The sequence below is a fragment of the Brevibacterium jeotgali genome (assembly GCF_900169175.1).
GTDB classification, from domain to species: Bacteria; Actinomycetota; Actinomycetes; order Actinomycetales; family Brevibacteriaceae; genus Brevibacterium; species Brevibacterium jeotgali.
Genome location: NZ_FXZM01000015.1, coordinates 1 through 54,812, shown reverse-complemented (window position 1 = coordinate 54,812; position 54,812 = coordinate 1). Strand labels below are relative to the sequence as shown.

55 protein-coding genes and 4 pseudogenes are annotated in these 54,812 nt (G+C 68.0%); 31 read left to right on the top strand and 28 right to left on the bottom strand.

Features of this window, described 5'->3' with window-relative positions; translation table 11 throughout:
- Positions 1–167 precede the first annotated feature (167 nt).
- Genes BJEO58_RS13345 through BJEO58_RS13325 form a run of 5 tightly spaced genes read left to right on the top strand, consistent with a single transcriptional unit; the run spans position 168 to position 3,264 of the window.
- Positions 168–860, top strand: coding sequence for a hypothetical protein (locus tag BJEO58_RS13345; RefSeq protein WP_144573861.1), 693 nt, complete (start codon positions 168–170; stop codon positions 858–860).
- Positions 853–1,551 (top strand): hypothetical protein, encoded by a 699-nt coding sequence (locus tag BJEO58_RS13340; RefSeq protein ID WP_101589961.1) that lies wholly within the window; start codon positions 853–855, stop codon positions 1,549–1,551. Before BJEO58_RS13345 ends, BJEO58_RS13340 begins: the two co-directional genes overlap by 8 nt.
- Before the next feature lie 5 nt (positions 1,552–1,556).
- Positions 1,557–2,375 (top strand): hypothetical protein, encoded by an 819-nt coding sequence (locus BJEO58_RS13335; RefSeq protein ID WP_144573860.1) that lies wholly within the window; start codon positions 1,557–1,559, stop codon positions 2,373–2,375.
- A gap of 9 nt (positions 2,376–2,384) precedes the next feature.
- Complete coding sequence (locus BJEO58_RS13330) at positions 2,385–2,789, top strand: YchJ family protein (protein WP_101589959.1); 405 nt, start codon at positions 2,385–2,387, stop codon at positions 2,787–2,789.
- Between the two features lie 43 nt (positions 2,790–2,832).
- A complete protein-coding gene (locus tag BJEO58_RS13325; protein WP_101589958.1) occupies positions 2,833–3,264 on the top strand; it encodes a VOC family protein in 432 nt (143 codons plus the stop codon).
- A 62-nt stretch (positions 3,265–3,326) separates the two neighbouring features.
- Here the strand turns inward: BJEO58_RS13325 and BJEO58_RS13320 are convergent, their stop codons facing one another.
- The 6 genes from BJEO58_RS13320 to BJEO58_RS13295 form a co-directional block, all read right to left on the bottom strand.
- Entirely contained in the window at positions 3,327–4,697 is a 1,371-nt protein-coding gene (locus BJEO58_RS13320) for a short-chain fatty acid transporter (RefSeq protein ID WP_180951960.1), read from the bottom strand.
- A 312-nt stretch (positions 4,698–5,009) separates the two neighbouring features.
- The gene (locus BJEO58_RS13315; RefSeq protein ID WP_101589957.1) at positions 5,010–5,930 is read right to left on the bottom strand and encodes an Abi family protein; all 921 of its coding nucleotides are present in this window, start codon (positions 5,928–5,930) and stop codon (positions 5,010–5,012) included.
- Between the two features lie 239 nt (positions 5,931–6,169).
- The gene (locus BJEO58_RS13310) at positions 6,170–8,278 is read right to left on the bottom strand and encodes a 3-hydroxyacyl-CoA dehydrogenase NAD-binding domain-containing protein (RefSeq protein ID WP_101589956.1); all 2,109 of its coding nucleotides are present in this window, start codon (positions 8,276–8,278) and stop codon (positions 6,170–6,172) included.
- A 161-nt stretch (positions 8,279–8,439) separates the two neighbouring features.
- Positions 8,440–9,567 carry an FUSC family protein gene (locus BJEO58_RS13305; protein ID WP_101589955.1) on the bottom strand — a complete coding sequence of 376 codons (1,128 nt, stop codon included), beginning with the start codon at positions 9,565–9,567 and terminating at the stop codon, positions 8,440–8,442.
- Positions 9,568–9,611: 44 nt separating this feature from the next.
- Positions 9,612–10,424 carry a TspO-related membrane protein gene (locus BJEO58_RS13300; RefSeq protein WP_101589954.1) on the bottom strand — a complete coding sequence of 271 codons (813 nt, stop codon included), beginning with the start codon at positions 10,422–10,424 and terminating at the stop codon, positions 9,612–9,614.
- Between the two features lie 31 nt (positions 10,425–10,455).
- Positions 10,456–10,989, bottom strand: a complete 534-nt coding sequence (locus BJEO58_RS13295) for a MarR family winged helix-turn-helix transcriptional regulator (RefSeq protein ID WP_246076038.1) — start codon at positions 10,987–10,989, stop codon at positions 10,456–10,458.
- A gap of 184 nt (positions 10,990–11,173) precedes the next feature.
- On the opposite strand from BJEO58_RS13295, the gene crtI reads away from it, so the two are divergent.
- The 6 genes from crtI to BJEO58_RS13265 are packed head-to-tail and all read left to right on the top strand — an operon-like array spanning position 11,174 to position 17,089.
- On the top strand, positions 11,174–12,841 hold the full coding sequence (gene crtI, locus BJEO58_RS13290; RefSeq protein ID WP_180951959.1) for a phytoene desaturase family protein: 1,668 nt from the start codon (positions 11,174–11,176) through the stop codon (positions 12,839–12,841).
- Positions 12,831–13,760, top strand: a complete 930-nt coding sequence (locus BJEO58_RS13285; RefSeq protein WP_101589952.1) for a prenyltransferase — start codon at positions 12,831–12,833, stop codon at positions 13,758–13,760. The genes crtI and BJEO58_RS13285 overlap by 11 nt, the downstream gene beginning before the upstream one ends.
- Positions 13,757–14,830, top strand: coding sequence for a polyprenyl synthetase family protein (locus tag BJEO58_RS13280; RefSeq protein ID WP_180951958.1), 1,074 nt, complete (start codon positions 13,757–13,759; stop codon positions 14,828–14,830). The genes BJEO58_RS13285 and BJEO58_RS13280 overlap by 4 nt, the downstream gene beginning before the upstream one ends.
- Positions 14,827–16,383, top strand: coding sequence for a cryptochrome/photolyase family protein (locus tag BJEO58_RS13275; RefSeq protein ID WP_101589950.1), 1,557 nt, complete (start codon positions 14,827–14,829; stop codon positions 16,381–16,383). The genes BJEO58_RS13280 and BJEO58_RS13275 overlap by 4 nt, the downstream gene beginning before the upstream one ends.
- Before the next feature lie 47 nt (positions 16,384–16,430).
- Complete coding sequence (locus tag BJEO58_RS13270) at positions 16,431–16,748, top strand: lycopene cyclase domain-containing protein (protein ID WP_101589949.1); 318 nt, start codon at positions 16,431–16,433, stop codon at positions 16,746–16,748.
- Positions 16,745–17,089, top strand: a complete 345-nt coding sequence (locus BJEO58_RS13265; protein WP_101589948.1) for a lycopene cyclase domain-containing protein — start codon at positions 16,745–16,747, stop codon at positions 17,087–17,089. The genes BJEO58_RS13270 and BJEO58_RS13265 overlap by 4 nt, the downstream gene beginning before the upstream one ends.
- A 41-nt stretch (positions 17,090–17,130) precedes the next feature.
- Here BJEO58_RS13265 and BJEO58_RS13260 read toward each other — a convergent pair whose 3' ends face one another.
- A complete protein-coding gene (locus tag BJEO58_RS13260; protein WP_101589947.1) occupies positions 17,131–17,319 on the bottom strand; it encodes a DUF6458 family protein in 189 nt (62 codons plus the stop codon).
- Positions 17,320–17,402: 83 nt separating this feature from the next.
- Here BJEO58_RS13260 and BJEO58_RS13255 point away from each other — a divergent pair.
- The 4 genes and pseudogenes from BJEO58_RS13255 (at position 17,403) to BJEO58_RS13240 (ending at position 20,238) form a co-directional block, all read left to right on the top strand.
- A pseudogene (locus tag BJEO58_RS13255) lies at positions 17,403–18,291 on the top strand (SDR family oxidoreductase).
- Between the two features lie 90 nt (positions 18,292–18,381).
- Entirely contained in the window at positions 18,382–18,819 is a 438-nt protein-coding gene (locus tag BJEO58_RS13250; protein WP_101589946.1) for a hypothetical protein, read from the top strand.
- Positions 18,816–19,115 (top strand): DUF4193 domain-containing protein, encoded by a 300-nt coding sequence (locus BJEO58_RS13245; RefSeq protein ID WP_101589945.1) that lies wholly within the window; start codon positions 18,816–18,818, stop codon positions 19,113–19,115. The genes BJEO58_RS13250 and BJEO58_RS13245 overlap by 4 nt, the downstream gene beginning before the upstream one ends.
- 259 nt (positions 19,116–19,374) lie before the next feature.
- The gene (locus tag BJEO58_RS13240; protein WP_246076037.1) at positions 19,375–20,238 is read left to right on the top strand and encodes a phytoene/squalene synthase family protein; all 864 of its coding nucleotides are present in this window, start codon (positions 19,375–19,377) and stop codon (positions 20,236–20,238) included.
- A gap of 31 nt (positions 20,239–20,269) precedes the next feature.
- Here the strand turns inward: BJEO58_RS13240 and BJEO58_RS13235 are convergent, their stop codons facing one another.
- The 4 genes from BJEO58_RS13235 to BJEO58_RS13220 form a co-directional block, all read right to left on the bottom strand.
- On the bottom strand, positions 20,270–21,112 hold the full coding sequence (locus BJEO58_RS13235) for a formate/nitrite transporter family protein (protein WP_101589943.1): 843 nt from the start codon (positions 21,110–21,112) through the stop codon (positions 20,270–20,272).
- A gap of 63 nt (positions 21,113–21,175) precedes the next feature.
- Complete coding sequence (locus BJEO58_RS13230) at positions 21,176–21,808, bottom strand: TetR/AcrR family transcriptional regulator (protein WP_101589942.1); 633 nt, start codon at positions 21,806–21,808, stop codon at positions 21,176–21,178.
- Between the two features lie 108 nt (positions 21,809–21,916).
- On the bottom strand, positions 21,917–22,141 hold the full coding sequence (locus tag BJEO58_RS13225) for a DUF2795 domain-containing protein (RefSeq protein ID WP_101589941.1): 225 nt from the start codon (positions 22,139–22,141) through the stop codon (positions 21,917–21,919).
- A gap of 60 nt (positions 22,142–22,201) precedes the next feature.
- A complete protein-coding gene (locus tag BJEO58_RS13220; RefSeq protein WP_101589940.1) occupies positions 22,202–23,239 on the bottom strand; it encodes a baeRF2 domain-containing protein in 1,038 nt (345 codons plus the stop codon).
- Positions 23,240–23,538: 299 nt separating this feature from the next.
- Here BJEO58_RS13220 and BJEO58_RS13215 point away from each other — a divergent pair, with 299 nt between their 5' ends.
- Together BJEO58_RS13215 and BJEO58_RS13210 are read left to right on the top strand one after the other, a co-directional pair.
- Positions 23,539–24,312 (top strand): MFS transporter, encoded by a 774-nt coding sequence (locus BJEO58_RS13215; protein WP_101589939.1) that lies wholly within the window; start codon positions 23,539–23,541, stop codon positions 24,310–24,312.
- Positions 24,309–25,307 carry a sigma-70 family RNA polymerase sigma factor gene (locus BJEO58_RS13210; protein WP_101589938.1) on the top strand — a complete coding sequence of 333 codons (999 nt, stop codon included), beginning with the start codon at positions 24,309–24,311 and terminating at the stop codon, positions 25,305–25,307. Before BJEO58_RS13215 ends, BJEO58_RS13210 begins: the two co-directional genes overlap by 4 nt.
- A 42-nt stretch (positions 25,308–25,349) precedes the next feature.
- Here the strand turns inward: BJEO58_RS13210 and BJEO58_RS13205 are convergent, their stop codons facing one another.
- The 4 genes from BJEO58_RS13205 to BJEO58_RS13190 all read right to left on the bottom strand — a co-directional run bounded on the left by BJEO58_RS13205 (position 25,350) and on the right by BJEO58_RS13190 (position 28,677).
- Positions 25,350–25,706, bottom strand: coding sequence for a YciI family protein (locus BJEO58_RS13205; protein ID WP_101589937.1), 357 nt, complete (start codon positions 25,704–25,706; stop codon positions 25,350–25,352).
- Positions 25,707–25,802: 96 nt separating this feature from the next.
- Positions 25,803–26,672, bottom strand: coding sequence for a carboxylating nicotinate-nucleotide diphosphorylase (nadC, locus tag BJEO58_RS13200; RefSeq protein WP_101589936.1), 870 nt, complete (start codon positions 26,670–26,672; stop codon positions 25,803–25,805).
- Between the two features lie 40 nt (positions 26,673–26,712).
- The gene (gene nadA / locus BJEO58_RS13195) at positions 26,713–27,693 is read right to left on the bottom strand and encodes a quinolinate synthase NadA (RefSeq protein ID WP_101589935.1); all 981 of its coding nucleotides are present in this window, start codon (positions 27,691–27,693) and stop codon (positions 26,713–26,715) included.
- 99 nt (positions 27,694–27,792) lie between these two features.
- Entirely contained in the window at positions 27,793–28,677 is an 885-nt protein-coding gene (locus tag BJEO58_RS13190; protein ID WP_101589934.1) for an NUDIX hydrolase, read from the bottom strand.
- Positions 28,678–28,923: 246 nt separating this feature from the next.
- Between BJEO58_RS13190 and BJEO58_RS13185 the strand changes: the two genes are divergently transcribed.
- Complete coding sequence (locus tag BJEO58_RS13185) at positions 28,924–29,403, top strand: OsmC family protein (protein ID WP_101589933.1); 480 nt, start codon at positions 28,924–28,926, stop codon at positions 29,401–29,403.
- A 37-nt stretch (positions 29,404–29,440) separates the two neighbouring features.
- Positions 29,441–30,136, top strand: coding sequence for a hypothetical protein (locus tag BJEO58_RS13180; protein WP_101589932.1), 696 nt, complete (start codon positions 29,441–29,443; stop codon positions 30,134–30,136).
- A gap of 19 nt (positions 30,137–30,155) precedes the next feature.
- Here the strand turns inward: BJEO58_RS13180 and BJEO58_RS13175 are convergent, their stop codons facing one another.
- Positions 30,156–30,761: an HhH-GPD-type base excision DNA repair protein gene (locus BJEO58_RS13175; protein WP_180951957.1), complete on the bottom strand. Its 606-nt coding sequence runs from the start codon at positions 30,759–30,761 to the stop codon at positions 30,156–30,158.
- A 72-nt stretch (positions 30,762–30,833) separates the two neighbouring features.
- Positions 30,834–31,085 carry a PspC domain-containing protein gene (locus BJEO58_RS13170; RefSeq protein ID WP_101589967.1) on the bottom strand — a complete coding sequence of 84 codons (252 nt, stop codon included), beginning with the start codon at positions 31,083–31,085 and terminating at the stop codon, positions 30,834–30,836.
- Positions 31,086–31,218: 133 nt separating this feature from the next.
- On the opposite strand from BJEO58_RS13170, the gene BJEO58_RS13165 reads away from it, so the two are divergent.
- Complete coding sequence (locus BJEO58_RS13165; protein ID WP_180951956.1) at positions 31,219–32,235, top strand: serine hydrolase domain-containing protein; 1,017 nt, start codon at positions 31,219–31,221, stop codon at positions 32,233–32,235.
- Between the two features lie 31 nt (positions 32,236–32,266).
- Entirely contained in the window at positions 32,267–32,818 is a 552-nt protein-coding gene (locus BJEO58_RS13160) for a pyridoxamine 5'-phosphate oxidase family protein (RefSeq protein WP_308297871.1), read from the top strand.
- Positions 32,819–32,833: 15 nt separating this feature from the next.
- Here the strand turns inward: BJEO58_RS13160 and BJEO58_RS13155 are convergent, their stop codons facing one another.
- Positions 32,834–33,643, bottom strand: coding sequence for an LLM class flavin-dependent oxidoreductase (locus BJEO58_RS13155; protein WP_101589929.1), 810 nt, complete (start codon positions 33,641–33,643; stop codon positions 32,834–32,836).
- Between the two features lie 38 nt (positions 33,644–33,681).
- On the opposite strand from BJEO58_RS13155, the gene BJEO58_RS13150 reads away from it, so the two are divergent.
- From BJEO58_RS13150 to BJEO58_RS15350, 7 genes and pseudogenes are all read left to right on the top strand, one after another.
- On the top strand, positions 33,682–35,118 hold the full coding sequence (locus tag BJEO58_RS13150; RefSeq protein ID WP_006358979.1) for a recombinase family protein: 1,437 nt from the start codon (positions 33,682–33,684) through the stop codon (positions 35,116–35,118).
- A gap of 181 nt (positions 35,119–35,299) precedes the next feature.
- Positions 35,300–35,512 carry a hypothetical protein gene (locus tag BJEO58_RS13145; protein WP_006215449.1) on the top strand — a complete coding sequence of 71 codons (213 nt, stop codon included), beginning with the start codon at positions 35,300–35,302 and terminating at the stop codon, positions 35,510–35,512.
- A complete protein-coding gene (locus tag BJEO58_RS13140; RefSeq protein WP_006215448.1) occupies positions 35,512–35,760 on the top strand; it encodes a hypothetical protein in 249 nt (82 codons plus the stop codon). The genes BJEO58_RS13145 and BJEO58_RS13140 overlap by 1 nt, the downstream gene beginning before the upstream one ends.
- 342 nt (positions 35,761–36,102) lie before the next feature.
- Positions 36,103–37,491: pseudogene (locus tag BJEO58_RS13130) on the top strand (Rep family protein).
- Positions 37,488–38,078: a hypothetical protein gene (locus tag BJEO58_RS13125; protein WP_101589928.1), complete on the top strand. Its 591-nt coding sequence runs from the start codon at positions 37,488–37,490 to the stop codon at positions 38,076–38,078. Before BJEO58_RS13130 ends, BJEO58_RS13125 begins: the two are co-directional and overlap by 4 nt.
- Positions 38,075–38,536: pseudogene (locus tag BJEO58_RS15355) on the top strand (relaxase/mobilization nuclease domain-containing protein); the annotation flags it as partial. The gene BJEO58_RS13125 and the pseudogene BJEO58_RS15355, both read left to right, overlap by 4 nt.
- Before the next feature lie 412 nt (positions 38,537–38,948).
- Positions 38,949–39,848 (top strand): hypothetical protein, encoded by a 900-nt coding sequence (locus BJEO58_RS15350; RefSeq protein ID WP_040004151.1) that lies wholly within the window; start codon positions 38,949–38,951, stop codon positions 39,846–39,848.
- Between the two features lie 18 nt (positions 39,849–39,866).
- On the opposite strand, the gene merT is transcribed toward BJEO58_RS15350, so the two are convergent.
- Positions 39,867–40,178, bottom strand: coding sequence for a mercuric ion transporter MerT (merT, locus tag BJEO58_RS15445; RefSeq protein WP_006358984.1), 312 nt, complete (start codon positions 40,176–40,178; stop codon positions 39,867–39,869).
- 40 nt (positions 40,179–40,218) lie between these two features.
- A complete protein-coding gene (merA, locus tag BJEO58_RS13105) occupies positions 40,219–41,640 on the bottom strand; it encodes a mercury(II) reductase (protein ID WP_006215442.1) in 1,422 nt (473 codons plus the stop codon).
- A 105-nt stretch (positions 41,641–41,745) separates the two neighbouring features.
- Here merA and BJEO58_RS13100 point away from each other — a divergent pair, with 105 nt between their 5' ends.
- Entirely contained in the window at positions 41,746–42,135 is a 390-nt protein-coding gene (locus BJEO58_RS13100) for a heavy metal-responsive transcriptional regulator (protein ID WP_006215441.1), read from the top strand.
- Positions 42,136–42,181: 46 nt separating this feature from the next.
- Here BJEO58_RS13100 and BJEO58_RS13095 read toward each other — a convergent pair.
- The 7 genes and pseudogenes from BJEO58_RS13095 to BJEO58_RS13065 form a co-directional block, all read right to left on the bottom strand.
- Positions 42,182–42,424 (bottom strand): annotated as a pseudogene (locus BJEO58_RS13095) (LLM class flavin-dependent oxidoreductase); the annotation flags it as partial.
- Between the two features lie 89 nt (positions 42,425–42,513).
- Positions 42,514–42,777, bottom strand: a complete 264-nt coding sequence (locus BJEO58_RS13090; RefSeq protein WP_101589925.1) for a hypothetical protein — start codon at positions 42,775–42,777, stop codon at positions 42,514–42,516.
- 6 nt (positions 42,778–42,783) lie between these two features.
- Positions 42,784–44,307, bottom strand: a complete 1,524-nt coding sequence (locus BJEO58_RS13085) for a molybdopterin-dependent oxidoreductase (RefSeq protein WP_101589924.1) — start codon at positions 44,305–44,307, stop codon at positions 42,784–42,786.
- A gap of 13 nt (positions 44,308–44,320) precedes the next feature.
- Positions 44,321–45,226, bottom strand: a complete 906-nt coding sequence (locus BJEO58_RS13080; protein WP_101589923.1) for an NADP-dependent oxidoreductase — start codon at positions 45,224–45,226, stop codon at positions 44,321–44,323.
- Positions 45,227–45,291: 65 nt separating this feature from the next.
- Positions 45,292–45,717, bottom strand: a complete 426-nt coding sequence (locus BJEO58_RS13075) for a cupin domain-containing protein (RefSeq protein WP_101589922.1) — start codon at positions 45,715–45,717, stop codon at positions 45,292–45,294.
- The gene (locus BJEO58_RS13070; protein ID WP_101589921.1) at positions 45,714–47,729 is read right to left on the bottom strand and encodes a heavy metal translocating P-type ATPase; all 2,016 of its coding nucleotides are present in this window, start codon (positions 47,727–47,729) and stop codon (positions 45,714–45,716) included. The genes BJEO58_RS13075 and BJEO58_RS13070 overlap by 4 nt, the downstream gene beginning before the upstream one ends.
- A 49-nt stretch (positions 47,730–47,778) precedes the next feature.
- A complete protein-coding gene (locus BJEO58_RS13065) occupies positions 47,779–48,012 on the bottom strand; it encodes a heavy-metal-associated domain-containing protein (RefSeq protein ID WP_101589920.1) in 234 nt (77 codons plus the stop codon).
- Positions 48,013–48,209: 197 nt separating this feature from the next.
- Between BJEO58_RS13065 and BJEO58_RS13060 the strand changes: the two genes are divergently transcribed.
- Positions 48,210–48,938: a Crp/Fnr family transcriptional regulator gene (locus BJEO58_RS13060; protein WP_246076034.1), complete on the top strand. Its 729-nt coding sequence runs from the start codon at positions 48,210–48,212 to the stop codon at positions 48,936–48,938.
- Positions 48,939–48,962: 24 nt separating this feature from the next.
- Here BJEO58_RS13060 and BJEO58_RS13055 read toward each other — a convergent pair whose 3' ends face one another.
- A complete protein-coding gene (locus BJEO58_RS13055) occupies positions 48,963–51,347 on the bottom strand; it encodes a helix-turn-helix transcriptional regulator (protein WP_101589918.1) in 2,385 nt (794 codons plus the stop codon).
- Positions 51,348–51,625: 278 nt separating this feature from the next.
- On the opposite strand from BJEO58_RS13055, the gene BJEO58_RS13050 reads away from it, so the two are divergent.
- Positions 51,626–54,812, top strand: a 3,187-nt coding sequence (locus BJEO58_RS13050) for a DUF5979 domain-containing protein (RefSeq protein WP_145997558.1), incomplete at its 3' end; no start/stop codon positions are given.

The window sequence follows — 54,812 nt, the reverse complement described above, 5'->3', positions numbered from 1 at the left end:
CGACTGCGGCCGTGGCCGGCCATCGTCAGAGTATCCACGGGTGGCAGCGCAGACGCCGCCCGGGATAGCGACGTCGAAGAGAGTTCACCGGTACGTCACGCGGGGTATGCCGAGACTGACACAGCAGGCGTCCAGCAGCGTGCTGGGTGCTGATCTACGCTCGGAGGGTGAAGATGACGTCTCCCCGCGACAGCGAACTCTCCCCGGACCTCCAGAAGGAGGTCGCTCAGGCGGACCCGAAGAGACTCCACCGGTGGTTCGACGAGCTGGAGCGCGAGGGCCGCGTGGTGCTGCGTACCAGCTTCCTCAGGACCGCTGTATATGCGCTGGGCGCGTGGGTGTTCGTCATCTTCATCACGGCGGGGTTCATCGTCCTGCCGGTGTCCACATGGAACCCGTTCGCGGGCGATCGCGGGATCAGCGGGTGGATGCAGGCCGGGATGGGGCTGCTGTTCGTCGCCGGACTGATCCTGTTCGGGTTCGGTGCGCTGCTGTGGACGTTCGTCTTCCCCGTCGTGCGGCCGCGAATGATCGTCTCGCGGTGGGGGATCGAATCGATCGGTTCGAAGCCGGGTGGAGTGTTCACGCTGTTCTCCGTGGCGTGGGCCGATGTGGTCCACGTGGGTGGGCACTTCACACCCACTCGCTGGCCGTTCCCGCCGATCCTCCAGGTCATGCTCACTGCGCGGGCCGACGGTGTGCGCAGGGCGCGGTGGGTCCGGGTGAGCGCGCAGGGGTCGACGGTGGTGCACGGAGTGAACGGGATGCTGCGGGGCAGGCGCCGCGATGTGCTGGCGCTCTTGGTGCACGCGCACGCGGCTGTTCAGGACGTGCCAGAACCAGAAGACGATCGTGGCTGAGCAGCTGCCGGGCTGGCAGCCCGGCCACACCCGCGACATGGAGAAGGCACTGCGGAAGGTCAACCAACGTCGCGTGGGGGAGTGGCTGCGTGAGCTCGACATGCGAGGCCAGGTGGTGTTCCGTGCGAGTGCCGTCAAAGTCGGGCTTCTGGCAGTGGGGTCCTGGATCTTCCTCGTTGCGGTCGGCGGAGGACTCATCGCGATGGACTGGTCCGAGTGGGTGCTGTTCTCCGACCCGTCGCGCCGGGCAAGCGGTGTCGTGCAGCTTGTGTTCGGCATCCTCCTGCTCGGAGGGGGACTGCTGGTCTTCGGATCTGCAGCCGTGCTCTTCACGTTCGTGGTTCCGTTCCAGTCTCCGCGCACCATCGTCACGCACCACGAGGTGCGGTACGTGTGGGGAGCGGATCCGCACCGGCGTCCCGTGTTCGCCGCCCAATGGTGCGACGTCGTGGCCGTGCGCGGAATCCTCCGCCGCAGGATCCGCCTCCCCGCAATGCTCGCTCTGTGCTTCTATGTTCGCCGGTCAGAGGTGTCACTGCGGCGCGGGCGGCCGTCTGAGACGCGGACGGCGGTTCTCGGTCAGCTGCTCACCGGTGAGGTCGGATTCCTGCTGCGGGATCCTAGACCGGACATCCTCGCGTTCCTGCTGGAGGTCCACCGGCGGTCGCAGCCTTGTGGGAGGCGTCAGTAGGCTGGGTGTGTGAACCAGACATCTGCGCCGTCCCCCTGCGGCGGATACCCCACGGGCTGGTCGACTGGCTCGACGAGGAGTGGGTCATTCGGCAGGCCACTCCGGTGAGCAACCGCGTGTACACGCGGGTGAGGCGTGACGAACTACGTCGTGCGCACCGTGGCCGTGTGCAGGTGTGGCTGCGGGAGCACGACGAGCAGGGCGAGGTGGTCTTCCGCCTGAGTATGCGGTACATCATCGGAACTGCGGTGCTGTGCTGGGGCGCGGTCGCCTTCCTGATCGCCTTCCTCGTGCTGGTCGGACCCTCTGAGTGGGTCATGGTCGAGCACGCGGGACGCGGTGAGGCGGCGGCTTCCCACATGGTGGTGGGCGGCTTCGTCGTTCTGGGGCTGGTCGTCTTCGGAACCGCGGCGGTGACGGCCACGTTCGTCGTGCCGGCGATGCGTCCGCGCACGATCGTCACGCGCCAGGGAGTGCGGAGCGTCCGGACATCGCTGCGGGGCGAGCACGTGGTCTTCGCCGCCGCCTGGGACAGTGTCGTCGGCGTCACCGCGACGTACACGCTCCGGCGGTTTCCGATGCCTGACCTGCTGAATGTCATCGTGCTGGCGCGGGAGGCGCAGCTGTCGCCGTGGCGGCAGCGGATCCAGGGACGTCGGTGGGACAACGAGCGCGCCGCGGGCGAAGGTGCGGCCGGAGGGGGCGCGGGGTCCCGGGTGGTCGAGGGCGATCTTCCGCTCATGTCGAAGCACCGGAGGCGCGACATCCTCGGGTTCCTCGTGGCAGTGCATGAACGGTCGCGTGCGCCGGGTACGTCTCAGTAGAGTGGCGGTGTGGAGAAGACACCTGCGCCGTGCCCCTGCGGCGGATACCCGACCGGCACCCCCTACACCGACTGCTGCGAGCCGGCACTGACCATGCAGGAGTGGCCGCCCACTGCGCAGCAGCTCATGCGCTCCCGCTACACAGCGCACGTGCGCGGCGATGCCGACCACCTCTTCCGCACCTGGCACCCGGCGACGCGGCCGGCGAATACCGACCCGGAGCCGGGCAACGAATGGACGGGTCTCACCGTGGAGGCGGTCACGGCCGGCAGTGTGCAGGATGACGATGGCGTCGTCGAGTACACGGCCTACTACGTGAGTCAGGACGGCGAACCGGATGAGCTGCATGAGATCGCGCGATTCGTTCGGCGCGCCCGCAGGTGGATGTACGTGGGACCGGCCGATGTCGTCTGATCCGCTCGTTCCGTCCTGCACACTCGCACGCTAGGAGATGACCATGTCCGTCACACCGTTCCTCATGTTCGAGGGCCGCGCGCAGGAAGCGATCGACCTGTACTCTGCGGTGCTGCCCAATGTCACCGTCGACACCCTGCAGCCCATGCCGCCGGAGATCGCCGAGCAGACCCATCAGGCCACCGGCCGCGAAGCCGCAGGCGGGGGCGGACCGCTCATCATGATGGCGGTCGTGGACATCGATGGATTGACCGTGCGGATGAACGATTCTCCCATCCAGCACGACTTCAGCTTCACGCCGTCGCTGTCGCTGTTCTTCGAGACCGCGGACCCGGCCGTGTTCCGGGCAGCACTTGCGGGCCTGGCGGATGACGGCCACGTGCGGATGGAGGACCGCGACGACTACGGGTTCGCGAAGCGGTTCGCGTGGGTCGACGACCGGTTCGGGGTGAGCTGGCAGCTCGCACTGGTGTGAGGTGGGGGCGCTCGCCTGGTGGAGCTGCCAGCGTCTGCAGCGGATGTCGGGGAGACAGCGCCTCACAGACTGACGAGGAACAGGGTCGCCATGAGCACCACGCCCGATGCCAGCAGGGTCATCGAGGTGTACCCGAGGATGTCCCGCATCTTCAGCCCCGCGATCGCCAGCACCGGCAGTGCCCAGAACGGCTGGATCATGTTCGTCCACTGATCTCCGTATGCCACCGCCATGATGGCGACCGACGGGTCGACCCCCAACTGCGCCGCGGCATCGGCCATGATCGGCCCCTGCACGGCGAACTGGCCGCCGCCCGACGGGACGAAGAAGTTCACCAGCCCCGCTGACAGGAACGCGAGTATTCCGAACGTCGTGGGAGTGGCGATGGAGACGATCGCGTTCGAGAACACCTGGATGAGTCCGGTGGCCGACATGATCCCCAGGATGCCCGCGTAGAGGGGGAACTGCAGCAGGATCTCTCCGACGTTCGACGCGGCCTTCGCGGTCAGGTGGATGATCTCGAAGGGGTTGCGCACCAGCAGGAAGATCAGCGTGAGGAATGACCAGTTGACGATGTCCAGCGTCAGGGTCCCGCCGCTGGAGAAGTGGATGACGAGGTAGGCGGCCAGCGCCAGGCCGACCACGGTGGTGAGGATCCGCGAGGAGTCGACCCGGTCCGCGGGGGTCTCCACGTCCTCGGCGCCGGGGTCGTACGGTTCCGAACCGACGTCGTGGGGCAGTTCGAGGACCGGGGCGCCCTTCTTGGGCGCGATGAACAGGAACATGAGCGCCACGACGACGATGACCGCCGCGGCGGCGGCCAGGTTCCACCCCGTGAAGATCGTCTCCGTGACCGGAATGACCCGGCCGACGGCTTCGTGCATGAACGAGTCCTCCGTGGCCGCCGTCAGCGGTCCGGAACCGGAGTAGCCCATGTGCCAGATGACGTACCCGGAGTATCCGGCGGCCACGAGCAGCGGGAAGTGCACCTTCATGCCGCGATCGCGCGCCTGCACGGCGATCTCCCGCGCGAGCAGCACGCCGACGACCAGTCCCAGACCCCAGGTGATGAGGCTTGCCAGCGCGGCGATGACGAAGACGAACATATAGCTGACGACCGGCGAATTCGGGATCCGCGCCAGGCGCACCAGCAGCTTCCGCACCGGACCGGTGTTGGCGAGCATGTGGCCCAGCAGCAGGATGAGCGCCATCTGGGTCATGAAGGCGAGCAGCCCTGACAGGCCGTCGCCCCAGCCCTGGATGACGGACACCGGACCGGAGTCGGTGAGGACCAGCGCCAGACCGGCGACGATGATCGTCAGCACGATCGCGAACACGAGGGCGGAGGGGATCCACCGCTCGAGGAAGCGGTTGAAGGGGCGCATGAGGCCCCGCGAGGCCTGCGCGTTGGACGTCGGTGTCTGCTGAGACATGGTGCTCTCCTGAAGGTCGGCGACTGCGGCGACGAAGGACGTTGTCACAGGAAACGGAGACACCCCTCCCGCCTGTGTTCTGTGTGCGTAGTCTATGTGAGTTCTCCGGGCGACCGGCACTGACTGGACGGGGCTCACCGTCGAGGCCGTGACGGTGGGCGACCTGCAGGACGACGACGGCGTCGTGGATTCACAGATCGCAAGCGCGCAGCGCCGCGAGTTTGACGTCGAGCCCTTCCTGCTCCTCCCCGTGGGAATCCCGACGCCTCTGGTGGTCGCAGCCCGAATCCGCCCAATGGATCGAACAGTGGCTCAGCGCTGCTTCCAGAGTGCGCTCCTGCTCTGCCAGTCCTTCGGCGCTCCCATGTGGGTGAGCGGAACCGCCTGCACCGACGGGAAGGAGTCGAGCACAACCGGCAGGAACGTAGGCCGCCCAACCTTGAGCCGAATGAGGAGGAACTGGATCATCGTCAGCTGACCGAATGTGCGAGACCAATCTGAGGCGACCGCGTCGAGGTCCGGGTGTCGGCCCACCCGCGGCGGCTTCGGCGAGAGCGTATGGACGCGGTTGAACAGACGGCCGTGGTGAGCGCAGATATTGCGCACGATGTTCAGCGCCTTGAGCCAGCTCGTGAGCTGTGGCGCGCTCAGCCCGCACGCGTCGGCGACGGTGTTCTGGACACCGCGAGGTGCAAAGCCGAACAGGCGCGTCAGGCCGCCCCAATCCAACAGCTCGACCGCCGCCCAGACCGGTAGGATCCCGCCGTATTTCCCATCGTGATGTGCCACGAAGTCCTCGCGCGACTGCCTCAGCTTGAACTCGTATCTCTCAAGCCAAGTGCTGTACGCACCCCCGCTTCGCGCGTTGGGGCCGAGCTTGCCGGGATCGAGATGCGCACAGGGATCGAGGCGTCCCAGTTCGTGACCGAGCAGCGCGCGGATTGCCAGTTCGATGGGAGTGAGAGCGGAGAAGGCCGCTGTACGCAACCTCGCGTCGAAGTCGTAGAGTGCGAGGACGTCACTGAGCCGGGTTCCGGGGTAGAAGTCGTCCTCACGTCCCGCTTTGGACTGCTTCCGGAACGGATACCAGTACCCGCTCAGGCGGTAGTAGTTGACGCGCTGCAACGTGGCCCGGGCGGATTCGCAGTCTCCGACGTCCATGCCGCGTTCGGACAGCAGATCGACCTGCTCGTCGTAGGACTTGTACTCCTTGACCACGCTGTCCAAGTACACCACCTGCGAAAATGAGGACCGGCCCTGGACCTACCGAAGTAGGCGGAACCGGTCGTGATGGGACAATTCTATCTCGCCGCGGGGCTCGCCGCAATCTCGCGTCTCTCGTAGGTCGGCATCGATCACCGCCGACCAGATCTGGAAGATTCTCGACCCAGGCCCCAGCCGGCTGGCTGATGCGTCGGGAAGGTGGCGGGCCGGTCAGACGATCGGCCCGCCACCCAGGTTCGGCATGTGCCTCAGGCCGTCAGGCTGGCCGCATCCGCCTTCGTGAGCGTGGAGATCTTCTGGCCCTTCGCCACGACCGCCTCCAGCAGCGCGGCGGGTGCGAAGTCCTCACCCAGGCGCTCGGCGTAGCCGCGCAGCTTCTCCAGCACGGTCTCAGCGCCCAGCTGCTCCGCGTAGAACATCGGGCCGCCGCGGTAGACGGGCCAGCCGTAGCCGTTGACGTAGACGACGTCGATGTCCGAGGCCCTCTCTGCCATGCCCTCCTGGAGGATCTTGAAGCCCTCGTTGACCATCGGCAGGAGAGTCCGCTCGAGGATCTCCTCCTCGCTGATCTCACGCGGAGTGACGCCGGCCTTCGCCCGCTGATCCTCGACGATCTGCGCCGTGATGGGCGACGGGGTCGCTGTGCGGTTCTCGTCGTAGTCGTAGAACCCGGCGCCGGTCTTCTGGCCGCGGCGGTCCATCTCGCACAGTGCGTCCTTGATCGGGTAGGCCGTCGGCTCGCCCTTGACCCAGCCGATGTCCAGGCCCGCCAGGTCGCTCATCTGGTACGTGCCCATGGGCAGGCCGAAGTTCGTCAGTGCGCGGTCGACGTCCCAGGGCATCGCACCTTCCATGACCAGCTGCTCGGATGCACGCGAGCGGGCGTAGAGGATGCGGTTGCCGACGAAGCCGGGGCAGACGCCCACGAGCACGGCGATCTTGCCGATGGTGCGCGACAGTGCCATGACGGTGGCGATGACTTCCTTGGAGGTCTTCTCGCCGCGGACGTTCTCCAGCAGCTTCATGACGTTGGCGGGGGAGAAGAAGTGGGTGCCCACGACGTATTCCGGCCGGGAGGTGACTGCGGCGATCTCATCGACGTTCAGTGCGGAGGTGTTGGTCGCGAGGATCGCGCCGGGCTTGCAGATGCGGTCGAGCTGGGTGAAGACGTCCTTCTTGATGTCCATGCGCTCGAAGACGGCTTCGATGACCATGTCGACCGTGGCGAGGTCGTCCATGGAGATGGATCCGGTGATGAGGGCCATGCGCTCTTCGACCTGTGCGGTGGTGATGCGGCCCTTCGAGGCGGTGCGCTCGTAGTTCTTGCGGATCGTGGCCAGGCCGCGGTCGAGTGCTTCCTGCTTCTGTTCGACGAGGGTGACGGGGATGCCGGCGGTGGCGAAGTTCATCGCGATGCCGCCGCCCATGGTGCCGGCCCCGATGATGCCGACCGTGCTGACCGGGATCCGCGGGGTGTCCGCGGGGACGTCGGCGATCTTGCGGGCGGCGCGCTCCGCGAAGAAGTAGTAGCGCTGCGCGGCGGATTCGGAGCTGGTCAGCAGAGTCTGGAAGCGCTCCTGCTCTTCGGCCATGCCGTCGTCGAAGGGACGGGTGACGGCTGCGCGGATGCAGGCGACGATCTCTGTGGGGGCGAGGAAGCCGCGGAACAGTTTGGGGTGTGACGCGATGAAGCGGTCGAACAGTTCCGGGTCGTCGCGGTCGGCTGCGATCTTCTCGTCGAGGTCGCGGACGCGGGGGAGCGGGCCGCCCGCGTCGACGATCTGCCGGGCGAAGCGCAGGGTCGAGCCGCGCAGGTCCTCATCAGCGACCACCTCGTCGATGATGCCCAGGTCCAGGGCCTCGGCGGCGGGGACGTGGCGGCCGGAGGTGATGAGGTCCAGGGCGGTGGCGGCGCCGGTGAGGCGGGGGAGGCGCTGTGTGCCGCCGCCACCGGGCAGCAGGCCCAGGTGGACCTCGGGCAGGCCGACTTTCGCCGAGGTGGTGGCCACTCGGTAGTGCGTGCTCAGCGCGACTTCCAGGCCGCCGCCCAGTGCGGTGCCGTGGATGGCGGCGATGACGGGCTTGGGGGAGTCATCGAGGACGGAGAAGATCGAGGCGCCCGTGTCCTTCGGGGCGTCGCTTCCGAACTCGGAGATGTCTGCGCCGGCGATGAATGTCCGTCCCGCGCAGATGAGCACGATCGCCTTCGCCGCGTCATCGGCGTTGGCTGCGGCGAACGCGTCGCGCAGACCGGAGCGCACGGCCTGTGACAGCGCGTTGACGGGAGGGGAATCCAGGGTGACGACCGCGATTCCCTCCTCGATCTCCAGAGTGACTACGTCGTTGAAGTCCTGCATCTACTGTCCTCTCACATGTTCTGCGGGTGGGGTGCTGCGTATGTTCAGCGGTCCTTGCGGTTCCAGTCTGCCTGGTGGCACGCGCGGACGGTGAGCTGTCTCATAGTGTCGAACGGTCACCGGAGGCGCCTCGCTGCAATCGTGAGCGTCGCGCAGCCACGTCAGCCTTCGCGCGCCTCGCGGGCCGATGCGACATCGTCGACAACGACGGCGATGAGCCGCATGCTCGTGATGAGCGACCCGTAGAGCGGCCACGAGCGCTGGGGGAGGTGCTCGTCGGCGGACAAATCGGCGGACAGCTCCGCCAGGCGCTCGTCGATCGATTCGACCTCGCGATCCGGGTCTGCGATGGCGTGGCCCGCGGAGCGGACGATCTCCACCCACTGCTCGCGGAACCGCGTGTCCCACTCGCCCTCCGCATAGGTCGCCTCCCGCAGGGTGCGGGCGAGGTGCCGCAGATGTGAGATGCCCTCGTCCACGCGGCCGAGGATCTCGTCGTAGTCGGCCGACCCGCCGCTCTGACTGCTGCGAATAGGCCCGTGCAGGTGCAGTCGAGGGTTCACGCGTCGGCTTTCGTGCGCGCTGCGCACGGACTGCCACGCGGAGCTGAGATCGGTCTCCATCGATTCGATCTCCCATGTCCACGCATCCGCCCTGTCGGTGTCCCAGGAGGAGCGGAACTCGTCGGCCATGGTGATCAGCACCCGGCCCATCCGCAGATTGATGTAGTCGACGTAGCGGGCGGCCTGCCGGTCGCGCAGCGGCGGGATGATGAGCAGGTTGACCACCAGGCCCACGGCGGCCCCCACGGCGACCTCGATGATGCGGTCGAGCAGCATGGGCTGCTGCTCCGTGAAGCCGTCTCCGAGGATGAAGACGGACGTCGTGGCGATGGCGACACCCTCATCGCGGATCCACGGCAGCCGTGAGGCGGCCAGTCCGACGGCGATCGCCAGGGCGAACGTCCACAGGCCGACACCGAGGTAGTTCCCGATGAGGAAGGAGACGCCGACGCCCGCCCACGAGGCGACGGTCGACTGCGCTCCGCGCAGCAGCGATTGGTAGACGGTGGGGTAGACGGTCAGCAGGGCGACCCAGGGTGCCAGGAACGGCATCTGGGATTCGAGCACGTAGACGGCCAGCCACCACGCGGCCGTCGCGGCGACCACGGTCTTGACGATCTGGAGGGCGTCCGTGGTGAACTCGGGCCGCCGGACGGCCTCGTGGATCCACTGACCGAGGCGTCCCAGGCTGAGCCCGTCCGTGCTCGCCGTCGTCCGTGCATCCATCGCTGCGTCTCCATCGTCGTCACTGCTGGGGCTTCGTCCAGGTGCTAGGCGCGCTCGCTGATGCGCGGCGAGTCCTCTGCGGACCCGCGTCGCACCCGCAGGACGGCGGTGGCGATGAGCAGGACCGCGGCGGACGCGCCGGCGCCCCAGACGACGACGGACGATTCCAGGTCTCCCGTCGAACGGCCCACCGCGATCCACGCGAGGCCCCAGGCCGTCGCCAGCGCCGGTGCCACGCGTCCGCGCGTCCAGACCGCCGTCGCGATGCCGATGAGCGCGGCCGCACCGGCGACCGCAGCACCTGCCGCCTCCCAGCCGGTGAACGCACCGACGCCCCACGTGCCGATCCACGCGGACACGTTCGCCACCGTCGCGACGCACACCCAGCCCAGGTAGAGGCCGAACGTCCCGTCGGTGAGCAGGGTGTCGAGCCGGTTCTGCGGAGGCATCCGCACCAGCAGCACGAGGATGCGGGCCAGGACGACCAGCAGCAGCACGATCACCGCGACGCTCGCGGTGACGCTGCCCAGCTGCACGGTCCAGATCCACGCCGCATTCAGCAGAGCGGACACCGCGGCCCACGGCCGCAGGGCTGCATGGCGGGCCGAACGGCGGGCGGCGGGCAGGACCTGGAGGACCGCGTAGGCGACGAGGCCCAGGTAGACGACGCTCCAGATGCTGAAGGCCGGGCCGGCGGGTGCCAGCGGAGTCGCATCCGCGGACAGTGCTCCGCCCGCGGCTTCGCTGATCGGCGTGCCGCCCAGCGCGCCGCTGCCGATGAATGCCAGGACGATCGCGACGGCGACGGCGGCCGCGGTCAGGAGAGCGGTGAGGAGGGGCGTCGTGCGGTGTTCCACGAAAGTTCCTTCCAGTCGGGACTGCGCGGGTTCACTCATGATCAGTATGGCCGTCGTCGCCAGCATGGTCGTCGGTCGAGACGCTGGCGATCATCCGGCGGAGGAAGACTGCGACGACGGCTCGCTCCTGCGCATCCATCGCGGTGGTGGCGGCGTACATCCGGTCGTGCATGCGCCGCAGCGTCTCGCGCACCTCGCGGTCCCCGTCGTCGGTGGCCTCCACCGCGACGGAGCGGCGGTCGGCCGGGTGCGGCGTGCGCTGCGCATAGCCGTCGCGCACCAGCCGGTCGATGAGATTGCTGGCCGAGGCCGTCGTGATGTCCAGCTTGTCGGCGATGTCCTTCTGGCGCAGCACGGTGCCGGTCGCGCGCGCTTCGAGCAGGAAGCGCAGGGCCAGGATGTCCCTCTCGCCCATGCCCATGTCTTCGCGCACTCGTGCCCGCATCGCCGTCTCCGCCTCGCGGTAGCGGCGCAGGAGGTTCAGCACCTCGACCGACGATGCGTCGGTATCGGAATCTGCGAACCAGTAGCCGGAGCGATCGTGCTCTCCCGGGTGGGCATCCACGACGATCACTCCGTTCTGGGGCCGGATGCTCGTGCTGAGCGTGTTTGTTAGCGTGCCTAACTGTTATACCATTGCTCGTGATCCAGGTCCACGGCGAAAGAGGCGATATGCAGCAGGGATCCGAATCCGCGATGCCGGCCGCCGGAGCCCTCGGCGGTCACGGCCGGCCAGGGGCGGTGCGTCGATGAGCCGCCTCGTGGTCATCGGTGGGGGAGTGTCCGGGCTCGCCGCGGCAGTGCTCGCCGCCCGGAGCGGCCACTCCGTGGATCTGCTGGAGCGCGGGGAGCAGGTGGGCGGCCGTGCCTGCCGGCACGAATCCGCAGGGTTCACCTTCGACACCGGCCCCAGCTGGTACCTCATGCCGGAGGTCTTCGACCGGTTCCTGCAGATGTGCGGGACGACTGCGGGCGAAGAGCTCGACCTCGTGGGTCTGGACCCCGGGTACCGCGTGTTCGGACCCACCGCGACGGGCTTCGACGCCGTCGACGTGCCGGCCGGGCGGCGCCGTGTGCGCGAGCTGTTCGAGGCGCTGGAGCCCGGCAGCGGTCCCCGGCTCGACGCCTACCTCGACTCCGCGTCGCACACGTACACGCTCGCGCTCGCCCATTTCCTGCGCACCGCGTTCGATCGTCCCGCCACGCTGCTGACCGGCGACGTGCTCGGTGCGCTGCCGCAGCTGGGAAGCCTCCTGACGGAGTCGATGCAGGACCGCATCGAGCGGACCGTCGAGCATCGGGTGCTGCGGCAGATCCTGGGCTATCCCGCGGTGTTCCTCGCAAGCTTCCCCGCCGGCACCCCCGCGATCTACCACCTCATGAGCCACCTCGACCTCGTGGAAGGCGTCCAGTACCCGCGCGGCGGCATGTACACACTCGTCGAAGCGCTCACTCGACTCGCACGCAGCGCCGGAGTGCGCCTGCACACAGGACACGAGGCGACCACGATCGTCGTCGACCCGCCGGACCGACGCGGCAGCGCCCGGCAGCAGGGAGAGCCAGCGCGCCGGCGCAGCCACGGGCCACTCCCGCGTGGCCGTGCCCGCGAGGTCATCGCGCGGTCGGCTGCCGGCCTGCGCGTCTTCCCCGCAGACGCTGTTCTGGCCGCCGCAGACCTCCACCACGTGGAGACGCGCATGCTTCCGCGGCGGTGGCAGTCCCTTCCGCAGCGGACCTGGCAGCGCCGGGACCCGGGAATGGGCGGCCTCGTCGTCATGGCGGGCGTGGACCGGCGCCTTCCCGCGCTCGCCCATCACAACCTCTTCTTCACCGATGCCTGGGAGCGTGACTTCGCCCAGGTGTTCGGCGCACGTGCGGGGGGCCCGCCCGTCGCCACCGGCCGCGGACTCAGCGTTCCGACCAACGTCTACGTCAGCGCGACCTCGCGGACTGATCCGACGACTGCCCCCGCCGGCGGGGAGAACCTGTTCCTCCTGGTGCCCTGCCCAGCGGACCCCTCGCTGACGGCAGGTTCGCCAGAGGTCGAGCGGATCGTCGACGCCGTCCTCGACCAGGTGGGGGAGTGGGCGGACATACCGGATCTGCGCGCGTCCATCCTCACGCGGCAGGTGAGCGCCCCCGGCGATCACGCCCGGCAGTGGCACGCGTGGCGCGGCACGATCCTCGGCCCGGCCCACACGCTGGGACAGAGCATCTTCCTGCGCGGCGGGCCCCGCGCCCGGAAGGTGGAGAACCTCTACTACGCCGGGGCCTTCACCGCTCCCGGAGTCGGTCTGCCCATGTGCCTCATCAGCGCGGAGAACGCGATAGCCGCACTCGCCTGCGACCTCGACCGCCCCGGGCCGGAAGACCTGCTCCTGCGGAAGCACGAGAACGGGGGACACCGTGCTGCGTGAACTCCTCCTCGCCTCGCGCCCGGTGTCATGGGTCAACACCGCCTACCCGTTCGCGGCGGCCTACCTGCTGGCAGGCGGCGGCACGGACGCCGCCTGGATCGTCGGATCACTGTTCTTCCTCGTGCCGTACAACCTTGCGATGTACGGCATCAACGACGTCTTCGACTACGAATCCGACCTGCGCAACCCGCGCAAGGGCGGAGCCGAGGGGCACATCGCCGCCCCCACGACCCACCGGATGATCCTGACCGCCGCAGCGATCGCATGCATCCCCTTCGTCGTCCTCCTCGTGGCCTTCGGCGGTCCGCTCAGCACTGCTCTGCTGGCGGTCAGCCTTGCCGCCGTCGTCGCCTACAGTGCACCGCGGCTGCGCTTCAAGGAGATCCCCCTCCTGGATTCCCTCACGTCGTCCACCCACTTCTCGTCACCGGCGTGGTTCGGCATCGCGCTCGCCCTCGCACCCACCTGGACCGGCGAGGCGCGGCTGCCGGCAGAGGCGGGATCGGCCATGCCGGGCATCGACATCTGGCTGGTGCTCGTCGCCTTCTTCGTCTGGGGAGCCGCGGCGCAGGCCTTCGGCGCGGTGCAGGACATCGCTCCGGACCGCGAGGCCGGGCTCGGTTCGATCGCCACCGTGATCGGTGCGCGCGCCACGGTGCGGCTGGCCACCCTCGCCTTCCTCGCAGCCGGTGTGAGTGTCGCGGTGGCCGGGTTCTTCACGGGACTCGGTCCGCAGGCATGGCTGCTGGGCGCGTGCGGACTCCTGGCGCTCCCGTACGCCGCGAACACGGGCCGCTTCGCGTTCGTCACGGACGAGGACGCCGAGCGGACGCGCGGCGGATGGAAGGTCTTCCTCTGGCTGAACTACTGCGTGGGATTCCTCGTGACCCTCGCACTCATCGGGATGGTGACACTATGACGGTCGATGCCAGATCGACGGCGCGTGCCCGCATCGAACAGGCGCTCGACCGGTTCTTCGACGACCGGGTCCGCGCAGGCGCCGCCTACGGGCCCGACTTCTCGGATCTGTGGGCGCGGGGCGCAGAGCACGCGCGGGGCGGCAAGCTCCTGCGCCCCCGCCTGTTCCTCGAGGCGGTGGAGGCGTTCGAGGCGACAGAGGGCCCGCACGATCCGGTCGGGCAGGAATCGGTGGACAGCCTCGCCGCCGTCATCGAGATCCTCCACTTCGCCTTCCTGCTGCACGACGACGTGATCGACGGGGACGTCGTGCGCCGCCATCGCCCCAACCTCATCGGCACGATCCGGGATCTCCACCCGGAAGCGCCTGCCGCCTCCTCGCTCCATTGGGGCAGCAGCGCGGCGATCCTCATGGGCGACCTCCTGCTGTCCTCCGCCGTGCTCCGCTGCGCGCGACTGCCGCTGCCGGGACCGGTGCACGCGAGGGTCCTCGACCTGGTGGACGAGGCGATCACGGAGACGGTGGCGGGTGAGCAGCTGGACGTGGGTCTGGGCGACGGGGCGATCGCCCCGGACCTCAGCACGGTGCTGTCGATGACGACGCTGAAGACGGCGACCTATTCGTTCGCGCTCCCGCTGCGTCTGGCAGGGGCGCTCTCCGGTGCCGGGCCCCGGGTCGATGCGACTCTGGCAGAGGTGGGCCGCGACCTGGGCTTCGCATTCCAGGTGCAGGACGACCTCCTCACGATGTTCGGCGACCCCGCCGCGCACGGGAAGGACGTGCTCTCGGATCTGCGCGAGGGCAAGCAGACCGTGCTCGTGGCCTTCCTCCGCTCCACGGAGCGGTGGCACGAGGTCGCTGACGTGCTCGGTGCTCCCGCGCTCCGTGAGGCGGACGCGGACCGCGTCCGCACGGTGGTCCAGGAGTGCGGTGCTCGGGACTTCGCGGAGCACCTCGTGGCCGAACGGCTGCGCGAGGTCATGGTCGGCCTCGACCGGTCGCTGCTGGCGGACCCCGTGCGCCGGGTGATCACCGACTGCGTGGAGCGCATCGAGGGACGCGACGCATGACGCGCAGAGAGCAGGCGGGGGAGCAGGCCGACGAGCATGCCGGTGAGCAGGCCGGAGGCCAGACCGGAGACCAGACCGGAGACCAGACCGGAGACCAGACTGGGGAGCAGCCGACAGCTGAGCGCGACGACCAGAGCGGGATCGCTCTGTGGTGGGTGCGCGATGATCTGCGGCTGGCCGACAACCCGGCGCTCCTGGCCGCGGCGCAGGCAGGAGCCGTGGTCGCGCTGCACATCGATGAGGCGGTGCCCGTCGGTCGCAGGCCCGGGGCGGCGAGCAGGTGGTGGCTGCACCACTCCCTCGCGGCGCTGGCTGCGGACCTGCGCCGGTACGGGGTCCCACTCGTGCTCGCGACCGGGGATCCGCGGACCGTCGTCCCGGAGATCGTGCGCGGGCTCGGGGCCTCTCACGTCGCGTGGAATCGCCGCTACCACCGCCCGCACCGTGACCTCGACGCCGCGGTGACGTCCCGGCTGCGGGACGGGGGCGTCGCGGCGGCGGACTGCGCGGCGTTCCTGCTCCACGAGCCGTGGACGGTCACCAAGGACGACGGCACGGGCTACAAGGTGTACTCCGCGTTCGCCCGCGCCTGCAGGTCCAGGCCGGAGCCGCGTGAACCGCATGCCCGGCCCGATGCCCTCTACGGGCCGGAGCAGACGACTGCCGTGGTTGCGGGACACCGGCTGCGGACGTGGCTCGACGCGGAGGGGTTCGCCGCTGCTCTGGGCGCACGAGGGTGGCTGCCCACCGCGCCGGACTGGGCAGGCGGCCTGCGGGCGATGTGGACGCCCGGTGAGCAGGCCGCCCGCGTGCGGCTCGATGAGCTCTCCGAGGTCTTCGACGGCTACGACGAGGCGCGGGAGCGCCCCGATCGGGACGGCACGTCCCTCCTGTCGCCGCGCCTGCGCTTCGGTGAGCTGTCACCCCACGAGGTCTGGCACCGAAGCCTGGCGGCGGCAGGCGAGGGGACCTCGGCGGCGGTGCAGATCTTCCGCGACGAACTGCTCTGGCGGGAATTCGCGTGGCACCGCCGCGCAGTGCTGCCGCGCATGGACACGGAGAACATCCGGCCGGAGTTCGACGACTTCGCGTGGGACGACGACCCGGAGGCTCTGCGCGCGTGGCAGCAGGGACGCACCGGCGTGCCGCTGGTCGACGCGGGGATGCGCGAGCTGTGGGAGACCGGCTTCATGCACAATCGTGTGCGCATGGTGACGGCGTCCTTCCTCGTGAAGAATCTGCTCCAGCAGTGGACGAAGGGCGAGCAGTGGTTCTGGGACACGCTCGTCGACGCCGATGAGGGATCCAATCCGTTCAACTGGCAGTGGGTCGCCGGCAGCGGCGACGACGCCGCACCCTACTTCCGGATCTTCAATCCCTACCGCCAGGCGGAGCGCTTCGATCCCGACGGCGCCTATGTGGATCGGTGGGTTCCGCGCGAGGAGCAGCGGACGGGCCCGATCATCGACGTCGCCCAGTCGCGCAGAGACGCGCTCGCGGAGTACCGCAGGGTGAAGAACGGCCCGGACGGGGCGCGCGGCCGTGCCGGATAGGCTGGGGCCGCAGTCATGACGATGCACGAGCATCATAGGAGGATCCGGTGATCTACCTCAGCGTGCTCATCGCGCTGCTCCTGTGCATGGTGGCGCTCGATGCCCGCTTCCGGCTCTTCGTCTTCCACCGACCGGTCCCCGCGATCGCCGCACTGCTGCTGGGCACCGGCTTCTTCCTGGTGTGGGACCTCGCAGCGATCGCCCAGGGCATCTTCCTGCACATCGACTCCCCGCTCATGACCGGCGTGATGCTCGCTCCGCAGCTGCCGCTCGAGGAGCTCTTCTTCCTCCTGTTCCTCTGCTACCAGACGATGGTGCTGGCCACAGGCCTGGAGGCGTGGCGCACCCGGAAGGCGGAACGATGAGCTACCTCGCGCTGAACGCACCGTTCTTCGCAGTCGCAGTCGCGGTGCTCGGCGTCGCCCTCCTCCTGCGGCGCGTCACCCCGCGGCGGGCCGCGTCGCAGATCCTCGTCAGCGCGGTCGTGCTGTGCGCGCTCACGGCGGTCTTCGACAACCTGATGATCTATGTCGGCCTGTTCGAGTACGCAGAGGAGTCACTCGTGGGAATCCGCATCGGACTCGCCCCTCTCGAAGACTTCGCCTACCCCGTGGTGGCGGCGATCCTGCTGCCGAGCCTGCGCTGGCTGCTCTTCCCCGCAGGGGTCGAGAGGGGCGATCGGAGCACCCCGTCGGCGATCCGGTAGCTTCTGCGCTGCCGGATCTCCGCTCGAGCCGTTCCGCGCCGTCAGACCTCCGGTCGAGTGCTGCGACGTCGGCTGAGCAGGGTCACGAACGCCAGGATGAGTGCGAGCGCGCCGACGCCCATGCAGATGTACCCGACCATCGTCAGGTCCATCACTGACCAGCTGTCGCGCACCGCGAACGACAGGATGGCTCCTACCAGGATGAGGAATACTCCGACTCCGAAGCTCATGGTTCGTTCCTTTCGTGGAATCCTCTGCCATCCCCATCCTCGCACGGAGGACAGGGATTGTTGTGAGGACGTACTGTGAGGAGATGACCCCCACGCTGCCGTCCCCACTCGCGCTGTCACTGCCGAACGGGAACGGCCGCCGTGTGCTGGTGACCGGAGCCACGGGCTACGTGGGCGGACGGCTCATCCCGGAGCTGCTCGCGGCCGGCTTCCTGGTCCGGGCCTCGGCTCGCAGCGTCGATCGGCTCGCGGACAGACCGTGGTTCCACGAGATCGAGGCTGTCCAGGCCGACCTGCAGGAACCCGATGAGGTGCGCGCGGCCATGGAGGGCGTGCACACCGTCCTCTATCTGGTGCACTCCATGGGATCGGGCGGCGACTTCGTCGATCGCGAGGCCGCGATCGCGCGGACCGTCGCCGCGGCGGCCGCCGATTCCGGCGTCCAGCAGATGGTCTTCCTGGGCGGGCCACACCGTCTACACCGATGCGCGCGAACGGGCCGGGGACGCGTCGCCGGAAGCCGTGTGGGAGGTCCTCGAATCGATCGGCGGACGGCGCGGCTGGTACTCGGCACCGGCGCTGTGGAAGATCCGCGGCGTCCTCGACCAGGCGCTGGGCGGGTACGGGCTGGCCCGTGGCCGCAGGGACCCGGAGCGTCTGCGGGTCGACGACCCCGTCGACTGGTGGCGGGTGGAGTCCCTGGAACCGGGACGAGCGCTGACACTGCGGGCGGAGATGCGGGCCGGTGGGCGCGCCTGGCTGCAGTTCAGCGTCGACGCAGCGCCGGGCGGGGGATCGCGACTGCGCCAGCGCGCGGTCTTCATGCCCTCCGGAGTGCTCGGGCGCGCGTACTGGCGGGCGATCCAGCCGTTCCACGCACTGATCTTCCCGACCATGGCGAAGAACATCCTCGACGAGGCGGCGCGCCGGGGGAGCGGACCACGGGATGAGGCGCTGAGCCGCCGGCGGTGAGGATCACTGACGAGTTCGCGACCTGACAGGTCAGCGATTCCGTGGGTCGAGGAGGAGGAACTCCTCCTCTGCGCCGGACCCGGATCGTTCGTGTGCTCGCACGTCACGCCCGAGCCCAGAGCCCTCATCGACCTCGACCAAGCGGGCCGTCTCTGGTTCTTCGCCCGGGTGCCGTACGATCAGGTCGATGACGAACTCGACACGCGTGATGCCACGCTCACGATCGTCGGTGATTCTTGCTGGATCTCGGTCCTCGGGCGGGCGACCCCGCATCACGTGGACCTCCAGCAGATGCCGGGTTCGTGGCGCATGGATCCGCAGGTCGAGCACGAGCCCGGGGAGCACCGGCCGATGCTGTTCGCGGTGAGGCCGTCGACCGCTCACAGCGGGAGTTCCCCCGGCAGCACACCGGTATCGACCTCGATGCGCGGTGACGTCTCCGAACCCCTGCTGGAACCGTACTCGCCGATATCCGGGCCTGCGCGTCACCGGCTCCAGACACTGACAGAAAGCGAACATCTCTCATGACCACCGATTACGACGCCCCACGGAATCAGGACCAGGACAAGGGCGCCGCTCCTCTCGAGGAGTTCACGCAACAGGGCGCCCAGCGGCAGACGAACCAGATCGACGAGGACGAGACCGTCGTCACCGAAGGGCTCGAACTGCCGGGCGCCGACCTCTCAGGCGAAGAGCTCACTGTGCGGGTGCTGCCCCAGCAGAATGACGAGTTCACCTGCATGGAGTGCTTCCTGGTCCACCACATCTCCCAGGTGGCGACCGCAGAGGGAGAGGCGAAGGTCTGCGCAGACTGCGAGGCCTGAGTCCCGTCCAGCAGAGCAGACGTGCGCGACCGCGGCCGCGCACGGGAAGTAGCGGCTCGTTGACTATATCTGCTTGGCTCATAGGATGGGGTCCAGTGCAGCCGTCCGGCGAGGAGCAAGGTGTCATGCCAGAACCCGATCGAGCTGTCCGGCCCGCCGGTGTGAGGCTGCCGCAGTGACCGGCTCAGGCCCCACCTCACGCTCAGCCTCGGGCCCAGCCTCTGGCCCAACCTCTGGCTCGGCCGCCCGGTACGACCGCGTGGCCCGCGAGAGCGCGGACGCCGTGATCAGCGGCTACTCGACCTCCTTCGGGTGGGCGACCAGGCTGCTCGCCCGGGCGGAGCGCAGCGACGTGCGCAGCGTCTACGCGCTGGTCCGGGTCGCCGACGAGCTCGTCGACGATCCGCACCTCGGCCCCGATCCGGCGCTGCGCCGGCGCCTGCTGGACGGTCTCGAGGAGGAGACGCTGAGCGCCCTCGCCTCCGGACGCAGCGCCAACCTCGTGGTCCACGCCTTCGCGGGAGTGGCACGTCAGCACGGGATCGATGGGACTCTCGTCGAGCCGTTCTTCGCGTCGATGCGCGCAGACCTGACGCGGAGTGACCACACGGGCAGAAGCCTGGAGGAGTACGTGTACGGATCGGCGGAGGTCGTCGGACTGATGTGTCTGAAGATCTTCATCGCGGGCGACGCGGCAGCGTACGAACGGTTGAGTCCCTCCGCCCGCAGACTGGGTTCCGCCTTCCAGAAGGTGAACTTCCTGCGCGACCTCGCCGATGACTACGACGTGCTGGGTCGTCGGTACTTCCCGCAGGTGGACCCCGCTCGGTTCAGCGACGCCCATCGCGACGAGCTCCTCGACGACATCGACGACGACCTGGCAGTGGCGGCAGCCGGGATCGCGGAGCTGCCGGCGGGCAGCCGCCGTGCAGTCCTGGTCGCACATGCGCTCTTCGGTGCGCTGTCGCTGCGGCTGCGGCAGACACCGGCGGCGGAGATCCGCCGTACGCGGGTGCGGGTGCCCGACCGTCAGAAGGCGGTGATCCTGCTGGACGTGCTCACCAGGGACTGGCGGCCCGGTGCGGCCAGGCAGCGGCGCACACGGCCGCGTTCCTCGGCCTGACTGCGCCGCTGTGGGCGACTCGGACGCCGACTCATCCTGACTGCTCCTGGAGATCCTCGAGTGTGAACCTCCCCTTGCGCACGCCCCAGAGGATGCGTCGGGTGCGCACCACGCGCGGCAGTGCGATGACCAGCAGGCCGCCGAGCATGTTGAGCGGGATGACGATCGCGAACCACTGGGCGAAGTCGAGGACCGAGATATCCGCCCCGGCGAGCATCGCGGCGAAGATGACGATCGCATTGAGCGCCCCGTGCAGCATGCCGAAGCCGATCACGAGCAGGCCGGACACCATGCACGTGAGGGCGGTGACGACGTCGTTCGACGTCCCCTGCTGCATCCGGGTGGACAGTGTGATGGTGGCTCCTGCCAGCATGGACAGCGCACCCATGACCAGCAGCGACGACTGGTCGATGTAGCTCACCGCGTAGTCGGTGATCGTCGCGTGGTAGTCCGGCAGCCCCAGCACGATGAGCCACGCGAATGCCAGGCCTCCGAGCAGGTTCGTCACGAGCGTGACCGACCACAGGCGGAAGACCTGCATCCACGTGCCCTGCCCGGCGATCACTGCGTTCAGCGGCAGGAGGAACTCTTCGGTGAAGAGCTCGGAGTGCGCCAGCTTCAGCGCGAGGAGTCCGATGCCGAATGCCATGCCCGCCAGGATGTCCGAACCCGTGGCCTGTTTGACCAGCACCATCGCCAGGATGCCCAGTCCGACGTCGACCCCGCCGAAGAGTCCGGTGATGACGAGTTCGGGCCCCTTCCTGTTGAGGCGCTTGGAGCCTTCGACGACGGTCGTGGTCGCTTCATCGAGCAGCTCGTCCTCGATGTCGAAGTCGTTGCCGCCCAGCCGCTGGCGCTGCTCTTTCTGATCCATCCCATTGGGCCTTCCCCGTCGGTTGCTCCTATGGTCACCGCCTCCCGTCACGCTCCGGTCCCGTCACGCTCCGGCGACGCGGAGGTGTTCGATGAGGGCGTCCAGGCCCTCATCGAATTCGCGAGCCGCATGGTCAGCGTGCAGCAGATCCTGCAGTTCCGCCACTGTGGGGTGGTCCGCCGGGGCGATTTCCTCGGGGAAGGTCTCGCCCTCCCGGGACGCTGCGTCCAGCAGGAGGTGACCCAGGAGGAAGCTGGTGAACTCTCTGTAGGCCCGGACCGCATGTCTGGGGGAGCACCCGTGGGCGACGAGGGTGGAGAGGAAATGCTCGACCCAGCGGATGCTGCGCAGAGGCGGTCGCAGCCACGACACCTCCGGCGGTCGGGTGGCGACCAGGGAGAATGTCCGCGGGTGGGCGGCTTCCAGATCGCGCATCGCCGTGCCGACGGTGTGGAGGTACTCCTCCCAGGAATCACTCCCGGCGGTGATGCGCGGGTCGTCGAGGACGTCGTCGACGAGTCTGTCGACCACGGCCGCGAGCAGGTGGTCCTTGCCGGGCACGTGCCGGTACAGGGCCATGGCCTCGACGCCGAGTTGCGAGCCCAGCCCGCGCATCGTCAACGACTCGGGACCGTGGGCGTCGATGTGAGCAGTCGCGGCCTCGAGGATCCTCGTGCGATTGAGGCCTCTGGACATCGGGCCTTCTCCTCTGCGCGGCTGCCGGGGTCCGGCCCGGACCCCGGCAGCCGTCGTATGCCTGCGTGCTCCCGCGCGTGAGGAGTGCGGGACTCACGGCGTCGTCGCTCAGCGGTCGGTGCCTCCCGGGGCGTCGCCCTCGGGCTCCTGCGGCACTGCCTCGACGACCTGGTCCTTGTTCTCGAAGCGGCGCTCCGGCATCGTCCGCAGCGCCTGCAGGGTCTTTGCGTCTGCGCCCCGGACGGAGGCGTACTCGATCAGCTCGTCCTTCGTCGCGGGGAACTCGACGCCCTGCAGGGCCTTCGCCGCTCGGAGCTCGTCACGTGCAGTCATGGAAGTCCTCCTCTGGTGTCGCTTCTGTTCTCTGTGTTCTCTCTGATGAAATATCTGTCATCACTGTTCAGGCACGTCGAAGCGCAGGATCGCAGCGATCGCGTCCTCGACCTGCGAATCGATCAGCGAGACCTCTGCATCGGTCCGGACGCTCGCGGCGAGAAGCTCGGCCTCTCGTGCGGCAGGCCGGTCGTATTCGAGCAGGAGCGTCTCCACGGCGCCCATCTCCAGCGCCTGCGCAATGCGCTCGGATCCCTCGCCCGCGAGCCCGTGTGCCTTCGCGGCGGCGAACTGGTCTGCTCGCCGCTGAGCCGCGTCGGTGCTGAGGTCCTGTGCGAGGCGGTGGAGTTCGTTCGCGAGGGCTTCCTCCGCTCCGTCATCGTCCACTCCGCCCGCATCGGTCTCGGTGAAGTGCTCCCGGAGTGCGGGGGACAGCTCGTTCCGCAGCGCCGTGCGGCCCTGCACCCCGCCGGCCAGGACGATCAGGTCGGGCTTCCATGTCTTCGCCACGGAATCCATGTGCTCGGCGACCTCGCGGACGTTCTGCTTCACGACCTCGTCCGCCCTGCGCTGTATGTTCTTGTGCGACAGGGCACCCTCACGCGGCTTGTGAACGCTTTCGGGATCGTGGGAAGCGTCACCCACATGGTGTTCGACCTGGGTGTCGGCCGCCTGCGACTGCGCGACGGCCACCTGCCGCACGACGGCGCCGTGCCGGTCGGCGATCGCTACCAGCAGCCGCGCGGAGCGCGCGTGCTCGCGGACGAAGGCGCCGAGCTCCGGTTCCTTGCCCAGATGCGCCGCATCGCCGGCACCCAGAGCCGCATCCCACGCCTCGTCCAGGACCACGCCCGTGACATCGGCCACCAGCACGCGCCCGTTCGACTGCGCCTCGCCCGGTTCTGCACCGAGCACGGCCTCGTCGAGCGCGGAGAGCGCGGTGTCGGAGGCTCCGTCTTCGCTGAGGTGCCGACGGAGCTCCTCCCACCTGAGCCGCACCTGCTGCTGTGCGTCCTCGCCGGGGGAACGACCCTCCAGGTAGACCGTGACGAACGGCGCCTGTCCGTCGTAGACACGGCGTATCTCGTTCAGCTGCATGCGTCGACCTCCTCGTTCCCGCATGCCGCGGAAGCTGATGAGACTGCACGAGGTGCAGGGCCGGCGGCCCTCACGCGCAGTGTCGAACCCCTCGCGGCACGCGATCTGATGACAACCTGCGTTGCGTTCGTATACACGGTAAACACGCCGGGGAAGCCTGCGTCAACCATTGCCGGGGCGGCGAGGGAACGGGGCGTGCAGAACCACCGGCACAGCGATGAGTCCGCTCGTCGCCAGGTATCTACCTCGTGAGGGCACGCCCCTGGCGACCCAGGGCGTCGACGAGGAGGGGACGGGCCATGGCGGCCGATGAGCGATCTGCAGGGACGACACATCGATGGTGGGTGCTGGCCGTGGTGTGCATGGCGATGTTCATGGGAGTGCTGGACTCGACGAGTGTGTATGCGGCGCTGCCGGTGATCGCGCTCGACGTGGGGTTCGCCCCGGCGGAGGTCCAATGGGTGCTCACCGCCTACAGGGCGGCGATCGACGGACTGCTGATCGTCGTGACCCTGTACGCACAGCAGGTACTGGGACTGTCCGCGCTCCAGTTCGGCATGGCGACGGCGATCATGACCGTGACCTCGGTCGTCGGGGTGATGGCCGGACAGCACCTGGTGACGCGGGCAGGGTTCCGAGCCGTCGCCACCGGGGGCCTGATCCTGCTGATGTTCGCCTGCGTGGTGCTGAGCCGGCTGTCGGTCGACGGCACGGTCGTCGGCGATCTACTGGCTGGGCTCGTCGTGTTCGGTGCCGGTATGGGGGTGGCATTCGTCGCCGGCCAGATCGCAGCGCTGGCGGGGGTGGCCGACCATGATGCGGGATTGGCGGCGGGTCTTGCGGAGACGGCCTTCGCCGTCGGCACCACCCTGGGGGCGGGGCTCGCCTCCGCGATCGCGATCGGCTTCGCGACACGCGGCACCGCGGGTCCGCCATCGGCGGCTGAACTGACCGGAGGTCTCGCGGCTGCGCTCTACGGCCTGGCCGCGCTGGCGGCGATCGGAGCACTGGGTGCTGCGGTCCTCCTCCGCACGCCCCGTACAGCCACAGAGAGGATCGCGACCTCATCATGACGCCTTCGAACGTGACGCCTTCGGACGACGACTTCGACCGCCAGACCAGACCGTTCCGCTCGGAGCTGCTGGCGCACAGCTACCGCATGCTGGGATCGGTCCACGATGCCGAGGATGCCGTCCAGGAGACCTATCTGCGCGCCTGGCGCGGCTACGAGGGCTTCGAGGGGCGCTCTTCGATCCGGACCTGGCTGTATCGGATCGCGACCAATGTCTGCCTGCGCGCACTGGAGAACCGCAGTCGTCGGGCGCTGCCCACCGGCCTGGGCGGTCCTGGCCAGGACCCCGCGGCTGAACTGGCTCAATGGCCGGAACGTCCCTGGCTGGAGCCGGTCCCGGACACGATGCTCGGCAGGTACGCCTGCGACGCCGGGGACCCGCTCGCCGCGATGACCCGCCGCCAGAGCGTGAGGCTGGCGTTCATCGCGGCCCTGCAGCATCTGGCCCCGCGTCAGCGTGCCGTGCTCGTGCTGCGTGAGGTCCTGGCCTTCAGCGCCGCCGAGGTCGCGGCGATGCTCGACACGACTGCGGCAGCGGTCAACAGCCTGCTGCAGCGGGCACGGTCCCAGATCGCTGACGTCCGGCCCGAGGAAGTCGCGATCCACGAGCTGCATCCGGGGAGGGAGCGCGATCTGCTGGACCGCTTCGTCGCGGCGATGCATGCCCATGACACCAGGGGACTCGTGGCTGTTCTGACCGAGGACGCGGTCTATGAGATGCCACCGTTCCCCGCATGGTTCCGTGGCGCCGAGGTGATCGGTCGCATGGTCGGTGCTCAGAGTCCTGCGGAGGGTCCCGGCGATCATCTCCTCGTGCCCACCGCGGCCAATGGCCAACCGGCCTTCGGGCTCTACATGCCCGACGAATACGGCATCCACAGGGCCTTCAATCTGCAGGTGCTCACCGTCACCCCAGCCGGGATCTCGCACATCGTCGCCTTCTTCGCCCTGCGCGTGTTCGCCCGGTTCGGCCTGCCGGAGACCGCGACGCCGTGATGACGGTGGGCACGAGGGAGCCGGGGTCTCCGGTCGCTCGGGTCAGTGGCCACCTGCACTGTCACTGTCGAGTGTGCTGCCGAGGGGCCAGACCTCGACGACACCGTGGGCGACTGCACACGGGGTCTGGGACGCCATGGCGATCGCCTCGTCGAGGCTGCTGGATTCGATCACGGTGAAGCCCGCCACGGGAAGGGAGGACTGCATGAACGGTCCGTCTGCGGTCTCCGTTCCCGCTGCGTCGTGATTGCGGACCTGGACAGGTGCCCCCGCGACGCCCATGCGTGCACCACCAGCACGGAGCCGATCATCATGTGCATGAGCGGTATCTCGCGTCGCGGTGTCCGTGCGGTCGTAGCCTTCCTGGTCTCCGTATCCGATCATGATGAAGGTGGGCATGGTGTTCCTTTCAGTGATGAGGCGGTCGGGGCCGCTGCTCACACGGCTGTGCATGCGGTTCCACGAGTCGTCCAGACGACTGGCGCAGAGCTGCGCTCAGATGTCCAGGCCGAAGTCCAGGCAGCCGGCCGAGTGGGTCAGCGCCCCGATGGAGATGATGTCCGGACCGGCCTCGGCCAGTCCGCGCACGGTCTCGACGTCGACTCCGCCGGAGACCTCGACGATCACGGGTGCAGGATGCGCACGCACCTGGGCGACACCGCGGGCGATGAGATCGGGCCCCATGTTGTCCAGCAGCACCGCGTGCACCACCGGCGGAAGGCCCTGGCCGATGCGCGCGTGATCCAGGGCCAGGAGTTCGCTCAGCTGGGCCAGGGTGTCGACCTCCACCTCCACCTGGACCATGTGCCCGGTCCGTGCCGCCAGTCGGGTGAAGACCTGCTCCACCCCGCCTGCCAGCGCGATGTGGTTGTCCTTGACGAGGATCGCGTCGTGGAGCCCGAAGCGGTGATTGACCCCGCCGCCGTGTCGGACGGCCTCCTTCTCCAGTGCGCGCAGACCGGGCGTGGTCTTGCGGGTATCGGCGATGCGAGCGCCGGTGCCCTCGATGAGGCCGACCAGGTGGGCGGTCCGCGTCGCCACGGCGGACAGGCGGCCGAGGAAATTCAGTGCTGTCCGCTCGGCTGTCAGCACCGACCGGGCCTGGCCGCTGAACTCAGCGAGCGATGCACCGGCGTGGAAGGCGTCCCCGTCGGAGAATGACCAGGTGACCTCCAGCGCGGGATCGACGGCCCGCACGACCGCTTCCGCGACCGAGGTGCCGGAGAGCACCCCGTCGGTGCGGGCGACGAGGCGGGCGGAGCCGCTGCCGGGTGGGACGGTGATCGCGGAGGTCAGGTCGCCGATGTCGCCGAGGTCCTCGACCAGTGCCCGCTTCGCCAGCGGATCGAGGGCGAGGCCGATCATGCGGTGATCTCCGATCCGACGGGCGTCCTGCGGTGGGGGCTCACGAGATCTCCAGCATGCGCGTGATCGATCGGCGCGCCGGCTCCACCAGATCGGGATCCAGCTCGATCTCGTGCGTGCCGGTCTCCAGGGCCCGGCGGATGGCGCCCAGTGTGTTGCGCTTCATGTGGGGGCACAGATTGCAGGGGCGGACGAAGTCGGTGTCCGGGTGACCGGCGGCGACGTTGTCACTCATCGAGCACTCGGTGATGAGTGCGACGCTGCGGGGCCTGTTCACCTCGACGAAGCTCTGCATCTGTGCGGTCGATCCGGAATGGTCGGCCGCAGCGACGACCTCGGGCGGACATTCGGGGTGGGCCAGGACCGTCACGCCCGGGTTGCCGTCGCGGATGTCCCGGATGTCGTCCGGTGTGAAGCGCTCGTGGACTTCGCAGGCGCCCGGGTGGGTGATGACGCGGACCCCGGTGCGCGCGGCGATGTTCTGCGCCAGGTACTGGTCGGGCACCATGATCACCTCGGGCACGCCGAGCGATTCGATCACCTCGACCGCATTGCCGGAGGTGCAGCAGATGTCGCTGGCGGCCTTCACATCGGCGGACGTGTTCACGTAGGTCACCACCGGGGCGCCGGGGTGCTGACGCCGCAGTTCGGCGATGTCGGCCGGCGTGATCGATTCGGCCAGGGAGCAGCCCGAGCGCAGGTCCGGCAGCAGCACCCGCTTCTGCGGGCTCAGCAGCTTCGCGGTCTCGGCCATGAAATGCACTCCCGCCAGCACGATCGTGCTCGCCTCGACGTGCTGCGCCTCGCGGGCCAGCGCCAGGGAGTCCCCGCCGAAGTCCGCGACCGCGTGGAAGATCTCCGGAGTCATGTAGTTGTGGGCCATGATCACTGCGTCGTGCTCGGCCTTGAGGCGCTCGATCGCCTCGATGTCGTCGATGAAGGTCGCCCACTCGACCTCGGGGATGAGGTGCTGGACCTTCGTCCATGCAGGGTGCTCCGTTGCTGACCTGACTGTCGTCATGGCTGCCTCCGTTCATTGCTCACTCTGAGCATAAGGGTGAGCACCAGCATAATGCTCAGAGTGAGTAGAAGGAAGGGGTCTGCTCAGTGCGCGTGGAATTCAGCGTGCGTGGGGGATGGGTGCCTTGGTCCCGACCTGGCGGCGGTCTTCGATGACTTCGCGCCGGAAGCGGTGAAGCTGGGCGGGGCGTCCTCCGGTGCGGACCACTCGCTCGGTTGCCTCGACCAGCCGGTCCTGGCGGATGGAGCGGCGGAAGTTCTGGGTGTGCACGCGCTGACCGATCAGGGCCTCGACCACGTCCTGGAGCTGGCCCAGGGTGAACTCCTCCGGCATCAGTTCGGCGACCAGGGGCGCGTACTGGAGCTTGGCGCGGAGCCGGGACAGGCCGGTGGCCAGGATGCGGCGGTGGTCCCACATCATCCGAGGGCCGGTCCAGGGGGTGTCCGCCGGGGCCTCGGGCGATTCGCCCACCAGGCCCGCCTCCCACAGCAGCTCGTAGCGCTGAAGCGCCAGTTCCGGGCGCCACGGGCGCTCGTCCCGGCCGAAGAGATGTGCGATGCGGCGACGCCTTTCGGAGGAGTCATCGCGCTCGGCCCAGGGGCGGAGTGCGGCAGCCATGTCGTCCACGAGCGTCACAGCGGACGGATCCCGCTGGTCCTCCCACGGCAGCAGCGTCGTGAGCGACTGCCAGTCGTCGGCACTGCGGATCTCACGGGTGAGCCCGAGGTAGCTGATGGAGATGGTCCGGTGGTCATGCTGACCGCGCCCCAGATCCGCGAAAGTGTACAGCTGCTCGACGTACCCGAGCCGGTGCCCGGTCTGGTCGGCGGCGAACGCGCGGACGCCGGCCTGCAGGGAGGTGTGGTCATCGCGAAGCGGGCCCGACGGCAGGCGGGCCGGATCGCCGGGGGCCAGGACGTCGGCACCGTCGTCGCCGACGGAGAGGACGACGGCCACCAGCTCGGCATGCAGCTCGGGGCCCATGATTCCTCCTGTTGTCCGACGTCCCCGCGCCGCCGTTCGATCAGCCGCGGGTCTCGAGGGTCACGCTACTGGAATGTCGCGGTGCTGACCGGCGGCGGGTCTCAGAGTCGCGCGCCGCGTGTCGCGAGCCGCGCGTCGCGGTCTCGACCCGCACACGTCGACCCGCACACGTCGACCCGCACACGTCGACGAGCCCGTCCACTCGGAGCGGTGTCGAGGGGCGGGGACCCGTCGTAGTGTGGATACATGGAGCATTCCGCAGGAGAACACGTCGCCGAGCAGCGAGGCGTCACGGTCGCACGGACGGGCTTCGAGCGCTACCGCGTGACGACGAGCGCCGGGGTGGAGCTGGAGTTCGGTCGGGGCGAGGGGCTCGTCGATCCCGTCGACATGCTGCTCGCCGGACTGGCCGGATGCATGGCGGTGAGCATCGACAGACCGCTCACGCGCGCCGGGGAGCCCCAGCGGTTCGACGTCGACGTCGTCGCGGACAAGCTCACGGATGAGGCGATGGCGACCCGTCTGCAGAACCTCCGGGTGGACGTCGACGTGGAGTTCGCGGACTGGACCCGCAAGCAGGACCCCCAGGCGTTCGTCGAGAAGCTGCTGCACGCAGCCCACAGCACGCACTGCACCGTCTCCCGCACGATCGAGGCCGGCGCCCGCGTCGATGCGGACGCGACGGTCGCGGTGACCGGGACCTCGGCGGCGGTGGAGCGCGAATGAGCGCGACGCCGTCGTAGTGTGAGCCCATGGAGTGTGCATGGGTGAGCTGACGGAACCGGCGAGCGGCGAGTATCGCGAATCAGCGAAGGGCGACGGTTCGACGCTGGCCTTCCCGGACGGCGCTGCGAAGCGTGAGCGGATCGCGTTCCGACTGGACCTCGTGGAGAAGAACGGCCTGCTGGTCATCGGGCGTGCTGCCAAGGGCGCGATCATCGGACGCGTCGTGGGCAGCGTGCTCATCGGCGTGCTCGGTCTCGCCGTCCTCGTCCTGGGTGCGGAGAGCCTCGTCGGGGCAGCCGGGTTCCTGCTGTTCGTGGTGTTCGGCATCGTTCTCCCGGTCTTCAGCGTGAAGCGGCACCGGCAGGACTACAGCCTCGAGCTCACTCCTGAGGCGTTCACTGTGATCCGACGTGTCGGGCGTACGCAGGAGACGGTGCACCGCGTCTCCTGGCCGAACGTCGTGCAGGTGGGAACGGTGCGCTTCGGACACCAGCCCGAAGCGCCGAACATCCCCTCCGTCGTGGTCCTGGGCGCCTCGGGCATCGGGCGGCGTCCGCTGGTCCGCACGCTCTTCACCCGTGAGATCCGCGGCGAACGGGTCACACTGAACCAGCCGCTGGCAGTCGGCCGGTGGGAGCTGGTGGACCTTCTCACCGAAGCGCAGAAGAGATTCGCGCCGAAGAGGCAGGAAGGGCCGAAGGGCGCCGGGCCTGCGTTCGACTGGCCCGACTGAGGTTCAGCGGGCTGGGGGCTCAGCCCTTCTTCGCGTCCCGTGCGGCCTTCGCCGCCGCCTTCATCGCCTTCTTGTTCTCCCGCACGCGGAACAGCGAATCCTCATCGCGCACATCTGCGATCGACAGGAACGCATCGTCCGGCCCAAAAGCACCTGAGGCCTCTCGCCAGCCCTCCGCCGTGAGGTCGAACTGCTTACCCAGCAGCGCGACGAAGATCTTCGACTTCTGATCACCGAAGCCCGGCAGCGCCTTGAGGCGCTTCAGGACATCGCGGCCCGTGGGCTCGGAGCCATCCTTCGCAGGCGCGGTCCAGAGGTTCTCCGCGATGCCGTCGTAGTCGTCGACGAGGGTCTGGGCCAGCGCCTGGACCCGTGTGGCCATCGAACCGGGGTAGCGGTGAACGGCGGGCTTCTCCTGGAATGCGGCGAGCAGCGCGTCGGGGTCCAGTGCGGCGACGGCTGCAGGGGTGAACTCCTCCAGCCGCTCGAAGAGCTTCTGCGGACCCGCGAACGCAGATTCCATCGTCACCTGCTGATCGAGCAGCATGCCGACCATGAGTGCGAAGCGGTCGTGGGCGAGCAGTTCATCGGCCTGCGGGTCGGTGGAGAGGTACACGGGAGTCATGCCCTCCATCCTGCCGCATGCGGGAGGGGAGCGGGACTGCAGCAGGCGTGGGGACCTCGGCGACGGGCCCGGTCAGCGGATCTCTCGACCGCCGAACAGCCGTTCGAGCGGGATGGTCCCGTCCTGCCACGGCAGCAGGACCCAGACCACCACGTAGAGCCCGATCCCCACGACGGGCAGCAGGAACGAGAGGAGGACCAACAGGCGGACCAGCCACACGTTGAGACCAGTGGCGGCTGCGAGTCCTCCCGAGATCCCTCCGGCAAGACGCTGGGGACCGCGACGGAATCCGAGCTTTCGAATGGACGAGAAGAATGCGTTCATGGTGTCAACGGTATGCGCGGTGGCCACGGACCGCAGTGACGCTGGCCGTCCGACGGCACGGGGGAAAACCAGAAGCCGAGGTCGCGGACGACCGCCGTTCCCCGCAGATGATCGTGCCCGTAGTGTCGTCGGCATGACGACGGGACAAGCGCTCGAGGCGGAGGCGCGGCAGACGGCGGAGCGCATCGGCAGGCGCCGGAGGGGCGTGGTCGTCGGAGTGCGGAGGGGCGCGGAGACGTCCGTCGTCGGAGCCGGAGACACCGGCCGAGGTGCTGTTCCCGATGCTCAGACCCTTGTCGAGATCGGCTCCATCACCAAGGTATTCACCTCCCTGCTGCTGGCTGACGGCGTCGTGCGGGGAGACTGGGAGCTGCAGACCCCGGTCCGGGAGCTGCTGCCGGACGGCGCGTCGGTCCCCGGCCGGGCCGATGCCGCGGTGACCCTGCAGCATCTGGCGACGCACACCTCGGGCCTGGTGCGCTCGCCGTCCCGCATCGGACTGCGGCAGAGCCTTCGCTTCCTGCAGTTCGGCCACGACGTGTACGCGGGCTTCAGCGGCGACGACCTGCTGGAGGCACTGGCGACCACGCGGCTGCGGCGGAAGCCAGGCACTGGCGGAGTGACGTACTCGAACTTCGGATTCGGCGTGCTGGGGCATGCTCTCGCCCACGCGCTGGGGCAGGACTTCGGGCAGGCGGTCACGGAGCGGATCTGCAAGCCGCTGGGCCTGATCGACACGGCGACCGACTGGCAGTTGACTGACGAGCAGCGGGAGCGTTCGGCACAGGGGTTCCGCGGTCGCACGCGGCCGGCTGCGCCCTGGCCGCTCGAGGGGCTGCCCGGAGCCGGGGCACTGCGGTCGACGGCTTCGGATGTGCTGACATTCCTCCAGGCGCAGCTGGAGCCCGACAGCACGCCCTTGACGGAGGCGATCCGGCTGACGCATCAGACTCCGGCCGGCGGACCTGCGGGCATGGGGCTGGGCTGGCATCGTGCGGGGACGCAGGTGCTGTGGCACAACGGCGGTACCGGAGGATTCCGTACGATCGCGGCAGTCCGACCCGGTGAGGGCACTGCGGTGACGGTGCTGGTGAATCAGGCGGCGGGTGCGGACCTCGCGGCGCTGCGGCTGCTCAAGCGCGTGTCGTGAGGATTCCGGCCGCGGTTGATAGAGTTCATGAGTGACCCCGATCATATCCCATCGTGTGGGGGCGCCGGGGTCTGATGCGAACCCGCACGAGCGGGCCTCGGAACTGAAGAAGGACGGTGCGGTGATGGGGACCTCGGAAGCAGTGGAGATCCTGTCGGTCGACACGTGCTGGGAGCTGCTGCGCAGCACGACTGTGGGGCGCCTGGCGGTGCAGACGGCGAACGGGCCGGACATCTTCCCGATCAACATCGCGGTGGACGGCGGGACGCTCGTGTTCCGGTCGGCCGAGGGCACGAAGGTGTCCGCAGCGCTGAACGGGCCGGTGGCTGTCGAAGCCGACGGCCGCGACCCGGACGCAGATCACGCGTGGAGTGTCGTGGTGAAGGGCCACACGCAGCGGATCCACAAGTCCGAGGAGGTCCTCGCCACCGTGGATATTCCGCTCGTCCCCTGGCACAAGGGGGAGAAGCCGCTCTTCCTGCGGGTGCAGGCTCGACAGGTCACCGGCCGTCGGTTCCCGATCGCGGGGCCCGAGGCCTGGTGGACGCCCCTTTCGGAGGCACCTCTCACCGCGGAGGATTGACGAGGACCGCGGTCCTCACACCGCGTAGCCGGTGGTGGGGCCCTTCGTGTTCGGCTCCCAGCCCAGAGCGGGGGCGACGTGGTCCGCGAACGACCGCAGCAGGTGGACGTTGAAGTCGACGCCCAGCTGGCTGGGGATCGTCAGCATGAGGGAGTCCGCGCTCATGACGGCCGCGTCGTCCTGCAACTGGCTGATGAGTTCGTCCGGCTCGCCCACGTAGGTGCGGCCGAACGTGGAGCGATGGCCGTCGATCACGCCGATCTGATCCGCGCCCTGACCCTGGCGCAACTGGTAGAACTGCTTGTCCTGCTCCGAGACGACGGGGAAGACGCTGCGGCTCACCGAGATCCGTGGCGTGCGTGCGTGGCCGGCCTCCTTCCACGCCTGGCGGTAGAGATCGATCTGCTCGGCCTGCAGGTCGCCGAACGACTGGCCGGTCGCCTCCGTCAGCAGCGTCGAGCTCATGAGGTTGACGCCCTTCTGCGCAGCCCAGACGGCGGTGTCGCGAGATCCGGCACCCCACCACAGGCGCTCGACGAGGCCGGGGGAGTGCGGTTCGAGCGGCAGCTTCTGCCCCGGGCCGAACTGCGCGGGATCGGCAGGTGCGACGGGACGACCGGAGATCGCCTCGAGCAGCCGTTCGAACTTCTCCCGTGCGATGTCAGCGCCGCGGGGGTCCGTGGAGCCGGTGTAGCCGAAGGCCTCCCAGCCGCGCAGAGCCGGTTCCGGTGACCCGCGGGAGATCCCGAGTGCGATCCGATTGTCGGCGATCAGGTCGAGTGCCGCCGCCTCTTCTGCGAAGTAGTACGGGTTCTCATACCGCATATCGTGGTTGCAACGCCCGTTCACGTAGGCTTGGTTGCATGGTCGAACTGGTAGCGCTGAGGAAGACGAACGAGGTGGCCGCGTACGTCCGCGCCTCCATGGACCGCAAGGGCGACCGCTGGACGGTCGATACGCAGCTGAGGAAGATCAGGGCGCTGGCCGAGGCCAAGGACTGGAACGTCGTCGAGGTCTACGAGGACAACGCGGTGTCGGCGACGAAGAAGCGCCGCGCTGGCACCCGGTGGGCCGAGATGCTGGACGACGCCCGCGCGGGCCGGTTCTCGATGGTGGTCGCCGTGGACATGGACCGGCTCCTGCGCAGCACGAAGGACCTGAACACGCTGATCGACCTCGGTCTGCGCGTCGTCACCGTGGACGGCGAGATCGATCTCTCGACGGCGGACGGCGAGTTCCGGGCGACGATGCTCGCCGCTCTCGCCCGGTTCGAGGCGCGTCGCAAGGCCGAGCGACAGATCAGGTCGAACGAGCGCCGACGTGCCGAGGGCATCCCCACGTCCGCCTGGAAGGCGTTCGGATGGTCGAGGGAGGGTGAGCTGATCGAGGAAGAGGCCGACGCGGTTCGGCGGGCCTTCGACGCGTTCCTCGGCGAGCCGTCGCTGTCGATCCGGCGCATCCGCGAGGACCTGAACAGCGCTGGTCACCTCACCGCCCGCGGCTCGGAATTCTCCGTCGATGCCGTGCGCTACCTGCTCGCGAACCCGCTTTACTGTGGCTACATCAAGCACTACGCATCCGGCGAGCTGTACCCGGTGCAGGGCGAGGCGTTCCCGCCCATCGTCAGCGAGCAGACGTGGCGGACCGCGGTGGCGAAGCTGGAGGACAACGTGCGGAGGTCGGCCAGGCAGGGCAACCAGCCGAAATACCTCCTGTCGACGATCGGGCTGTGCGGGAAGTGCGGTGCGACGCTCGTCTCGGGGACGAACAGCCGCAAGCAGCCGACGTATCGCTGCGGCGAGCAGTTCCACCTCACCCGCCAACGCGAGCCCGTCGATGCGATGGTCACCGAGGCAGTGCTCACCCGCCTGTCGTCGGTGGACGTGCACGACCTCGTGATGCCGCAGGAGGACGACGGGCCGGACCGCGAGGAGCTGCTGACCGAGCGGAACGCCCTGGTCGAGCGCGTAAAGGAGCTGAGCCCGCTGCTGCGCGACATCCATCAGCCGGTCCTGGAGATCACCGCGGCGATCAACGACGTGAAGGTCCGCATCGACGAGATCGACGCGGAGCTGCTCGACCGCTCGGTATCCGTGGCGGCGAAGCTGCTGGCAGACGTGGAGGAGGCGGTCGGCACCGCGGAGCGTCGCGAGGTTGTCGAGTCGAAGTGGAAGGCGTTGGACATAGACCGCCGCCGGATGCTCGTGGACGAGCTGGTGACTGTGACCATCGAGCCCATCGCGCCCGGTCACGTGAAGTTCGACCCCGACCTCATTCGCATAGAGCCGCGTCGCGACTGACTCATGAGTCAACTCGTCATTGCAATGGTGAGTCGACTCGTGGGAGAGTGGTTGCAGACAAGAAGATCCCACCGGGGCCGCGACTTAGAAGCGCGGGGTTCTGCTCCCGGATGAGTAGCCGGTCAAACAGCCCAACTACCGTGGCGGGGAACCGGAAGATACTCATATCTGAGGACTTCCGATGTCTGTCGTTATCGACGTTCCCCGCGCATCCGCGCTTGACTGCCCTGCTCTCGATCAGGACTCGTCTCCCGTTCCGCATGCTGATGGGCTCGATCCCGTCATCGCCGCCGCCCGCGCCGCCGGTCGCCGAGCCGGTGAGCGCCTGGCACTCACTCCGCTGACGCCGCGACAGCGCGCCGCCGTCGCCGCCGTGATGGGCGGTGGTCGCTGATGAGCGCGAACTCCGCCGCCTTCGATCACCTGACCAGCTTCCGCTGGCGACAGGGCGACCCGTCCCTCGCCGATGGCGAGGCCCAGCTCTACGACCTCGGCGTGCTCCGCTCCGTGCTGGAGGAGGCCGTCGAGATCGCCGTCGCCGACGCCCGCGCCGACGGGGTGACCTGGGCCAGGATCGGCGACGCCCTCGGCGTCACGCATCAGGCTGTCATCAAGCGCTACGGCCGGGGCGGTGGTCGCTGATGCACGCCGACGCACGCAACCTCAGCACCGCACCCGCCGACCTGACCCCGCCCGGAGGGCCTGGCCTGGCACCCGCCGAAGGCGGGCTGCCCATCGCCGTGATGACGGTCCGCAGCCGTGCTTCGCACTCCAAGAGTTTCGGAGAGTCCATTCGTTCCTACGGGCGCGGCAAGGGCTTGTCGATTGCCGCGTTTTGCTACGAAGTCGCTGGTCAGACACGCATTGCGCGTTCGACCCACCTCGTCACCACGTGGGGTCATTTGCGGTCTCATTTGGGGGTCAATAGGGGGTCAATTAACCCTGAGACGGTCGATGTGCTCCTCCTCTGGGCTCCGGTCGGGGGTGGTCGTCGTGGCTAAGCAGGAGAACAGCCCCACGATCATCGGCCTCACCCAGTACCTCGACCCTGGGTACTGGTCGTGGACCGATGCGGAGAAGCAGGTGCTCGCGACCGGTGACGCCGGGGAGATCGGCGAGGTTGTCACTCGTCGGCTCGAGGCTGATGGTCGTGAGGTCGAGTCCGTCTACGCGATCGTCCATGACAAGGACGAGCGCGAGGTCTAGTCCGACATCGAGCAGCGGCTCGTCATGGAGCTCAAGCCTCGGCACATCCACATAGTGATCAAGTTCAAGTCACGTGCTGCGAGCGCAACGATCGACCGTCTGGCCCAGGTGATCGGCGTCGAGCCCCAGTACGTTGAGAAGCCCGGTCGCGGCCGCTACGCGCATGACAACATGCTGAGCTACCTCACGCATGCCAAGTACGCGGATAAGCACCAGTACGGGCCCGTCGAGGTCGCCACGGTGCGTGGGCCCGACTACGTCGGCATCGACGCACAACGTCGTGGGACCTGGCTGAAGGGTCGTGCCCACGTGAAGAAGAAGCGCGTGGCCGAAGACTTCGAGGACATGCGGGAGCGGGTGCTCCAGGGCGAGATCACCCGTGATCAGATCATGCTCACCGATGACCTGTTCGACATCTACTCCCGGCACACGCGGGAGATCGATGATGCGCTGTCTGCCTACGGCCAGCGCCGTGCGTACCGGGCTGCTGCGAAACTCCGGGCCGGTGAGTTCTCCACCCACGTCGTGTTCGTTCACGGGGAGGCCGGCGTCGGCAAGACCCGGTTCGCCTCGGAGTTCGTCGCGACCGCGATCAATGCCGCGAACGTCCACGGCGAGCGGTGGCAGGTCTACCGCGCCGCGACCGGGAATCCGCTCGACGATTGGAGCGGCGAAGAGGTCATCCTGCTCGATGATCTGCGTGCCTCGGCGATGGATGCGAACGACTGGCTGCTGCTGCTCGATCCGTACAACGCCTCGCCTGCGAAGGCCCGCTACAAGAACAAGGGCGAGGTGGCCCCCCGCCTCATCGTCATCACGGCCACCATTGAGCCGGTCGAGTTCTTCTACTATGCCCGCCAGAAGGGCAACGTAGACGAGGCTCTGGACCAGTTCATCCGCCGCCTGGCCTCGGTCGTGAAGGTCTTCCGCGCCGATGACATCAACCGTTACCGCGTGCAGCACATCGGGAAGATCGAGCCCTACGAATGGAGGCAGCCGTACCGGGGCGTCTCATCGATGTACGTCGGCGCCAGGCGTGAACTGACCTATGGCCCCGATTGCGCAGTCGAGCACGACGCGGAGGGGGCTGTCGATGAGCTTTTGAGCGGGCTCGCGGTGCGCAGCTCCGATGTGCCGCTGGCATTGGTTGAGGGAGGTGCGGCATGAGCACCGAACTGGATGGGCATCACCAGGGGGTCGAGGGGGCCGGAGGCCCCTCGCAAGCTAGCCAAGGAGGACACAAGCGAAGCGCCGTGTCCGACGCGGCTACTGCTTGCCATCCGGCTGTACAGGTGGAGCAGCAGACCGACTCCCAGGTGAACACCGGTCGGGATGCTGCGGAGGCTGTGCGGCCGGATCACGGCGGCGCGAAGCGTCGTCGTGGCGGCGGCGGGCGGCTCGATACCCGCTTCGGCGAGGAGACGCTCGAGGCGATTCGCACTCGTGCGAATCGCCTCGGGCTGGCTCCGAGCACGTGGGTGCGGACCGTGGTGCGCGACGCTCTCCATGCGTCTCGGACCGAAGAGCTGGATGCCGCCGTGGCCGCACATCTGCTCGACGTGGAGAGCCGCGTGCAGGCATCGGCAGATGCTCGGGAGCTTGCCTCCCAGGTGCGCCCGCTGGCCATCAACATCAACGACCTGGACCGCCGCGCACGGGCCGGTGAGTCGGTGGCGCTGTCGGCGGACGTGCCCGAGCTGATCGAGCTGCTGCGCGAGATCCGCGCCCTGCTCGGAGATCGGACGGCCTCATGAGCACCACCCACTACAGCCCGAGTGCCAGCGCTGCGGACACCGAGAGCTACATCCGGGGCAAGGAGGACGAGCGCGGGGTCGCGATCACGTGCGATGTGCCAGGCGGTCCTGGCGCGTTCTCGGCGCGTGCCCAGGCGCTGACGCAGAACACGAAGCGCGAAGTCGAGGCGCTGCACTACCGGCAGTCGTTCAGCGACGAGGAGTTCGACTCGAAGATTCCCGAGCACGTGCAGCGGGTGAACGATCTGGGCTACCAGCTCGCGAAGAAGATGCACCCCCATGCCGACACGCTCGTGGTCACGCATACCGATGGGCGGGGCCGCAAGGCCCACAACCATGTCTTGGTCATCAACCACAACAACAGGACCGGTAAGGCGCTCTCGGACTACCGCACTTTCCACGACCGCAAGGCCGGGAACCAGCGGGGCGTGCAGTCGGCCAACGACGAGTTGATGCGCGATCACGGGCTCTCGGTCGTCAATCGCCTGGAGCACGCACCGAAGGACTGGGAGCTCCGCCGGGAGGACTTCGTCCAAGGCGGGCTCGACCGTGAGATGGGCGACCGGATGAGCGCCGCCTTGGCCGACCCCCGGTCGGTGGACAAGGCCGGCCTCGAAGCGGTGATCGAGGAGCAGAGCCAGCAGCTCGGCGACGACGGGGAGCAGGTGCCGCGGATGCGGCTGCACAGCACCGTCAGCAAGAAGGGCAAGAAGGCCGGCCAGGAGATCTGGACCCTCTACATCGAGGACCGCCGCGGCGAGTCCGGCCGCGCCGATCGCCGCAAACGCGCGAGCGCGCTCTCGGCGGACTTCACCCCGGAGGGCGCGCAGGCGTTCTTCGACTACCACCAGCAGCAGAAGGAGCAGGAACATGAGCGCAGCGCTCGACAGGCTGAAGCAGCAGAACGGGCCCGTGCAGTCGCCGCAGCCGCTCGGCAGTCCGGAGACGATGGAGCTGTTGACCTCGATCCTCGCCGCCGTCGAGGCGCAGAATACGAGGATTGCCACGCTGACCGAGCAGCAGAAGAAGCTCGCGGGGTTCGTGAAGGTCATGGACGAGGAGACGACGAGGCGGCTGGAGCGGATCACGACCCCGGCGTCGACCTCCTCGCCCTCCAGCGACGTGTCCGCGAGGATCGCGAGTATCGAGAGCAGGCAGAACGAGATCGCGAGCACGCTCGGCGAGTTCGCGCAGAGTCTCAACGGCGAGAGCTTGAACGCCGCGTCGCGAACCTTGGTCGCGGAGGCGCAGAAGAATCGCGCGGCTACGGCCTCGGCGATTGAGGGTCTGAAGGTGCAGGCCACAACGAACCAGAAGCTTGTGAGCCAGGTCGGCGGCGCGGTGCAGCGGATCGAGAAGCGTACTGAGGAGCGGGTCGAGAAGGCCGTCGAGCAGGTCGCCGGGGAGGCCTCGGCCACGATGACCGCGAACCTCGACGCCTCGAACGAGCGCGCCGAGCGGATGATGGCGGCGACGGCGAAGCTCGAAGCGCGTCAGCTCTGGTCGGCCGCCGCTGCGATGTGCCTCGCCCTGCTGCCGGTGGTCGTGGTCGTCGCCGGGCTCTGGATGGGCATCGCCGGTCTCATCACGGGCGCTCAGTGGGCGCTCGACGTGGACGGGCGCATCTGGCTCGGCATCGGGCGCTGGCTCGTGGTCTCCGTGGGTCTCGCCGGGGCCGGCTACGGGCTCTTCGCGTCCGTCCGCTCGGCCGCCGGTCTCGTGGAGACGTGGAAGGGTCGCGGGGTGCCGAAGTGGCCGAGGTGGCGATGATGGCTGGATCCGCTCGAGCTACCGGTTCCGATCAGCGGTCGAAGGATTTTCGCAGCAGCCGGTCCTGCGGCCTCGGTGCCGCCGCCCTAACCTGACGAGCATCCCCGCCGTGACGGCCATCACGACGGCGATCCCGGCACCGATGATCCAGGGGTTACCGAGGAGCCCACCGACGCCCGCGAGTGCTCCGCCCGCCGCGATGAGCGGCAGGCCGCAACAGAGCAGCAACGGAAGCGCGCAGCATGCCAGCAAGAGCAGTCCGGTCCCTGCAGCGACGACGGGACCGGCGCGCCGTTCGTCGCGGTCCTGATCGGCGCTCGTCGTCTGCACCTCTTCAGGATGAGATCTCCCCGATTGCCTGCGCTGCCGGTCATGCGCAGCACGACAGCAGCGACGGGTCGGTGGTGAAGGCCTTCGCGGCGATCCGGATGCCCTCGGCCATCGTCAGGTAGGGAGCCCAGGCGTCGGCGATCTCGGCGACGGTCTTGCCGAGCACGTGGACACCGGCGGCGGCGAGCTCTCCGGCGTCCTTGGCGACGGCGGTCAGGCCGAGGATCTCGTTCGTGTCGGCGTTCACGACGATCTTGATGAACCCGCGGGTGTCGCGGTTGACCAGCGCGCGGGGCACGTGGTGCAGCGGCAGGACGCGGCAATCGCAGCGGATCCCCGCAGCAAGCACTTCCTTCTCGGTCATCCCGACCGCTCCGATCGCGGGCCCGGTGAACGTCACCCGCGGCAGGCGGGAATAGTCGACGGCACGATCGGCGTCGGCGAACGCGTTCTCGGCGACGAGGGTGCCGTGGTGGGCGGCGACGTAGACGAACTCGGGGTGCCCGGTCACGTCGCCCGCGGCCCAGATCCGCGGGTTCGAGGACCGCAGCCGGTCGGAGACGACCACCTCGCCGGAGTCCCCGGTCTTCACCCCGACCGCATCGAGGTTCAGGCCATCGGTGACGGGACGGCGTCCGAGGGCGACGAGCACCTGCTCGGCGCGGAACTCCTGCGAGTCGCCGGACACGTCGGCGGTCACGACGGCCTCGCCTCCCGTGCCGCGGGAGACCCGGGTGGGCACCACGCGGCGGACGACGCGGATGCCTTCGTCGGCGAACGCCTCCTGAAGCGCCTTGGACACCTCCGGCTCCTCCTTCGAGGCGAGCCGGGACCGCACCAGCAGCGTGACCTGCGAGCCGAGGCGAGCGAACAGCTGCGCCTGCTCCAGGGCGACGTAGCCGCCGCCGAGCACCAGCAACGACTCAGGAACCTCAGCGAGTTCCATTGCCGTGGTCGAGGTCAGGTAACCGGTCTCCTCCAGGCCGTCGATCGGCGGAGCCCACGGGCGAGAACCAGTCGCGACCAGGAAGTGGTCGGCCTCGATGGTCTCGACCGTCCCGTCGCCGGCGATGATCTCCAGTACCGGGGCGTCTGGGCCGCCGGCGAACGATGCATCGCCGCGGCGGACCTGCCAGCCGTAGGAGTCGGCGACGTCGGCGTACTTCTCGCCGCGCAGCGACTCGACCAGCGCCTGCTTCCCGGCGATCAGCGCAGGCATGTCCACTGTCTCAGCCGTCGCCGCGATCCCCGGGAACCGGCCTGAAGCGTCGGCGGCGACGTGACGGGTGTCGGCAGCGGCGATGAGGGCCTTCGACGGCACGCAGCCGGTGTTCACGCAGGTGCCGCCGAGCGTCCCGCGCTCGATCATCACCACCGACTTGCCGAGCGTGGTCGCACGGATGGCGGCGGCGAATGCTCCGCCTCCGGATCCGATGATGGCGAGGTCGTACTTGGTAGGCATCGCTGCTCCTGTCAGTCCTTGGCTTTCTGCTCTGTCTCAGCCATACTGGACCTTCCAGTGCAGGGGAAGGTCAAGCCTGCTCCTGCCGAACGATCGGAGGCCGCGATGCGCATCGGAGAACTCGCCGAACGCGCGGGCACCACGGCGAAGACGCTCCGCTTCTACGAGGGGCAGGGGCTGCTTCCGCCGGCCGAGCGCACGCAGTCCGGCTATCGCGACTACGCACCCGAGACGGTCGCCCGGATCGACTTCGTCCACCGCGGCCAGGCCGCGGGCCTCACCCTCGCCCAGATCCGCCAGATCCTCGACATCCGCGACGGCGGCCATGCGCCCTGCGAGCACGTGCGCGACCTGCTTGACGTGCGCCTCGCTGAGATCGAGCAGCAGATCGCGCAGCTCTCCGTGCTGCGCGACACTATCGCGGACCTCAGACAGGACGCCGCGCACCCGGACCCTGAAACGTGCAGCACCGATCAAGTGTGTAGGTACTTGTAGACGACGGTAGCCAATGACTCCAACGCTACAACCCCGATATGCGCTAGCGGAGGTCGATGACGCCGGTGCCCACTTCTATGCGCCGGGTGCGCGCCGCGATCGCGGACAGCAGCGGGAAGGGAGAGGCCGCCTGCCGGGCGAAGTGGTGGACGCGGAAGGACGCACCATTCACGCCCAGCTCGTCCGCGGCGACGGACAGGTCGATCGCCTGGGTCAGCATGTCTTTGGCGGTGTACCCGCTCGCAGGGGCTCCGTAGTGGCCGAAGCTCAAGAATCCGAATGACTTCATGTCGGCTGAACGCCGAGGTCATGGCCGAGATTCCCGCGCCCGAGGTCCTGGTCGGGGGCCCCGTCGTCCCGGAGGACTCCTGCCACTGCTCAGCCGGAGTGGAGGTCCGCGGAGACGACGCGGAAGTCGCCGGCCCTGGCTAGCGCCTGGTCGATGATGTCGGGATCCGGCTCGACGGACGCCTGGTGCTTGATGAAGAGGTCCGCGTGCTCACCACCGGTCACCTCGAATGTCGCTTGGCCCAGCCCGTGCTCGGCGAAGATGTCGTACAGGGACTGGAGTGCCTTCTTGACGTCCTTGTCGGTGCGGATGCCGCTGACCGTGAAGCGGCACGAGACGATCTCAGATGCCATCGGTGTCTAGATCCTTCCGTTGAATGCCTGGAGTGCGGAGTCCTCGCGGGTGCCTCCCCGTCCATCACCATAATCGGCGTAATCGCGGATCCAACGGATCGAACTGATCCACTTGACCATCTTGTAGCCATGATTCGATTCTGCCCGCAACCGGGCGGGCGCACCGAGGTGGGTCTCCAGCGGCTCGCCGTTGCGTTCGAACGCAACGATCGTGTCGTCCTCGTAGACGGTGGCCAGGTCCAACACCGCATAGAACGGTTCGCGCGGCCGGTTGTCGAACATCTCCTGCGCCAGACCATACGAATCAACGAGCACGTATTCGGCGCCGTCCGGCCTCGGGCCGATCAGATCGAGGAGGTCGCGCAGGCGCACGCCCGTCCACCGCGAGGTTGCCGACCACCCCTGCATGCACGTGTGGACCGCCACGTAGGAGACCTGAGGCAGCTCTTTGAGATCGGCCAAGTTGAGGGTCTTCTCGGTTCCCGCGAGGTCGTCGCCGAGTGTGATCCGGTAGCCCTCCCAGTCGGTGTCGCGGGCCTCGATCCACTCGGGTGATTCGTCGACGGTGGGCGGCAGTCCGTTGGTCCAGTGGAAGGCGGAGATGTCCTTGTCCGTATACGCGTTCTGTCGGCTCATCCGAGGGCGCAGCCAATTGAGGAAGAGCTTCCGGCCGATCTCCGTCAGCCCGGCCGTGAACCTCTGCGCCCGCGCCCGATCAGCCAGTGACCAGTAGCTCAGCGCGATCCAGAACAGCACTGCAGCAACGATGGTGGCGATCATGATGGTGTAAGCCTGCGCAGCGCGGGCAGTGCTGATGTCGCCGAACACCATGTGGACCATGTTGTGGTCGCCGTGGACCAGGAACACGAGCCCGACGTGCATGACGACGAACCCGGCCATCATCACCATCGCGATGAAGTGCAGGGAACGCGCGCCCTGGTGGCCACCGAGCATCTTGACATACCAGGGGAAGCGGGAACGGATGGCCGGGGCCATGGCGATCCCCGTGAGGATCAGGGACGGCGCCAAGATGAAGATGACGAAGCTGTAGCCCAGCATCTGCAGGGAGTCATATGGAGTGAAGTGCTCGATGCCAGGAGCCTCGAAGCCCAGGTACACAGTCAACGTCTCCCACGCCTCGGGGAGGACGTCCCACGATGTGGGGATGATCCGCCGCCACAGACCGGTCGCGAACAGCAGGACCACGTAGACGAGGCCGTTCAGCACCCACAGCATGACGGACACCCCGTGCCAGTGCCTGCCGAGTCCGATGTTCTCCCGACCGGGCAGTCCGATCAGGGGAGACAGGGACTTCTCGTCCATCAGCGAGGTGTAGACACCCTCTTCCTGGGGCAGCCTGCGACGGGTGAACCGCAGCCACTCCGTGCCCGGAGCACAGTCGTTCCGCCACCACAGACGGGGCATCGAGGACAGGATCTCCCACCCCGAGCGCAGCAGCATGCCGATGAGGACGAAATTGATCAGATGTGTGGCACGCAGCCACAGTGGGAAGTCCGGATTGATCTCCATTGCCGTCTCCGAATCAGGGCTCGACGATGACCTTGCCGGCGGTATGGCCGTCTTCCACTGATGCGATCGCCTGCTGCGCATCGGTGAGTGAGAATCGCCGGCCGATATGCGGGTCGACCAGGCCGTACTGTGCGACCTCGATGATCTTCTGCATGCCTTCGGCGGTCCGGTTCACACCGGAGCCGCCCAGCTGCTCTGCAGTGTCCGGGTCCGCGGTGGTGACGATGTTCTGCGAATCCTTCACAACCTCGGCGATCTCGCGCAGGGCCTGCCCGCCGACCAGATCGATCAGCAGATCCACACCGTCAGGAGCGACCTCCCGAATACGACCAGCGGCACCGGGCCCGGATTCGACGAATGCGGCACCGGTGGACTCGACGATCTGCTGCTTCGAAGCGCTGGCGACTCCGATGACGGTGAACTCGTGGACTTTCCCGATCTGGGAGGCGAGTAATCCCACTCCGCCTCCGGCACCGAGGATGAGCATGGTCTGGCCAGGCTCCAACTCGATCTGGTGCGTCACGTCGTAGGCGGTCGCGCCGGCGACCGGCAGAGCCGCGGCGGCGGCGAAGGAGAGTTCCTCGGGCTTGAGCACGGTCTGCTTCGCATCCAGCAGAGTGTGCTGTGCGAATGTTCCGTGGCCCTTCGCCGCGAGGCCGACAACCTCATCGCCGACCGCGATTCCATCCACGTCGACCCCCACCGCTGTCACAACGCCAGCCGCCTCGCGGCCCATCGGTGCTGGAAGCTGCCAGTGATCTCCCATCTGCCCCGCGCGGATCTTCCAATCCGCGGGGTTCACACCTGCAGCCTTCACCTCGAGCGCGACCTGTGACGGGCCCGGCGGCGGCAGCTCGCGGTCCATGAACTCTTGGGCTTCGGCTCCTCCGTACTGCGTGAAGACCAGCACTGTGGACATCTGACTCTCCTCTTCGAGTGTCGGGCCCCGTCGCGCGTGAATCCGGCGGGGCTCGGCGTGCGTTCTCAGGCCTGCGGCGGGGTGTCCTCACCGGAGGCCTCTACCGCGTCGGCTTCTTCCTTCGTAGCGTACTGGGCGTCCGCCGCGTGCTCCGGTGGGGAGTAGACCGTGTACAGCACGAGTGGTTCGTCACCGGTGTTGCGGAAGTTGTGCTGCGCACCGGCAGGAACGGCGCACTGGTCACCGGCCCCGATCGTATGCGTCTCGCCGGCCAGATCCGCGTGACCGGTGCCAGAGACGAAGGTGAGGATCTGATCGGTGCTCTCATGCACCTCGTCGCCGATCTCGCCTCCCACAGGCACTGACATGAGGACGATCTGAGAGTGCCTGCCGGTCCAGATCACCTTCCGGAAGTCCTGGCTGTCCTTCGCGATGTCCGCGATGGTGAAGTGCTCGATGTTGCCCGGGATGCTGAAATGCGTCTCAGTCATGATGCGAGTGTGTTCCTTTCGTGTGTGCTGTGCGGGGTGTTCGGGGTGCGTGCGGTCTTCGGCATCGCCGTGGAATGAACGTCGTTGCGCATGAGCCGCATCGCGTTGAGGATCACGATCAGGACGGAGCCCTCGTGGACGAGCATGCCCATTGACATCGTCACTCCACCGGCGAAGACGCCGATCAGCAGTGCCAAGACGGTGGCGAGTGCGATGACGATGTTCTGCTTCATCACGCTCACGGTGCGCTTCGCCAGGCTGACCGATTCGGGCAGCTTCAGCAGGTTGTCGCCCATGAGTGCGATATCGGCGGTCTCCACAGCCACGGCGGAGCCGGCGGCACCCATCGCCACGCCGATGTCGGCAGTGGCCAGAGCGGGTGCATCATTCACGCCGTCGCCGACCATGGCGACCGTGTGACCCTCGCGCTGCATCTGGGCGACTGCGTCCAGCTTGTCCTCCGGCAGCATCGAGGCGTGAATCTCGTCGATCCCGGTTGCGCGTCCGATGGCTTCCGCGACCAGACGTGTGTCACCGGTGAGCATGACGACCTTCTCCACGCCGGCGGAGTGCAGACGGGACACCATCTCCGGTGCGTCCGTCCGGATCTGGTCGGCCACGCCGATCACGCCGATCACCGATTCGTCGACGGCGATGATCATCGGGGTCTTGCCGGCAGCGGCCAGCGTGTGCGCGGCCTCGCCGGCTCCGCGCTCATCGACGACTTCGTACTGCTCCAAGAGCGGCGCGTTGCCGATCAGGACACGCTGGCCGTCGACGGTGGAGACGATGCCCTTGCCGGCAACCGGCGTCACGTCTCCGGGGAAGCCGGAGGGTCCCACTCCCTCTTCTCGAGCCGATTCCAGGATCGGGAGGGCCAGCGGATGCTCCGATCCGGCCTCGGCGGCGGCCGCCCACCGGAGCACAGCTGTGCGATCGAGCGACGGATCCAGGACCACGACGTCCGTGAGCTGGGGGCGACCCTCCGTGAGGGTGCCCGTCTTGTCGACGGCGACGGCTGAGATCTTCGCGGAGGTCTCCAGGTATTCGCCGCCCTTGATGAGGATGCCGTTGCGGGCGGCGCGGCCGATCCCGGCGACGATGGCGACCGGAATGGAGATCACGAGCGCACCGGGGCAGCCGATGACCAGCAGGGTCAGCGCGAGGACGACATCCTGGGTGATCAGACCGGCGAGCAGCGCGAGGACCATGACCCCGGGCGTGTACCAGGTGGAGAACCGGTCGATGAACGCCTGAGTCTTCGCCTTGGCGTCCTGAGCCTCCTCCACGCGGTGGATGATGCGCGCCAGCGTCGTGTCCGCGCCGACTCCCGTCGCGAGTACCTGCAGGAAGCCTCCGCGCGAGACGGTTCCCGCGAAGACCTGGTCCGACTTCGCCTTCTCCACCGGGATGGACTCGCCCGTGATCGAGGCCTCGTCCACAGCACCCGTGCCTGCGACCACCTGACCGTCGACGGGGACCTTCGCACCATTCTTGATCAGGACGATCTCACCCATCCGCACCTGGTGAGCGGGGATCTCGGTCTGCTTGCCGTCGCGTACGACGACTGCGGAATCGGGGGCGACGGCGACGAGCGCGGCCAGTGCCGAACGCGTCTTGTTCATCGTGGCGGCTTCGAGCGCGTGACCGATCGCGAAGAGCGTGGTCACCGCGGCGGCCTCCCAGAAGTTCCCGATGAGGACGGCGCCGATCGCAGCGATCGAGACCAGCAGATCGATACTGATCAGCCGTACGGTCAGCGCACGGACCGCCTTGATGACGATGTTGTAGCCCGCGATCACGGCGGCTGCGAGCATGAGGAGGTTCGCCAGGGTGAAGGCATGGCCCGAGCCGTGCGCGTGCTCTCCGGCGTCGATCCACCACTGCGGACCGACGACAGAGTTCCAAGTGCCGCCGGCGAGGTGCTCCACCCCGAACGACAGGAGGATGAGGATTCCGGCGGTGACCGGGATGGACCAGTTGCCGTTCCACCACTTCTGAAGCCGACTCACGGGCGCTGACCTTTCTGTGCTGATTGTGCGGATGGGATGAGACGCGATGTCAGAAGGCGGAGGGAGCTGCTGTGTATCCCGCCTTGGCGACGGCGGCGACGAGGTCGTCGACGGACGCCCGGGACTCGTCGTGGTCGACCTCGATGCGAGCGGTCGCGAAGTGCACCTTCACGTCCTCCACGCCCTTGATCCGACCGACCTGCTTCTCGATCTTCTTCACGCAGGAGGGGCAGGAGAAGCCTTCGGCGCGCAGGAGTGTGTGAGTGGTGGTGGGGGCGGTCATGACGGGTCCTTTCGGTTGGGTCGTACGGTTCGACTCCCTGTTCCTGGGAGCTGTTCCCAGACTATGGATCCCAGGGCAGACAGTCCTTGACGTTCGTCAAGGGAACGGAAGTGCTCCCCGGAGGGGGTGGCTGCAGTCGGGTGGGAGGAGCGAACCGGCGGGCAGCGAAGACGTACGGCCCGGTATGGTCCAGAGGTATGAGAAGAATGCTTCCGCTGCGTGAGGCGCACCGAAATGGGACGACCTGTGTGCGGCGGGTCCCGATCTTCTCCGGACTGCCCCCCGAGCAGCAGGACCTGGTGGCCGCGAAGGCTCGACCGATGCGGCTTGCGCGCGGCGAGGTGCTGCACGTGGCAGGTGAACGGGTCGGATCGATGTTCGTGGTGCACACGGGTCAGATCAAGCTCAGCCGAACGATGCCCAGCGGTCGGAATCGGCTGCTGCGCGTGGCCCAGCCCGGCGAGACGGTGGGGGAGCACGCGTTCCTCTCCGGTGACATGACGGAGGAGGAGGCGACCGCCCTGGGGGATGCCCAGCTGTGCGTGTTCGTCCACGAGGACTTCGCAGAACTCGTCGACGAGTACCCGGACATCGCGCTGCGTATGCTGCGGACTCTGGGGGATCGGCTCACTCGGGCGGAGAAGAATCTGACGCTCGGCACTTTCGGCGTCGACGTCCGCCTCGCGGACTTCCTGCTGCAGCTGCCGGTTCGCGAGGGATCCGTCGGAGAAGCAGGTGCGTCAGGGGAGCTGAGGGTGCTGCTGCCGTTGGACAAGAAGGACATCGCCTCGCTGCTGGGCACGACGCCGGAGTCGCTCAGCCGTGCTCTGTCCCGGCTGAGCGCCGACGGGCTCATCCGCGTCGACGGCGACGCCGTCACGCTGGTGGACCCTCAGGCACTGGAGGATCGCGTCGTGGAGGGGTGAGGACCGCGCCTGACTGCTCCGGCGTCACAGCCCCCAGCGGCGCGCCGCTGCGAGTGCTTCGTCGAGTGTTCCGGCGCTGAGCTTCTGATAGAGGCTCCGGACCTGGGACCTCACCGTGTTCTCCGACCGGAACTGCCGCTCAGCGATCTGCCGACGCGTGAGCCCCTGCCGGAGGCCGTCGAGGACTTCGAGCTCACGCGGGGTGAGGGTGGGCCGAGGCCTCTCCAGTGTGGGGATCGGCGGAATCCTGCTGAGCCGCGCGCGCTGAGCATCGGACAGCCGCTGCAGGTGGGAATCCGACAGGACGGCGTGACGCTGCAGCAGCGCCAGGTCGACCAGCGCGCCCTGCCCGGAGACGACGTCCTCGACGAGGTATTCGACCATGTCGCTCTTGTCCTGCCTGTCCATGACGATGTGCAGCTGCATCGCCACATTCAGCCAGCGTGTGCCCAGCACGTCGGTCCGCGCGCGGCCGACGAGCGCGGCGGCATGATCGACGTCACCGATCAGCAGAGCGCGGTAGGCATCCAGGAGTCTCAGCTCGGGAGCATGAGGCGTTGCCGACGCAGGTTCTATCGCGGGCGCTCCGAGAGGATTCGACACCTCGGCCGCGCGGTCGGCGATCGCGAAGAGGTGCTGTGCCAGCGGAGTCTGCGAGGGGTGGGGCCGCTGATGCCGCATGCTGCTGGTGATGATGAGGGCTCGCCGCGGCTGACCCGCCACGAGGCTGCGCATGGCGAGGAGGTAGGCGTGGACCTGCCACGTCTCGTCCTGATCCGGGGTCGCCGGCAGGACACGCAGAGCGGTGTCCATCGCGTTGAGGTCGAGGTCTGCGAGTGCCACGAGCGCTCGCGCGAGGTGCGCGCTGCGGCCGACCATCTTCCGACCCCAGCCGACCTCCCCGATCCAGCGGTCGTGCGCGGTGATCCACTCGCGCGCCTCGTGCGTGTCACCGCGCAGTGCAGTGAGGAGTGCGAGCTTCGACGTGGTGTCGGACAGGAGGAAGTGATGGTCGGATCCCGCGACCTGGTGGTACGCCGCACGATAGCTCGAGTACGCCAGGACGGGGTCTCCGCCGATCGCCAGGGGCACGCCGGAATGAAGATTGACCACGCTGGCCAGCGCCGGGCGGATGCGGCGCTGCGACTCCGCACTGTGCAATGCGGTGAGGAGCCTGCGGGCAGCGACTGCCGCTTGGGCGTCGTGTCCGGCCAGTCGCAGATAGCCGACTTCGAGCAGGCCGAACGACAGCGCCGCCGGCCCCGGGTCTCGGTACAGACTCGTCGTCTTCGCCTGCAGTCGCAGAGCAAGGGTGTCCTTTTCGTGCTCCAGCCTGCCGTCGGGGAGCATGAACGACATGCCGTCCGGGCCCGCCCCTTTGAGCAGTCGGACGGCGGCACCGCCGAACTCGCCGAGCCACTGGTCGATGACGGACGTGGGGAGGGATTCGAACAGCCGTCTGATGATTCGTGCATCCGAGGTGAAGAGGTCCGTCCAGCGTTCGCTGAGGAGGTCGCCCAGCGCATGCCAGTGCCTTCTGGACACCGCGTGCTGCACGGCGGAGGTGACATTGACGGATTCCGCGACCGCATCGATCGCGACGGCGACCAGGTCGTCTGCGAGTGCACGATCGTTCTGGTGGACGAGAGCCGTGAGGCAGTGCCGGATGAGGTCCGGCATGAAGACAGTGCCGTCCTCGTCGAGCACGAGGAAGCCCGCCGCGCGCATGTCGGCGATGGAGGGGGGCGAGCCGTGGATCTCGCGGAAGAACGCCGCCAGCGTGTCCGCGGTGATCGGTTCGAGGAACGCGGCCTTCGCCACCTCCCAGCCGTGATGATGCTGGACGATCCACCGTGACAGTGACGGGAGCATCGCCTCCTTCGCGCGTGTCAGCGCCTGCGGATCGAGCAGGAGGATCAGGGTCGGTTCCAGCCAGCCGCCGGTCAGCCGGTGCAGGTGGGCAGGCTCACCGCTGATCGGTTCGGCTGTGGTCGCGGGCGGCGCCCGCACAGATGCTGTGCTCGTGGCGAGTGCGTCGACCTCGTCGACGGAGAGCAGCAGATCGGACGCGCGCGCCATGCGCCAGTCGTGGTCGGCCAGGACAGTCCAGTCCACAGTGGGGGAGTCGAGGATGACCGCGAGCCGCTGCGCACCGCCGGCGGCCTTGTCGAAGGCCGCGGCGAGTGAGTCGACGGTGTCGACGCCAGGGGTCGGCCGTTGATCCGCGTCGTCGCGGACGCTGACGATCCGCGCGTCGGGCCACGACCGCGCGAACCACTCGTGTCCCAGGCCCGCACGCGCCTCGATGAGGAGGGTGGACTCGCTGCCGGTGAGCGTCGAGGAGAACCGTGACCACGCGGGGTGGTCCATCGTCGTGAGAAGTTCGGGGCCGGTGGTACGGACGTGCATGCCCGGCAGCTCCTCTCCAGTGATCGCATTCGTGCGCTACTCATCCTAATCCAGGCGACACCCGCCTCACCTGCAGAGGAGATCGGTCGCGCGACACTCTTCGCAGGGTGAACTTGAGGGTGAAATCGCCTTCATATCCACATGTTTCGCTCAGCCTACTGTCACGTTTTCGTAGGGTCTAGGGCGACCCTCGGGTGCGCTCGGCGCTCCTGCTTGCGGTCGTCCGCGTGCCTCGGGGAAGGCGGGCGGACCGCCACAACCACAGCAGAAGGACACGAATGTTTGCAGCTTTCAAAGCGCCGCCGGGTCATGCGGCGCGCTTCACCATCTATCTGCTGACGCTGCTCGTAGCGTTCAGCTCGACCATGATGCTGCCGCCCATCGCCGCCGCGAACACGGAGGCACCCGGCGACGGCAGCCCCATCGTCTTCACGGACATCAGCTTCGAAGAAGACGAGTTTGCCAGCGGCACGACGCAGCGTCTCGACGTCGACTGGGAGATCGAGGGTGAGGCGCAGAACCCTGTCACCGTGACGCTGGACATGCCCGAGCAGCTCAACGCATCCAACGATCGCTTCGCTCTGGCGGGTCCCGATGGTGAATCGGCCGGCGAATGCCTCGTGCAGAACAACACGATCACCTGCACGGCTGACGAGGGCTTCATCGAGAACAACCCGTACGACGTGTCCGGGTCGTTCTTCATCCGTGTGAGCTCCACGATCTCCAACACGGAGACGATCGAGCACACCTATGACTTCGGTGACTTCCAGAACGAGGTCACGCTGCACCGGAACGTCAACTGGTGCGAAAAGGACTGCGAGTTCGGCTGGCAGACCGAGGGCAAGTACGGCTGGTACGACAACATCAACGACCAGATCATCTGGTCGGTCAACGTGCCGGCGGACGAACAGGGCATGGGGATCGGCGAGGAGGTCTCGGTCACCGACCTCATGGACGAGGACGATTACACGGTGCTGCGTGAGCGCGGCTACCCGCGTGTCAACGAAGCTCGCTCCATCAGCTACAACAGCTGGGGAAGCGAGTCGCTGGACTACCGCACGATGGATGCGGATCGCCTCGACTGGAGCGACGACGACCTCACGGTCGACTTCGTGACGGCAGAAGGCCTCGGGTCTGATCACGCGGTCGGCGACTGCACGACCAATCAGGGCGAAGAGGTCGACTGCACGCGCGGCACCAAAGGCTCCTTCTACCAGGTCCAGTGGCTCGTCGACGTGAACACGCCCGGAGAGCTGCGCGACAACGGTGACCGCGTCTTCTACAACGGTGCCGAGTGGACCGTCGAGGGCGAGACGAAGACGATCGAGCGCTCGAGCACCACCCGCACCTCCGGCGGCGGCAACATCGTCGGACGCAACTTCGGCAAGTTCCAGCTGACGAAGGAACTCACGGGCGACACGACGCTGAGCCCGGAGTTCCAGGTGGACTACACCTACGAGGAGGACGGCCAGGACCCGCAGGAGCGCTCCGCGACGTTCAGCGCCGGTGACTCGTTCTACAGCCCGGAGATCTGGCGCGGCACCACTGTCACGATCAACGAGGTCAAGCCGACGGACCCCGACAATGTCACGTGGGAGGATCCGGTCTTCGTCGACGCCGACGGCAACGAGGTCACGGAGGTGACCTTCAGCGCGGAGAACGGCAACCTCGGCAAGGTCACACAGCTGACGCTGAAGAACCGCGCAACGCTGAACATGGGCAGCTTCCAGGCCCAGAAGACCGTGGAGAACCCGAACAGCGTCACGCTGCCGGACGACGCGGAGTACACACTGGCCTACAGCTACCCGGCTGATCGCGCGAAGGGCATCCCCGCCGGTTCCGGTGAGCTGACGCTGCCGGCCAACGGCGACGTGGTCGCAAGCGGCGACCTGCCCGTCGGAGCAGAGCTGACGCTCGAAGAGATCGGTCTGCCGAACGTGCCCGGCGCCTCGTGGGCGGATCCTGTCCTCTCGCACGAGACGCTCACGATCGGTGAGGACGAGGTCGTCACGGTCGATGTCACGAACCGGATCACGCAGGACTTCGGTCAGTTCCAGGTGACGAAGTCGACCTCGGGCGATGGGCAGGAGCTCATCCCGGAGGGCACCGAGTTCACCGTCTCCTACAGCTACGAGGAGATCAACGGATTCTCCGGCGGCTCCGGTGAACTCACCGTGGCAGCCGGCGAGACCTCCGATCTCAGCCCGCGCGTGCCGTCCGGTGCGACAGTCACCCTCGAGGAGATGACCCCGGTCGATCCGGAGGGCGGCAGCTGGGGCGAGCCCCAGTTCAGCCAGACCGAGTTCACCGTGGCCAAGGACCAGGTCGTCACGATCGACCTGGACAACCCGATCACGTGGAACAACGGCGACTTCTCCGTGCAGAAGGTCGTCGAGGGCGATGCATCGCACCTCGTCGACGATGCCGTCGCGTTCACGGTCGACTACACCTACACGCTGCCGGAAGCGCTCGGCGCTGAGGACGGCACCGGCGAGGGAACGCTCACCGTCCTCAACGACGGCGAGGCCGTGACCAGCGATCCGCTGCCCTACGACACGCAGGTGGCACTCTCCGAGGTCGAGCCCGGCCCCATCGCGGCTGCGACCTGGACCGGCTCGGACTTCGATCACTCGACGTTCACGATCGGTGATGAGACCACCTTCGGCGTGACGCTGACCAACTCGATCGAGCTCGACCTCGGCGCCTTCAGCGTCGACAAGCAGGTCAGCGGCAACGGCGACCACCTCGTGGCCGACGATGCCCAGTTCACCGTCGCGTACTCGTACCCCGAAGGCCCGAACTTCGAGGCCGGCGAGGGCGAGATCGTGGTGACCCCCGGCGGTGAACCGACGGTCGTGACCGATCTGCCTGCCGGTGCGCAGGTGACACTCGAGGAAGCTGCTCCGGAGAACCCCGAGGGCGGCACCTGGACCGATGTCTCATGGACTGAGGGCAACGTCCTGACGATCGGCAAGGATGAGACCACCGAGGTGGTCCTGGAGAATGCCATCGAGCTCAACACGGGCAACTTCTCCGTGGCCAAGGAGCTCGACGGTGCAGGCTCCGGTCTGCTGCCGGACGACGCCAGTTTCGTCGTGCACTACGAGTACGACGCGGGCGCAGGCTTCGAGGCCGGTGAAGGACAGTTCGAGGTGTCCGCAGACGGCACTCCCGTCACCAGCGGACAGCTGCCGTACGGTGCCGAGGTGCATCTGACGGAGGCTGAGCCGATCAACGTTGACGGCGCGACGTGGGAGGGCTACGAGTTCGACCAGTCGGTCGTGACGATCGGTGACGGCACCACAGTCGAGGTGCTGCTGACGAACACGTTCGGCCTGAACGACGGGTTCTTCTCCGTGACGAAGAGCGTGGAGGGCTCCGGTTCCGGCCTGGTGCCTGAGGACACCGAGTTCACGGTCGAGTACTCGTACCCGGCCGGCAACGGCTTCGAGGCGGGCAGCGGTG

What these genes read in the sequence shown, in the direction of transcription:
- BJEO58_RS13325 (WP_101589958.1), top strand. Translation starts at nt 2,833, where the DNA reads ATGTCCGTCACACCGTTCCTCATGTTCGAGGGCCGCGCGCAGGAAGCG.
- BJEO58_RS13320 (WP_180951960.1), bottom strand. Translation starts at nt 4,697, where the DNA reads ATGTCTCAGCAGACACCGACGTCCAACGCGCAGGCCTCGCGGGGCCTC.
- BJEO58_RS13310 (WP_101589956.1), bottom strand. Translation starts at nt 8,278, where the DNA reads ATGCAGGACTTCAACGACGTAGTCACTCTGGAGATCGAGGAGGGAATC.
- BJEO58_RS13305 (WP_101589955.1), bottom strand. Translation starts at nt 9,567, where the DNA reads ATGGATGCACGGACGACGGCGAGCACGGACGGGCTCAGCCTGGGACGC.
- crtI (WP_180951959.1), top strand. Translation starts at nt 11,174, where the DNA reads ATGAGCCGCCTCGTGGTCATCGGTGGGGGAGTGTCCGGGCTCGCCGCG.
- BJEO58_RS13280 (WP_180951958.1), top strand. Translation starts at nt 13,757, where the DNA reads ATGACGGTCGATGCCAGATCGACGGCGCGTGCCCGCATCGAACAGGCG.
- BJEO58_RS13275 (WP_101589950.1), top strand. Translation starts at nt 14,827, where the DNA reads ATGACGCGCAGAGAGCAGGCGGGGGAGCAGGCCGACGAGCATGCCGGT.
- BJEO58_RS13265 (WP_101589948.1), top strand. Translation starts at nt 16,745, where the DNA reads ATGAGCTACCTCGCGCTGAACGCACCGTTCTTCGCAGTCGCAGTCGCG.
- BJEO58_RS13260 (WP_101589947.1), bottom strand. Translation starts at nt 17,319, where the DNA reads ATGAGCTTCGGAGTCGGAGTATTCCTCATCCTGGTAGGAGCCATCCTG.
- BJEO58_RS13245 (WP_101589945.1), top strand. Translation starts at nt 18,816, where the DNA reads ATGACCACCGATTACGACGCCCCACGGAATCAGGACCAGGACAAGGGC.
- BJEO58_RS13235 (WP_101589943.1), bottom strand. Translation starts at nt 21,112, where the DNA reads ATGGATCAGAAAGAGCAGCGCCAGCGGCTGGGCGGCAACGACTTCGAC.
- BJEO58_RS13230 (WP_101589942.1), bottom strand. Translation starts at nt 21,808, where the DNA reads ATGTCCAGAGGCCTCAATCGCACGAGGATCCTCGAGGCCGCGACTGCT.
- BJEO58_RS13225 (WP_101589941.1), bottom strand. Translation starts at nt 22,141, where the DNA reads ATGACTGCACGTGACGAGCTCCGAGCGGCGAAGGCCCTGCAGGGCGTC.
- BJEO58_RS13220 (WP_101589940.1), bottom strand. Translation starts at nt 23,239, where the DNA reads ATGCAGCTGAACGAGATACGCCGTGTCTACGACGGACAGGCGCCGTTC.
- BJEO58_RS13215 (WP_101589939.1), top strand. Translation starts at nt 23,539, where the DNA reads ATGGCGGCCGATGAGCGATCTGCAGGGACGACACATCGATGGTGGGTG.
- BJEO58_RS13210 (WP_101589938.1), top strand. Translation starts at nt 24,309, where the DNA reads ATGACGCCTTCGAACGTGACGCCTTCGGACGACGACTTCGACCGCCAG.
- BJEO58_RS13205 (WP_101589937.1), bottom strand. Translation starts at nt 25,706, where the DNA reads ATGCCCACCTTCATCATGATCGGATACGGAGACCAGGAAGGCTACGAC.
- nadC (WP_101589936.1), bottom strand. Translation starts at nt 26,672, where the DNA reads ATGATCGGCCTCGCCCTCGATCCGCTGGCGAAGCGGGCACTGGTCGAG.
- nadA (WP_101589935.1), bottom strand. Translation starts at nt 27,693, where the DNA reads ATGACGACAGTCAGGTCAGCAACGGAGCACCCTGCATGGACGAAGGTC.
- BJEO58_RS13190 (WP_101589934.1), bottom strand. Translation starts at nt 28,677, where the DNA reads ATGGGCCCCGAGCTGCATGCCGAGCTGGTGGCCGTCGTCCTCTCCGTC.
- BJEO58_RS13185 (WP_101589933.1), top strand. Translation starts at nt 28,924, where the DNA reads ATGGAGCATTCCGCAGGAGAACACGTCGCCGAGCAGCGAGGCGTCACG.
- BJEO58_RS13180 (WP_101589932.1), top strand. Translation starts at nt 29,441, where the DNA reads ATGGGTGAGCTGACGGAACCGGCGAGCGGCGAGTATCGCGAATCAGCG.
- BJEO58_RS13175 (WP_180951957.1), bottom strand. Translation starts at nt 30,761, where the DNA reads ATGACTCCCGTGTACCTCTCCACCGACCCGCAGGCCGATGAACTGCTC.
- BJEO58_RS13170 (WP_101589967.1), bottom strand. Translation starts at nt 31,085, where the DNA reads ATGAACGCATTCTTCTCGTCCATTCGAAAGCTCGGATTCCGTCGCGGT.
- BJEO58_RS13165 (WP_180951956.1), top strand. Translation starts at nt 31,219, where the DNA reads ATGACGACGGGACAAGCGCTCGAGGCGGAGGCGCGGCAGACGGCGGAG.
- BJEO58_RS13155 (WP_101589929.1), bottom strand. Translation starts at nt 33,643, where the DNA reads ATGCGGTATGAGAACCCGTACTACTTCGCAGAAGAGGCGGCGGCACTC.
- BJEO58_RS13150 (WP_006358979.1), top strand. Translation starts at nt 33,682, where the DNA reads ATGGTCGAACTGGTAGCGCTGAGGAAGACGAACGAGGTGGCCGCGTAC.
- BJEO58_RS13145 (WP_006215449.1), top strand. Translation starts at nt 35,300, where the DNA reads ATGTCTGTCGTTATCGACGTTCCCCGCGCATCCGCGCTTGACTGCCCT.
- BJEO58_RS13140 (WP_006215448.1), top strand. Translation starts at nt 35,512, where the DNA reads ATGAGCGCGAACTCCGCCGCCTTCGATCACCTGACCAGCTTCCGCTGG.
- BJEO58_RS13125 (WP_101589928.1), top strand. Translation starts at nt 37,488, where the DNA reads ATGAGCACCGAACTGGATGGGCATCACCAGGGGGTCGAGGGGGCCGGA.
- BJEO58_RS15350 (WP_040004151.1), top strand. Translation starts at nt 38,949, where the DNA reads ATGAGCGCAGCGCTCGACAGGCTGAAGCAGCAGAACGGGCCCGTGCAG.
- merA (WP_006215442.1), bottom strand. Translation starts at nt 41,640, where the DNA reads ATGCCTACCAAGTACGACCTCGCCATCATCGGATCCGGAGGCGGAGCA.
- BJEO58_RS13100 (WP_006215441.1), top strand. Translation starts at nt 41,746, where the DNA reads ATGCGCATCGGAGAACTCGCCGAACGCGCGGGCACCACGGCGAAGACG.
- BJEO58_RS13090 (WP_101589925.1), bottom strand. Translation starts at nt 42,777, where the DNA reads ATGGCATCTGAGATCGTCTCGTGCCGCTTCACGGTCAGCGGCATCCGC.
- BJEO58_RS13085 (WP_101589924.1), bottom strand. Translation starts at nt 44,307, where the DNA reads ATGGAGATCAATCCGGACTTCCCACTGTGGCTGCGTGCCACACATCTG.
- BJEO58_RS13080 (WP_101589923.1), bottom strand. Translation starts at nt 45,226, where the DNA reads ATGTCCACAGTGCTGGTCTTCACGCAGTACGGAGGAGCCGAAGCCCAA.
- BJEO58_RS13075 (WP_101589922.1), bottom strand. Translation starts at nt 45,717, where the DNA reads ATGACTGAGACGCATTTCAGCATCCCGGGCAACATCGAGCACTTCACC.
- BJEO58_RS13065 (WP_101589920.1), bottom strand. Translation starts at nt 48,012, where the DNA reads ATGACCGCCCCCACCACCACTCACACACTCCTGCGCGCCGAAGGCTTC.
- BJEO58_RS13060 (WP_246076034.1), top strand. Translation starts at nt 48,210, where the DNA reads ATGAGAAGAATGCTTCCGCTGCGTGAGGCGCACCGAAATGGGACGACC.
- BJEO58_RS13055 (WP_101589918.1), bottom strand. Translation starts at nt 51,347, where the DNA reads ATGCACGTCCGTACCACCGGCCCCGAACTTCTCACGACGATGGACCAC.